Below are 56245 nucleotides of genomic sequence, written 5' to 3'. Positions count from 1 at the left end.
GCGCGCTGTCGAACAATGCCGACGTTCGGCGAACATTCCCGAATCTTCGGAATCCTCGGCGAAGTTCGGTCCCCTTCCACGTCTTTCGGCGGTGCGACGCAGTGTTTCGGGCTCGTTCGGGTCCGGCCCGATTCCTCGGTCGGAGAGGAGGGGCCGGGATGACATGGAGTCATCAGCCGTACGTTCCACCGGTGTTCGGGGCTGCCGGGAAACGCGGAGAGAACGCGGAGAAGAGGAAATGGCCGTGAGCGCGAACAAGAAGAGCGAGCAGTCGCCGCCGGCGTGGCAGCTGACCCTGGGACGTCATGGTCTGCGCGTGGACGCGGGGCGGCACCTTCGGCTGTCGATGTCCCTGACCTTGATGGGCTGGCTCGCCAGTGCCGGTGGTTTCGTCGGGGCGAGCTCGCACTGGAATCTGCTCGGCTGAGATGCACGGGCACAATGGGCACGTGGACGAGTACGAGTTCGAGGACGAAGCCGGTGACGAGGCGATCCCGGTGATCCGGGACGTCGACCACGGCACCGCCAAGCTGATGCCCGACGTCGACCGGGCCAGGGCCTGGCTGCTCACGGTCGACGGCGCCCCGCAGTCGTACGTCGATCTGGACGCGCCCACGCACCTGGAGTTCGAGTACGCGCGGCGCCTGGCCCACGTCCTGGACACCGCGGCCGAGCCGGGGCTGCCGATCGACGTGCTCCACCTCGGCGGCGGCGCCCTCACCCTGCCCCGCTACGTCGCGGCCACCCGGCCCGGATCCCGGCAGGACGTGGTGGAGGCCGACCGCGGGCTGCTCCGGCTGGTCGCCGAGGAACTGCCGCCTGCCGACGACGCGGGGATCACCGTGCACGGCGCCGACGCCAGGGCGTGGCTCGACGAGGCGCCGGACGACAGCGCGGACATCCTGGTGGCCGACGTCTTCGGCGGTTCACGCGTGCCCGCGCACCTGACCACCGTCGCCTACGCGAGGACGGCCGCGCGCGTGCTCAGGCCCGGCGGACGCTACGCCGCGAACCTCGCCGACGGCGCGCCCTTCGCCTTCCTCCGCTCCCAACTGGCCACCTTCGCCGCGGTCTTCGAGGAGCTCGCGCTGATCGCCGAGCCGTCGGTGCTGCGCGGCCGCCGCTTCGGGAACGCGGTGCTCGTCGCCTCGCACGAGCCGCTCGACATCGCGGCCCTGACCCGGCGCGCGGCGTCCGACGTCTTTCCGGCGCGGGTCGAGCACGGGGCGGCGCTGCGGCGCCTCATCGGCGACGCGAGGCCGGTGCGCGACGAGGACGCGGTCCCCTCACCCGAGCCGCCCGACGGGGCCTTCAGCATCGGCTGAGGCGGGAGCGGGAGCAAGGGTAGGTGCAGGTGCCGGAGTAGGGGCAGGGATCGCGGTCGCGGCCAGGGCGGCGGCAGGGGAGCCGAGACCCGGGCCCCCGGCCACCTCCTTCGTGCGCCGCGTCAGGTTGCGTACGTCGGGGACGAAGAGCACCGCGGCCGTCACCACGATCACGAGCACCGCGCAGCCCCACAGCGAGGCGGACCTGCCGAACGCGGACTCCGCGGGACCGGCGAGCGCGGTGGCCAGCGGCACCATCGCGACCGAGCCGAACCAGTCGTACGCCGCGACGCGCGACAGCTTCTCCTCCGGGATCTCCTGGTGCATCGCCGTCATCCAGGAGACGCCGAACACCTCGATCGCCACGCCGCTGACGAACATCACCGCGGCGAGCCCGGCCACCGGCAGCGGCACCGCGAGCGCCGCTGAAGGGGCGGCGAGCGGGAAGACGCACAGGGTGCCCGCGAGGAGCAGTCTGCGCGGCTTCCAGCGCAGCATCAGGACTGCGCCGCCGACGGTGCCCGCCCCGAACGCGCCGAGCGCCAGGCCCCAGGGTCCGGCGCCGCCCAGTTCGTCGCGGGCGACCAGCGGGCCGAAGACCGCCTCGGCGGCGCCCACCACGGCGACCACGACGGAGAACTGCGCCACGATCGACCACAGCCAGGGCCGCCCGGTGAACTCCCGCCAGCCGTCGCGCAGATCGGCGAGGAGTCCGCCGCCGGGCTCGCGCGGCGGAATGTGGCCGACGTCGAGGAACGCGCGCATCGCCCCCGCGACCGCGAAGGCCCCGGCGTCCACGGCGAGCACCCAGCCGGGGCCGATCGCCGCGACGAGGAGACCACCGAGCGCGGCGCCGCCGAGCCCCGCGCCCTGCATCGCCATCCGGTACAGGGCGAACGCCCGGCCGGCCTGCTCGCCGCTGACGGACGACATCAGCATGCCCTCGGAGGCCGGGCCGAAGAACGCCTGCCCGACGCCGCCCAGCCCGGTCAGGAGCATCATCTGCCACAGCTGCGGCTCGCCCGCGACGACGAGGACCGCGAAGGCCGCCTGGGAGAGGCAGTTGAGGGTGTTGGCGGCGACCATCACATGGTGGCGCGGCAGCCGGTCGGCGACCGCGCCGCCGATCAGCAGGAACAGCACGAGCGGCAGCGTCCGCGCCGCCGCCACCAGGCCGACGTCCCCGCCGTCGCCGCCCGTGTCGAGAACGGCGAACGCCGCCGCGATCAGTGCCCCGTGGCTTCCGAGGTTCGTCACGATCGCGGCGGCGGTCAGCAGCGTGTAGTTGCGGCCCGCCCAGGAGGGGCGGCGCAGGGCGGGGGCTGGAGTCGTCACCCCGGGACTATCCCCGGCGGGCGGCCGACTTGCCAAACGGTTTCTCCTGGTGGCCCGGTGTGGCGCGGAGCCGGGCCCGGTACGTCCCGCGGCTCAGGACTCGTCGCTGGCCGTGCTCCACCGGACGGTGTTGAGGATCTTCTTCACCGTGGCGTCCGGGACCTCTTCCTTGACGCCCTTGGCGCCGTAGAGGGTCCAGGCGACGTACTCACCGGACTGGTTCTTGAAGGCGAAGGTGGTGGCCTTGCCCTCGGACTCGCACTTGCCGGATCCGGCGGCGCCGTCCGTGACGGTGGTGACGAGGCTGCCCTTGATGCCGGCCTTGGTGGTGTAGTCCTCGATCTTGCCGATCTTGATCTTCTTCTTGTCTTCCTTCTTCTGGTCGGTGTACCCGCCGAACACCCACCAGGCCGAGTCGTTGCGCGCGACGTCCTTGGTGTTCTTCGCGCCGTTCTGACCCTTGGTGCCGACGACGGCGAGGGACGTGTCGTCCTCCTTGCCGTCCTTGTTGCTGTCCGACGTGCACCACTTTTCCTTGAGGACGGCGGGCGCGGACATGATGATCAGGGCGCTGCCGTCGCCCTTCTTCTCGTCCTCGAAGCCGATGAGGGTGTCGGGCGTCTCCACCTTCCAGTCGGCGGGGACGTCGTAGGCGGTGCCCCACTTGGGATTCACCACGACCTGCCAGCCGTCGACGGTCGACTTGTCGCCCTCGGCGCCGCGCTCGTTCTCGCCCGTCGGCGTCGGGCTCGGCTTCTTGCTGTGGGACTTCGAGGGCTTGGGGCCCGCGCTGTCGACCTTGTCGTCCTTGTCACCACCGAGGACGAGGAAGGCCGTGACACCGGCCGCGGCGAGCACGGCGAGCGAGGCGACGATCGCGGTGATCTTCGTCTTCTTGTCACCGCCGCCGTTGCCGCCACCGCCGGCGCCGCCCTGCTGCACGGTCGGCATCGGGGGCGGCGTCGGAGCCGCCCACTGCGGCTGTTCGGGCTGCGAGTATCCGCCCGAGTGCGGCTGCGCCGGAGGCGGCGGATAGCCGCCCGGCTGCTGAGGCTGCTGATAACCCGGCTGCTGATACGGGTTCGGCTGCTGGTACCCCGGCTGCTGGTACGGGTTCTGACTCTGGTCCTGCGGGTTCTGCTCGCCCCCGGGCGGCTGCTGTTCTGGCCACATGGCCAGTAACCATAGAGGGGGGTGGGGGCCCTGTGCCACGGGCGCCCCCGAAGGGACGGGCCCGGGGTCCCCGAGCGGGCCGGAGCAAGGGGTGGAAAGGGTCAGGATTCGTCCGGGTCGCGGTGGGTGCGCACGGTGCTGAGGATCTTCATGACCGTCGCCTCGGGAATCTCGTCCTTGACCCCGGTGGCACCGTAGAGGCTCCACGCGACGTATTCGCCCGAAGCGTTCTTGAAGCCGAAGGTGATCGCCTTGCCGTCCGTGGCGCACTTGCCCGTCATGGGCGTGTCGGTGGACTTGGCGCGGGCGATGCTGCCCTTGATGCCGGACTTCGTCGTGTACGGCTGGGCCTTCGCGTCCGAGCTGAAGCTCTTCTTGTCGGGCTGGGTGTAGGCGCCGTAGATCCACCACCCGACCTGGTTGACCGCGACCTCTTCGGTGTTCTTCGCGCCCTTGGCGCCCTTGGTGCCCACGGCGGCGAGCTCGTGGTCCTCGGTCCTGCCGTCCTTGTTGTCGTCGGCGACGCACCACGCGGACCGCAGGTACGCCGGTGCCGACATGGTCATCAGCGGCTTGCCGGTCTTGATGTCTTCCAGGGCGATCGCCGAGCCGGGGTTCTGTATCTCCCACTCGGGCGGTACGTCGAAGGCGGTGCCCCACTTGGGGTTCACCACGACCTGCCAGCCCTTGACGGTCGGCTCGGGCCCGTCGTCCGTACCGCGCTCGTCGTCGCCACTCTCCTTGCCGCCGCTGCCGCCGGGCTCGGAGCCGGCCTCGGAGCCGGGCTTCTGGGCCGGGGATCCGGCGGGGGCGCCGGCCTCGGTGTCCTTGCCGCCCTTGCCGACCTCGCCGTCCTTGTCGCCGCCGAGGACCAGGAATCCGGTCACACCCGCGGCCACGACCACGGCGGCCGCCGCGACGACGGCGATGACCTTGGACCTGTTGCTCCGGCCGCCCCCGTCCCCGTCCCCGCCCTCGCCGCCGCTGCCAGGAGCGGGCGGGTACGCGGCAGGCTGCTGCTGGTACGGGTTCGGCGCCTGATATCCCGGCTGCTGATAGGGGTTCGGCTGCTGGTACCCCGGCTGCTGGTACGGGTTCTGGCTCTGGTCCTGCTGGTTCCGCTCGCCCCCGGGCGGCTGCTGTCCTTGCCACATGGCGGGCAACGATACGGGTGCGCCGACAGCAAGATCACAGCCGCCCCGGACGACGGTTTCCCCCGGCCCGCGCGGCACTTGAGGCCCGCTCAGTCCTTGGGGACCTCGTACTCCCGCACCGTCGCGAGGATCTTCCGCACGGTCGCCTCCGGCACCTCGTTCTTGACGCCCTTGGCGCCGTGGAAGGACCAGGAGGCGAACTCGCCGCCCGAGTCCCTGAAGGCGAAGACGGTGGCCTTGCCGTCGGACGCGCACTTGGCCCGCGTGTCCACCCCGGCCGAACTGGCGCTCACCAGGCTGCCCTTGAGGCCCGACTTGGTGGTGTACGACTCGACGGCGCCGGTCGTGACCTTCTTCTTGTCGGGCTGGGTGTACGCGCCGTAGACCCACATGGTGGCGTCGTTCCGCGCGGCCTGCTCGGTGCTCTTGACGCCCCTGTTGCCCCGGGTGCCCGCGGCGGCGAGCGAGGTGTAGTCCGCCCTGCCGTCCTTGTCCTCGTCGCTCGCGCACCACTTCTGCTGGTAGTACGCGGGGGCGGCGAACGCGGCGAGGTACGTCTCCTCCTCGTCGCCCTCCTTCACGACGCCGCCCGCCCAGTCCCGCGACTCCAGGGCCCACCCGGGCGGCACGTCGAAGGCGAGGCCGCGGCGCGGATTGACGACGACCTTCCAGCCGGGCACGGTCGGCCCCGGCTCGCCGTCGTCCCCGGTCCGGGGGTTGGAGTCGTCGGAGGCGTCGGCGGACGGCGAGCCGGACGCGGGGTGCGTCGGGTCCGGCTCCGCGGTGTCGTCCTTGTCGCCGCCGAGCAGCAGGAAGCCCGTGACGCCCGCGGCGACGACCACGGCGCCCGCCGCGACCAGGGCTATGAGCTTGGTCCGCCGTCCGTCACCGCTGCCGCGCGGCGGCTCGGGCGGTGTGCCCTGAGGGCCCCCGGGAGCCGTCGGCGCGTTCCACGGGGGCTGCTGCCCGTAGGGGTTCGGCTGCTGGTACCCCGGCTGCTGGTACGGGTTCTGCCCCTGGTCCTGCTGGTTCTGCTCGCCCCCGGGCGGCTGCTGTCCTTGCCACATGGGGAGCCACCCTAGGGCCTTTCGTTTGGATCAGGCCGGGCTCGCGGGGTCTGGCACGCCCTCCCCCAAGCTCTCGGCTTCGCTCGAGCAGGGAGGTGCCCCCTCCTGCGTTGTCGTCGGTTGCCAACGCTCCGCGTTGCCGCCCTCCTCCGCCTTGCGATCGCACGCACCAGACCCCGCTCCCTGATCCGGCCTGATCCAAACGAAAGACCCTAGGTGACGGTGATCTCGTCGGCCCCGGAGTCCTGGCCAAGCATCGCTACCCGTGGGTAACATCACCGCCATGAGCGCAGACCAGATGTCGATCGGCGAGATGCTCGCCGCCACGGTGCCGATGGCCAGGACGCTGAACCTCGAGTTCCGTGAGACCGCGCCGGACAAGGCCGTGGTCGCCCTGCCCGACCAGAGCGACTACCACAACCACGTCGGCGGGCCGCACGCCGGCGCCATGTTCACGCTGGGCGAGTCCGCGAGCGGGGCCATCGTGCTCGCCGCGTTCGGCGCGCAGCTCTCGCGGGCCGTGCCGCTCGCGGTCAGTGCCGAGATCTCGTACAAGAAGCTGGCCATGGGGCCCGTGACGGCCACCGCGACCCTCGGCCGCCCGGCCGCCGACGTGGTCGCCGAGCTCGACGAGGGCAAGCGCCCCGAGTTCCCCGTGACCATCGCGATCCAGCGCGAGGACGGCGCCGTGACCGGCGAGATGACCGTCGTCTGGACCCTGCGCCCGAACGACCCCAGCTGATCCCTCGCCGTCGGGCCCTGAACCCGCGGCCTTCGACCCCGACGCCCGGAACGCGGTAGTACGCGTCCCGGGCGTCGCGCTGTCCGGGGCTCCTCGCGGGCCCGGGTTCGTTGAAGGTCTTGTTCAACTCGTTGACACGAGTCAGCGCCAGTCATAGTTTTCCCGCCGTCCCTCGTGGTGTCTAACGAAGCGTCAAGTCTGTTTTGTCGCATAGTGCGTTCAAAGGTCGAATGCTCGAAGGCGCAGAAGGAAGTGACGGCTCATGTCCCACTCCATGTCACGGCGGTCCGCTCTCGGGCTGCTCGGGGGTGCCATCACCGTGGCCGCCGCGGTCACCGTCGGCGTGGCGGTCCCGTCGTACGCCGCGGTCCGCGCGAGACGGTCACCCGGCGCGGGCCCCCGCGTCGAGTCCCTCGTCGGCAGGCTCACCCTCGACGAGAAGATCTCCCTGCTGCACGGCGCGGACGACCCGAAGGGGCTCGGCCAGGCGGGCTACGTCGCCGGTGTGCCGCGCCTCGGCATCCCGCCGCTGCGGCTCGCCGACGGCCCCGCCGGTGTCCGCGTCGCCGCCCGTGCCACCGCGCTGCCCGCGCCCGTCATGCTGGCCTCCGCCTTCGACCCCGAACTCGCCCGCCGCTACGGCCGGGTGATCGGCCGCGAGGGGCGCGCCCTGGGGCAGGACGTGCTGCTCTCGCCGATGGTCAACCTCATCCGCACCCCGTACGCGGGCCGCAACTTCGAGACCTTCGGCGAGGACCCGCTGCTCGCCGCCGACCTGGTCGCCGAGGAGATCAAGGGGATCCAGGGCGAGGGCCTCATCGCCACCGTCAAGCACTTCGCCCTGAACAACCAGGAGAAGGACCGCATGTCCGTCGACGTGCGGGCGGACGAGCGGACGCTGCACGAGACGGAGCTGCGCGGCTTCGAGGCCGCCGTCGGCGCGGGCGCCGGGGCGGTCATGGGCGCCTACAACAAGGTCAACGGCACCTTCGCCTGCGAGAGCAAGACGCTGCTCAGCGATGTCCTGCGCGAGCGCTGGGGGTTCGCGGGCTGGGTGATGACCGACTGGTTCGCGCAGCACAGCACCGTCGCCTCGATCGCCGCGGGCCTCGACATGGAGATGCCGGACGACAGCTACTTCGGGGCCGCCCTGAAGCGCGCGGTCCAGAACGGCAGCGTCCCCGAGGCGCAGGTCGACCGCTCGGTGCGCCGGATCCTCGGCGTCATGGAACGGTTCGGGCTGCTCGGAGGGAGCGTCCCGCCGCGGCCGCGGCGCGACCCGAAGGCCGGTGCCGCCGTCGCCCTGGAGGTCGCCAAGGCGGGCGCCACACTGCTGCGCAACACCCCCGGCACGCTGCCGCTGACCGGCCGCGCCGCCCGCGACATCGCCGTCATCGGACCCACCGCCACGTACCCGTTCGTCAGCGGCGGCGGCAGCGCCCATGTCGTGCCCGACCACGCGCGGGCGCCGCTGGACGCGATCACGTCCCGCGCGGGGCGCGGCGCCCGGGTGACGCACGCGCTCGGCGAGGACCTCTACGGCAAGCCGCTGCCCGGCGCCGCGCTCACGCCCGGCTTCGACGCGGAGGGCCAGCAGGTCGCCGCGGGCAAGGAGTGGACGTACGAGGGGACGCTCACCGTCGCGGACAGCGACGAGTGGACCCTCGTCGTGCACTACTCGGGCGAGCGGCCGAAGGTGGAGCTGGCGGGCGAGGAGCTCTACCCGACGCTGCCGGGCGTCGCCGAGTTCTTCACCGGCGGCCTGACCTCGTCGGCGCCCGACGGGCTGAACGTGCGCCGCGCCACGCGGGCCCTCACGCGCGGCGGGCACCGCCTGACGATCCGGGCCGAGGGCGGCGACCAGGGGCAGACGTTCCGGCTGAGGCGCGTCACGGGAGCCACGCGCGCGGCCGACGTCGCCGATGCGGTACGGGCGGCGCGCGGCGCGCACGCCGTCGTCCTGTTCGCGTACGAGGACGCGACGGAGGGCCAGGACCGCACGGCGCTCGCCCTGCCGGGGCACCAGGAGGCCCTGATCAGGGCGGTGACGGCGGCCAACCCGCGGACCGCGGTGGTCCTCAACACCTCGTCGGCCACCGCGATGCCGTGGCTGGAGCGGACCGCCGCCGTGCTCCAGATGTACTACCCCGGGCAGGAGGGCGCGGCCGCCACCGCCGCCGTCCTGTTCGGGGACTGCGACCCCGGCGGGCGACTCACCCAGACGTTCCCCGTGGACGACCGCCACCATCCGACGGCCGGTGACCCGCGCCGGTATCCGGGCGTCGACGGGGTCGAGGAGTACACGGAGGGCATCCACGTCGGGTACCGCTGGTACGACGCCGAAGGGGTGCGGCCGCTCTTCCCCTTCGGGCACGGCCTTTCGTACACCTCCTTCTCCTACACGGATCTGACGCTGCGTCGAGTTGAACGCGGCGCGGTCGAGGCGGAGTTCACCGTGCGCAACACCGGGGACCGCGACGGCGTCACCGTGGCGCAGGTCTACGTCGGCCCGTCGCCCGACTTCAAGCTGACGCAGGCCGAGCGGGCCCTCGGCGGCTACCGGCGGGTCGCGTTGCGCGCGGGGGAGCGGCGCCGCCTGACCGTCCACGTCTCCGGGCGGACCCTCTCGGCGTGGGACGCCGAACGCCACGACTGGGTCCTCGGCACCGGCCGCAGGACCGTGCAAGTAGGCACGAGCGCATGTGAGTTGCCCCTCTCGGGGACCGTCTTCGTCAAGGGAGCCAGCGCATGAGGAGAAACCGGATAAGACGCGCCGCGTCGGCCGTCGCCGTCCTGGCGGTGGCCGTCGTGACCACCGTGGTGCCACAGCAGGCACAAGCACAGCAGACGCAGCAGGCACAGGAACAGCGCGTGCAGGAGCGGCAGGCGCAGTCGCGGGGCGGCGGCACGCTCGTGCGGACCGACGCCGGGTGGGTCCGGGGCAGGTCCACCGTGGAGGGGCGCCAGTTCCTCGGCATTCCCTACGCCGAGCAGCCCGTCGGCGAGCTGCGCTGGAAGGCGCCGCGGCCCGCCGAGCCCTGGAAGGGCGTGCGCCGGGCCACCGAGTTCGGCAACCGCTGTGTACAGACGGCCAGTTGGGATCCCGGATACGAGAACCCCAGCCACACCGAGGACTGCCTCGACCTGAACGTGTACAGCCCCGAGGGGCGCGCGGACCACGGGCGGCAGCGCCCCGTGCTGGTCTGGCTGCACGGCGGCGGGCTCGTCGCGGGCGCGGGCCAGGACATCGTGCCCGACACCTTCGCGCGCGAGACCGGCACCGTGGTCGTCACCGTCAACTACCGCCTCGGCGCCATGGGGTTCCTCGCCGCCCAAGGGCTCGACCGCGAGGTGTCCGACCGCGTGTCGGGCAATTACGGAATGCTCGACCAGCAGGCCGCGCTGCGCTGGGTGCGCGCCAACGTCGGCGGCTTCGGCGGCGATCCGCGCCGCGTCACCATCGCGGGCGAGTCCGCGGGCGGCCGCTCGGTCTGCACCATGCTCGCCTCGCCCACCGCGCGCGGCCTCTACCGCGCGGGCATCGTGGAGAGCGGCGCGTACGGCGACTGCGCGGGCCGCGAGCACCGGCGGGCCGTCGGCGACGGGGCCGCGTTCGCGAAGAAGGCCGGGTGCCCCGACCCCGCGACGGCCCTCGCCTGTCTGCGGGCCAGGCCCGCCGAGGACATCCTCGCCGCGCAGGCCGGCTTCGACTGGGGGCCCGTCGTCGGCGGCGCCTTCCTGCCGGTCCAGCCGAAACGCGCGTACGAGAACGGGAGCGCGGCCCGGGTGCCGGTCCTGAACGGCGCCAACAGCGACGAGGGGCGTCTCTTCGCCTTCTCGCAGTTCGACGGGCAGGGCACCCCGCTCACCGCCGAGCGGTACGGGCCCGCGCTCACCGAGGCGTACGGGCCCGAGCTCGCCGGCCGCGTCCTGAAGGAGTACCCGCTCCGCGCGCACGCCTCACCGACGCTCGCCTACGGCGCGGCGCTCGGCGACCGCATGTTCGCCTGTACCGCCCTGCGGATGAACAAGGCGCTCGCGGGCCGGGGACCCGTCTACGCCTACGAGTTCGCCGACCGCACCTCGCCGCCCTTTGCCTCGCTGCGCGCGCTCGACACGGACTTCGACTTCGGCGCGACCCATGTCAACGAGGTGCAGTACCTCTTCAAGCACTTCGGTCTCGTGACGCCGCTCGACGCCGAACAGCGGGCCCTGTCACGGCAGATGGTGCGCTACTGGGGCTCGTTCGTCCGCGACGGAGTGCCCCGCGCGCAGGGCGCGCCGACCGCGCCCGACCAGCGCGTCCGGCCGGGGCGGGTGTTGTCGCTGCGCACCGCGTCGGCGGGCGGCATCGGGATCAGTGCGGGTGTGCACGGCGAGCACCGGTGCGGCCTCTGGGACACCGTTCCTGCGGAGTGATTGCCTCCGGGGAGGCTGCCCGTCTCATACGCACAGCACTACGGAGGAACCGGCGTTGCACGTCCAGGAGTGGCTGGAGCACGTACCAGCCGTCAGTATCTACGCGCTGGTGGGCCTCGTCATCGGCCTGGAGAGCCTGGGCATTCCGCTGCCCGGCGAGATCGTCCTGATCTCCGCGGCGCTCCTGTCGTCCCAGCACGGCGACATCGATCCCGTCGTGCTCGGGGCGTGCGCGAGCGCGGGTGCCATCATCGGTGACTCGATCGGGTACGCCATCGGGCGCAAGGGCGGACGGCCGCTCCTGGCCTGGCTGGAGGGGAAGTTCCCCAAGCACTTCAGCGCGGCGAACGTCGCGAGCGCCGAGCGGTCCTTCCAGAAGTGGGGCATGTGGGCGGTCTTCTTCGGCCGTTTCGTCGCCCTGCTGCGGATCTTCGCGGGACCGCTCGCGGGCGTCCTGCGCATGCCCTACTGGAAGTTCCTGATCGCCAACGTCCTCGGCGGCATCGTCTGGGCGGGCGGCACCACCGCCGTCATCTACTACATCGGCGTGGTCGCCGAGGACTGGCTCAAGCGCTTCTCGTACCTGGGGCTCGCCGCCGCCGTGCTGATCGGCCTGACCTCGATGCTGATCGTCAGGCGCCGGGCGAAGAAGGCGGCGGCCGAGGCGGAGCTCGCCGGTACCGGTACCGGCGCGGCGGCACCGGCCGCCGAGCGGCAGCCGGTGCAGGCCGCACCGGCCACCGACTGAGTCACTCTCCGGCGTGGGCCTCGCGGTGGGCCTTCGCCAGCTCCACGTACATCGTGCCGTTCAGCGAGATGCCCTCGCGCTCCTCGTCCGTGAGCTGCCTGCGCACCTTCGCGGGCACGCCCGCGACGAGCGAGCCCGGGGGCACCTCCATGCCCTGGGGCACGAGGGCCTGCGCCGCGACCAGCGAACCGGCCCCGATCACCGCGCCGTTGAGGACGGTGGCGCCCATGCCGATCAGACAGTCGTCCTCGACGGTGCAGCCGTGCAGGACGGCGTTGTGACCGACCGAGACGCGGTCGCCGACCGTGATGGGGAAGCCGGGGTCGACGTGCAGGGTGCAGTTGTCCTGGATGTTGCTCTCGGCGCCGATGACGATGGGGCCGCAGTCGGCGCGCAGCACCGCGCCGTACCAGGTGCTCGCCCCCGCGTGCAGCGTCACCTCGCCGATCACGACGGACGTGGGCGCGGTGAAGGCGTCCTGGTCGATCTTCGGATCCTTGCCGCCGATGCCGGTGATGAGTGCTTCGTGGCCCATCGACTCGCTCCCTCTGCCGTGCGTCCGTCTCGCGTCGCGCCTGACGGCACCGTACGGGACGGGCGGCCGGGTGCCGCCGCGTGGGGTGAAGATCACAGGACGGGGGCCTGCGCGGCCCCGGGGCACTGAGTAACGTGAGCGCGTGCCGAAGAACAGGAACACGTTCTCATCCCTTGCCGCCGCGCGGCGCCGCATCGCGCAGCGCGCCGTCCACGCGGGCTGGGCGTGGGTGCAGCGCAGGGGCGCGGTGACGGCGGCGCACCCCGGACGGCTGCGGTTCGGCGCGATCGGCGAGGGCACGAAGCTCGCGTTCCCGCAGGGCACGGTGTTCGGGGAGCCCTGGATCAGGCTCGGCGACCACTGCATCGTCGGCGAACACGTCACGCTCACCGCGGGGATGATGCCGGACCTCGACCTCGGGCCCGAGCCGATCCTGCGCATCGGCAACGGCGTCGTGCTCGGCCGCGGCAGCCATGTCATCGCCGACACCACGGTCTCCGTCGGCGACGACTGCTACTTCGGCCCCTATGTGTACGTGACGTCCACCAACCACTCGTACGACGATCCGCACACGCCCATCGGCAAGCAGTGGCCGCGGATGGAGCCGGTGGAGATCGGGTCCGGCTGCTGGATCGGCACCGGCGCGGTGATCCTGCCGGGGGCGCGGATCGGGCGCAACGTCGTCGTCGCGGCGGGGGCCGTGGTGCGGGGGGAGGTGCCGGACCACGCGGTGGTCGCGGGGGCGCCGGCGCGTGTCGTGCGGACGTGGAGTGCGGAGGCGGGGTGGCAGCCGCCGCTTCGTACGCCTGCGCCTGTTCCCATTCCTGATGGGGTGACCTCGGAGCAGTTGCTGGCGCTAGGGGAGTTGGGGGACGTCTAGGTCTCTCTTCCGCGGGGTGGTGGGGGCTGGGCGCGCCGTTCCCCGCGCCCCTGACGGGGCGCCGCCTCCGTTCAGCTTGCCAGCAAGACCGTGCCCACCAGCGCCAACCCCGCCCCTGCCGCCTGGATTCCGCGGAGGCGTTCGTTCAGGAATGTTCGGGCCGCCAGTGCCGTCACCACCGGGTAGACCGAGGCCAGGACCGCGGCGACGGTGACCGGGCCGTGCTGGGCCGCCACCGAGTACGTGCCGTTCGCCGCGACGTCCGCCAGGCCCACGAACGCGAGGGCCGGGAGCGCGGCGCGGACGGCGCTGATGCCGGTGTCCTCGGGCAGGGCCCTGCCGCCGCGCCTGACCGAGAGGAACAGGGCCGTGCCGCCCGCCAGTACGTTGGTCACGCGCTGGACGAAGAGGGCGAGGAAGAGGCCGGTGAGGCTGGTCGACGCCTCGGCGATCAGGGCCATCACGCCGCCGAAGCCGAACGCCGCGACGAGCGTGAGCAGGACGGCCCTGCGCTGTACGGGGGCGCCGCGCAGTTCGGGGCCGCCCGCCAGGACGATGCCCGCGACGGCCACCGCGATGCCCGCGAACTGGGCGAGCCCCGGGCGTTCCCCGAGGAGCAGGCCGACCCCGACCGGTACCGCGACGCCGAGCGAGCCGAGCGGCGAGACCACGCCCATCGGGCCGAGCGCGAGCGCCTTGTAGAAGGCGAGCATGGCGACGGGTCCCACCAGGCCCGCGCCGACCGCGAACCACAACTGCGGGCCCCACTCCGTCCATGCGCCGGTCGCGACCACGACGGCGCCGAGGACCACGACCGCGATGGCCTGGGAGACGACGACCACGGTGAGGGCGGGGATGCGTCGGGTGAGCAGTCCGCCGCCGAAGTCGGCGAGGCCCCACAGGAGGCTGGTTGCCAGGGCGAACAGTGCGGTCATCGGGGACCCTCGCAGTACAGTGTGTTGAACCATCGGGAACCATCAGGTGCACCACACCGTAGTTCAATGCAGTGAACTCTGTCATCCAAGATATTGGACGGAATGTGTCGGACCTCGACCAGCTGACCCAGTCGCTCGCGCGCAATCTCAAGCGCTGGCGGACCGAGAGGGGCTTCACCCTCGACGCCCTCGCGGCCCGCGCGGGCGTCAGCCGCGGCATGATCATCCAGATCGAGCAGGCCAGGACCAACCCCAGCGTGGGCATCACGGTGAAGCTCGCGGACGCCCTGGGCGTCAGCATCACCACCCTCCTCGACTACGAACAGGGCTCGCACGTCCGCCTGGTCCCGCCCGAGCAGGCCGTGCGCATGTGGTCCACGGACGCGGGCAGCAGCACCACGCTCCTGGTCGGCACCGAGGCCCGGGGCCCCTTCGAGCTCTGGGCCTGGCGCCTCATGCCGGGCGAGGGCAGCGACTCCGACGCCCACCCGCCGGGCACCGTGGAGCTGTTGCACGTCTCGGCGGGCGAACTGACGCTGCTGGTCGACGGCGTGGAGCACACCGTGCCCGCGGGGAGCGCCGCCACGTTCGAGGCCGACGTGCCGCACGGCTACCACAACAAGGGCGCCGAGCCGGTCACCATGACGATGTCGGTCTCGGTGCCGCCCGCTCACGCCGCCTCCTACTGACGGCTGTTAGCGTGCCGCCATGCGTGCTCCCCTCGGTGAATTCGACGTCGTCCACCCCGCCCCCGAAGTCCTCGACCTGCTGGTCGCACCCGTCGCCGCGGCCGTGCGGGACTGGCACGGTCCGGTGCCCGCCGAGGAGCTGGTGCACGTCGACACCGAGCCGGAGTGGGCGGACACGGCCACCTTCCTGGAGCACTACGGCCCCGAACTGCTCGCCCAGTCGGCCAACTGCGTCGTCGTCGCGGGCAAGCGCGGCGGCGAGACGACGCTCGCCGCGTGCCTCGTGCTGTCCGGGACGCGGGTGGACGTGAACGGCGTTGTGCGCCGCCAACTCGGCGCCCGCAAGGCGTCGTTCGCGCCGATGGAGACCGCGACGGGCGAGAGCGGCATGGAGTACGGCGGCATCACGCCGATCGGGCTGCCCGCCGCCTGGCCCCTGCTCGTCGACTCGGCCGTGGCCGATCTGCCGTACGTCCTGGTGGGCAGCGGCAGCCGGCGCGGCAAGCTGATCGTGCCGGGCAAGGTGTTCGCCGGTCTGCCGAACGCGGTCGTCATCGAAGGGCTCGGCGTCGCCTGAGCCCCGTGCGGCCGGACAGCGGACGGCCCACGTCCGGCGGCAGGAACGCCGTCGTCAGACAGAACGGCAGCTCGCGGGCGAGCCGGCGTAGGCGCTGTCGTCGCGTCTGGCCGCCGCCACCCCGTACCGCTCAGGAGTCCAGGCCGCCGCGCGCGACGAGCTGACGGGCGATCACATTGCGCTGGATCTCGTTGGTGCCCTCGCCGACGATCATCAACGGCGCGTCGCGGAAGTAGCGTTCGACGTCGAACTCCGTGGAGTAGCCGTGCCCGCCGTGGATGCGCACCGCGTCCAGGGCGATCCGCATGGCCGTCTCGGACGCGAAGAGCTTGGCCATGCCCGCCTCCATGTCCACGCGCCGCCCCGCGTCGGCCTCGCGGGCCGCGTGCAGGGTGAGCTGGCGGGCCGCGGAGAGCGAAGTGGCCATGTCCGCCAGGTAGTTGCCGATGGACTGGTGCTGCCAGATCGGCACGCCGAACGACTCGCGCTGCTGTGCGTAGCGCAGCGCGTCCTCGAACGCGGCGCGGCCCACGCCGAGCGCGCGGGCGGCGACCTGGAGGCGCCCCGTCTCCAGGCCCTTCATCATCTGGCCGAAGCCACGGCCCTCGACACCGCCGAGGAGCGAGCCGACCGGCACGCGCAGGCCGTCGAAGGACAGCTCACAGCTCTCCACGCCCTTGTAGCCGAGCTTCGGCAGGTCGCGCGAGACGGTGAGGCCCGGACCGTGCTCGGCGAGCAGCACGGAGATACCGCGGTGCCGTGGCTCGGCGTCCGGATCGGTCTTGCAGAGCAGTGCGATGAGCTGTGAGCGGCGGGAGTTGGTGATCCAGGTCTTCGACCCGTCGACGACGTACGCCTCACCGTCGCGGCGCGCCACCGTGCGCAGCGCCTGGAGGTCCGAGCCGCCCTCCGGCTCGGTGAGCGCCATGGTCGCGCGCACGTCGCCGGTGGCCATCCGGGGCAGCCAGTGGCTCCGCTGGGCCTCGGTGCCGTAGTGCACGAGGAGCTTCGCGACGACCGTGTGGCCGCCCATCGCGCCCGCCAGGCTCATCCAGCCGCGCGCCAGTTCCTCCGTGACCAGGACGTAGCAGGCGGTCGATACGGGGGTGCCGCCGAACTCCTCGGGGACGGCGAGCCCGAAGACGCCCAGCTCCTTCATGCCCTCGATGAGCGCCTCGGGATAGGTGTCGGCGTGCTCCAACTCCCTCACCACCGGCTTCACTTGGGCGTCGACGAAGTCCCGTACGGTCGTCACGACCAGCCGCTCCTCGGCGGGCAGGGTGTCCAGGGCACTCACCGGCAGACCCCTTCCGCGAGGAGCCGTGCGATGTCGTCCGGGCCGCGGCCCAGCTCGCGCAGGATCGCCTCGGTGTGCTCGCCCGCGGCGGGCACCGGGTCCATGCGGGGGCTCACCCCGCCGAGCGCGGCGGGCGGCAGCAGTGCCTGCACCGGCGCGTCCGTGCCCGGCACCCGGATGTCCCGCCAGCGCCCGCGCTCGGTCAGGACGGGATGGTCGAGGAACTCGTGGACCGAATTGACGCCCGCGTTGGCGATGTTGGCGCGGTCGAGCAGCTTCATCATCTCGGCGCTGCCGAGTTCGGCGCTGCGCGCGGAGATGATCGCGTCGAGTGCGTCGCGGTGCGCCACCCGGTCCGCGCCGGTGGCGAACCGCGGGTCGTCCGTCAGCTCGGGCCGTCCGATGAACTCGGCGCACAGGGCGGCCCATTCGCGTTCGTTCTGCACGGAGAGCAGGACGTCCTTGCCGTCGGCCGCGGTGAACGGGCCGTACGGCGCGACCGTCGCGTGCCGGGCGCCCACGCGCGGCGGCTGGGTGCCGCCGTACCGCGTGTAGTAGGCGGGCTGGCTCACCCACTCGGCGAGCGCGTCGAAGAGGGAGACCTCAACGGTCGGCGCGCGTCCGGACGTCGCCCGTGTGAAGAGCGCAGACAGGATGCCGGTGTAGGCGTACATCCCGCCCGCGATGTCGGCCACCGAAATCCCCGCGCGCACCGCCTCGTCGGGCGTCCCGGTGAGCTGGAGCAGCCCCGTCTGGCACTGCACCAGCAGGTCGTACGCCTTGCGGTCGGCCCAGGGCCCATCCGTGCCGTAGCCGCTGATGGTGCAGGGGATCAGGGACGGGTGGCGGGCCTGAAGGGCCTCGTGACCCAGGCCGAGCCGGTCGGCGGCGCCGGGCGCGAGGTTCTGCACGAACACGTCGGCGCCCGCGAGGAGTTCGCCGAGGATCTCCCTGCCGCGCTCCGACTTGAGGTCGAGGGTGAGCGACTCCTTGGACCGGTTGAGCCAGACGAAATAGCTGGCGTTGCCGTGCACCGTCGTGTCGTACCGCCGCGCGAAGTCGCCCCCGGGGCGCTCCACCTTGATGACCCGGGCGCCGAGGTCGGCGAGCTGTCGGGTGGCGAAGGGCGCCGCGACGGCCTGCTCCAGGCTGACGACGGTGATGCCGGCGAGGGGGAGGGGATGGGGCACGGGGTGTCTCCCTCGGATGGGGCGGCAGCGGCTGCGGCCGGGGCGGGATCGTCGGCGGTCGAGGGTGGCGCGGGGCCGGGGCCCGGCGCCGAGTTTGTCCGGCCGAATCGGGGAGCGTCAATGGGCCCTGTCCACCATGCCCTCCGGCGGGTGGGGTTGACGGGGTACGCGCCGCGACGGAGGCTTGAGCCGGATTTGTACGGCACAAGAGGTGACCATGGAGCACACACCACCCGGCCGCCCCAAGGGACTCGCGCCGTACCTGGCCGCGTGGGACCCGTCCCCGGTCACCACCACGGATCCGCTGCCCGCCGCGCCCGGCACGGCCCTCGGCGCGGTACTCGACCGGCCGGACACCGCCCCCGCGCACGGCGGGCCGCTGCCGCCCCTGTGGCACTGGCTGTACTTCCTCGACTGGCCCGAGCAGCGCCGGCTCGGCGCGGACGGGCACCCGGCGGACGGCCCCTTCCTGCCGCCCGTTCCCGACCGGCGGCGGATGATCGCGGGCGGCAGGGCCGAGTTCGCCGCGCCGCTCCTGGCCGGCGCCCCGGCCCGCCGCACGAGCGCCGTCGTCGGCACGGAGGTCAAGCACGGCCGCACCGGCGAGATGGTGTTCGTGACCGTCCGGCACGAGATCAGCCAGGAGGGCACGGTCCGCGTCGTCGAGGAGCAGGACGTGGTCTACCGCAGCGGCGAGGACGCCCGCCGCCGCACCCGCTTCGGGCTCGACACGGCGGACGCCCCGCCCGCGAAGGCGCCCTGGGCCGAGGTCCTGCGGCCCACGCCGACGCTGCTCTTCCGGTTCAGTGCCCTGACCGCCAACGCGCACCGCATCCACTACGACACGCCGTACTGCCAGGACGTCGAGGGCTACCCCGGGCTCGTCGTGCACGGCCCGCTGCTCGTCCTGCTGATGCTCGAACTGGTCCGCGAGCACGCTCCGGAGCGGACGGTGCGCTCGCTGTCGTACCGGCTGCGCGAGCCGCTCTTCGTGGGGGAGCAGCTGGTGGCGGCGGGCGAGCCGGTGACCGAATCGGGCGCCGAGGGGGATCCGGCCGGCGCGGAACTGCGGATCGCGAGCCGTCGCGAGGAGCGGCACGCGAGTGCGCGGGTGACGTTCGGCTGAGTCTGAGGGCCGTTGGGGTGCGGTCCGGGGAGTGGAGGGGCCGCGGTTCGGGCAGTGGCAGGCGCCCTGCCAGGGTGTTCGTAGGGGACCCGACGCGCACCGGACGTACGGCCGACGCGCGCAGTTCAGCCGGCGCCGTCACCGTGCAGAGAGTGCTGCGCCGCCGCGGCGCCGGACCTCGCGTCCGCACCCGGAGACTCCCCACGAACCGAGAACGGAACTGTCATGTCCTCGACATCGCTCGTTTCGACGGCCACCAGCTCGTACGTCACCTCCATCGCGGACACCACCGAACAGATCAGGGCGGCCCAGCGGCTGCGTCACCAGGTCTTCGGCGAGGAGATGGGCGCGACCTTCGACACGCCCCTGCCCGGTCACGAGATCGACGCCTGGGACGACCTCGCCGACCACCTGATCGTCACCGACACCTCGACCGGCGAAGTCGTCGGCACCTACCGGCTGTTTCCCCCCGGCCGGTCCGAACGCTCCTACTCCGAGGACGAGTTCGACCTGCGGGCGCTCGGCGCCCTGCGCCCCTCCACCGTCGAGGCGGGCCGGTCCTGCGTCCACCCCGACCACCGCTCGGGCGCCGTCATCAACCTCATGTGGTCGGCGCTCGCCCGCTACGTCCTGCTCTCCGGCTACCGCCACCTGGCCGGCTGCGCCTCCGTGCCGCTCGCGGACGGCGGGCGCTCGGCGTCCGCGGCCTGGCTCATCGGCACCACCAAGCACGCATCGCCGCCGGAGCTCCGGGTCCACCCGCGACGGCCCTGGACCCCGGCCGGCGCCGCGCCCGAGAGCCCCTCCTACGCCGATCTGCCGCCGCTCCTGCGCGGCTATCTGCGCCTCGGCGCCTGGATGTGCGGCGCCCCCGCCCACGACCCGGACTTCGACGTCGCGGACTTCTTCGTCCTGCTCGACATGGAACGGCTCAGCGACCGCCACCGCCGCTTCTTCCTCGGGGAGACGGGCCGGTGAACCCGTGGACGGTGGAGCCCGGCTGCCCGTCGAGCTGCGCCGCACGGCCCGAGCCGCGCGTGCCCGCGCCGGAAGCGCTGCGCAGGTACGCCGCGTTGACGTACGCCCTGACCCGGGCGGCGGCGCGCGGCGAGCGGCTCGCGGAGCCGCGCGTGCTGCGCTCCGAGGCGCGTGCCGTCCTCGACGCGCTCGGGGTGCGGCTCGACGCGGGCCGGGGGCCGCTCGCCGCGCGCGGCGGCAGGGACGGAAGCACGGGCGGCGGCACGGGTCGTGGGCCGGGCACGCTGATCGTGGCGAACCACATCTCCTGGCTCGACGTCGTCGCACTGCTCGCCGTGGAACCGGCGACCGTGCTCGCCAAGCGCGAGGTGGGCCGGTGGCCGCTCATCGGCACCCTGGCCCGGCGCGCGGGGACCCGGTTCATCGACCGGGAGGGCAGCCCGCGCGAACTCCCTTACATCGTCGCTTCGTTGGCGGAGCTGCTGCGTGGCGGCACCTCCGTCCTCGTCTTCCCGCAGGCGACGACGTGGTGTTCCCCTGCGGGCGGCCGGTTCCGCCGCGCGGCGTTCCAGGCGGCGGCCGACGCGGGCGCGCCGGTGCGGCCGGTGACCGTCGAGTACCGCCAGGGCGGCGCCCCCAGCACCGCGGCGGCCTTCCTCGGCGACGAGGACTTCACCGCGTCGCTGCGCCGGGTGGCGGGGGCCCGCGGTCTGACGGTGCGGATCACGGCGCGCGCCCTGCTCCGCGGCACCGACCGGCGGGCCCTCGCCGCCGCGGCCCAGCGGGCCACCCGGTCAGCGGCGGTTCCTTGCGCGCGGCCTGTTGCGGTGCGCCGGGCGGGCGCACGGGACGGGAGCGGACGCACGCGCGGCGCAGACCGAGCTGCCGAGCGGCGCGTCGGCCAACCGCCGCCATACGACGCCCACTCGGCGGGCGATGCGGACGACTGGCTTGTGGGCGAAGACGAGGTACGTCATGGGGTCACCTCCGGGAAGGGCAGTGGGGCGGTGGTCAGTAGGTGACGCCGAACGCGCGGTCCGCGAGCGGCCGTGGCGCGGGGGCCGGACGGGCGTACGCCACGATCTGCCGCGCCGCGGGGCGCGGGATGTCGAGGTGTGCCGCGAGCCAGGCCGCGCGGTGGCCGCGCAGCGCGAGCAGATACGCGAGGTGGATGCGCTCGTCGTAGACGGGACCGGGACCCGAGGTGGGCCGGTCGGGCGTGGCGAGCAGATAGACGGCGGACGTTCCGTGGATGACGAGCCGGATGGTCGGCCCGGCGGACACGAGGGCCATGACGGCCTCCCAGAGCGCGGGGCGGCAGCACCGGTGGAGGCACGGGGGCCAGGAACGTCAGTGCGTACCGCGAGGAGACGGGGGAAGGGCGGATCGCTGACGACCCGCGGGCGAGCGCGTGACGCGGCTCGTACTCGGACTCGGACTGTGGTCCATGACGTTCCCGCCTCCTCTCCTTCTCGGCTTCGTCGGCTCCCCGGCGGCTGTGCGTCGGCCGTGGCGCGATGGCCCCAAAGGTAGGCAGCGGAAAGGCCGGTGGACCAGGGGCGAAGGTCCCGACCTGGGCGCTCGCGCGAGTGAGGGAGTCCTCCTCGCGTGCTCGCGCGAGCGGCGGCGTCCTTACGCGCACGGCGTTCATTCGGCACGGGCGCCGCCCTGCTCGCCGAGCCCGGCGAGGTTCTCCCCGTTGTCCAGGCGCGCTTCGATCCGCAGCCGGGCGTCGCGCGGGGCGCGCACCGCGAGGGTCCTGCCGTCGTGCTTCTCGTCGACCGTGCCGGACAGCGTGAGGCCGGTGACGGCGCGGCTGCCCGCGGCCAGGGCGTACCAGCGCCCCGCCCGCGACTTCCAGTGGGCCGCGGCGACCACGTGCTGTCCGAAGCGGCCGCAGGCGGCCGTGGACCCCTCGTGCGCCACCACTCTGGCGGGCGCCGACTGCGGCCCGCCGGGCGTACGGAGCTGGATCTGGACGGATCCTGGTCCGCGCCACGTGGAGGCCCGCGCGCAGGTCCACACCGCGCGTCCGCCGTTCTCCGGCAGCTCCTGCTGGGCGAAGTCCCACGCGTTGACCGCGCGCACCCCCGTGCCGCGCAGCCCGTCCAGGGCGCACGCCGAGTGGGCCCAGGCGAGCAGGGCGGTGGAGCTGGTGGCCTCGCGGGGCTGGCGCGCGGGTGGCGTGCCGCCGCCGGGCAGCGGGGTGTGCGTGAGGTGGACGGGCGAGAGGTCGCCGAGGTCGGTCAGCAGGAAGCTGTGCTTCTCGACGATCCGCGAGGAGGACCGCAGTTGCAGGACGGGCCTGCTGTCGCAGCTCTTCGCGGCCGCGCCTTCGACGGGCGCCGTGACCCCGTCGGGGCGCACCCGCAGGGGCTTGGCGGGTGTGTCGGGGTGCACCAGGTCGCGGGTCTCGGCCTCGGCGATCCACGGCGCGGTGAGATAGCGGACCTTGCCGCCGCCGCGGGTGACGGCGACGGCGGCGGCCGTCGTCACATTGGCCTCGTCCGTGCGGGCCACGTCCCAGGTCGGCGTGGATCCCGTGGTGTTCCGGGCCGAGGCCTGGACCGTGGAGTCCCCGTCGGATGCGTCGTCCGACGCCGCGGGGGAGGGTTCCGTGTAGCGGGCGATGCGGTCCACGTCGGCGAGGAGGACCACGGTGCGGTCCTCGACGTCCCCCGCGTACAGCAGTTGCGGCGGGCTGGACGGCGGCTGCGTCGGGGTCGTGGAGGTGGCCGCCGTGCGGGTTCCCGGTGCGGCGCCCGCCCAGGTGCCGAGGGCACGGGCCAGGAGGTCGTGGTCGTCGGTACGGTCACCGCGCGCGGGCCAGGCGGTGAAGTCGACGCGGGCGGTGTCGGCCCATTCGTCGCGGGGCGTCCGCACGAGCTTGGCGGGGTCGAGGGCTCCGGTGGCGAGGTTGCTCGACGTGCTGCCGGTCGGCGTCGAGGAAGGGCCTGAGGCCCGGGGGCCGACCACGGCCACGGTGGCGAGCGTGATCGCGGCGGCGCCCGCGGCGGTGCAGGCGAGGATCCTGCGCCGTCTGCGCCGCAGCAGGTCGGTCGGCCGGGTCTGCACCGAGCAGGCGTCGAACTCCCTGGACCGCAGGAGCGCTTCGGCGAGCGCGCCCGCCGACGACTCCAGCTGCCGGGCGCCGCGCAGTGCGACCGCGGGCCGCTCGACGCCCGCGGCGGCGAGGAGTTCCCCGACGCTCTCCTCGGAGAGGTGGTCGACCCGGCAGAGCACGAACGCGGCGCGGGCCGGGGCGGGAGCCCCCGACAGGGCTTGCGCCAGGGCCAGTTCGTCGGCGCCGCCGGACCGGGGGAACAGCTGGAGTCCCCAGACGACGGGCAGCGCGGGGAGCAGCGCGCGCGGCGGCGGCAGGGCGCCCGGCCAGCCTTTCGGACGCCGGTCGAACCGGAGCGCCGACCGCAGCACCTGGGCGCGGGCCCAGTCACGCTCGGCGTGGTCCGTGCGGTCGCCGCGGCGCTGGCCCGGCACGTGCGGGCCCCGGCGCGGGGGCCGTATCCCGGGCAGCGCCCGCTGCACCGCCGCGTGCGCGGCGAGGACCCTGCGGTGCCGCGAGAGCGAGGGCGGCAGGGTGAGATAGGCGAGACGGACCAGATCGGTGTAGTGCTCGAGCAGAGCGGTCTCGGCTCGGTCGAGTCCTATGCGGCCGGTCTCGGCAGCTTCGTTTCCGGAGCGGGTGGGCATGGGGCGATTGCCTTCCGGGTGGGCGACGCCGTGTCACTGTCACTGCACTTGATCGGTCAAACGAGTGAATCGTGGGATGGTCACAGTGATCCCCTTGCCGGGCGCCCGTGCGCCGGTGGACGAGGGGTTCGCGCCGGTCCCGCCGCGCGCCTCGCTGAGCGGAACGGCCGCGAGGGGGAGACGGTGTTCGCAGGGCTGGTTCGCGGGGCCGGTTTCGCGGTACCGGTCGCTGGACGCGGCCCCGCGGGACGGGCCGCGCACGACCACGACGGCTGGAGGCACCACCGATGAGCGACGACGGCGGAACCGACGGCGATGACGTACGCGGCGACAGCGATGACGCGTACGCTCCCGCCGGCGGAGGCGACGCACCGCCCCTGCGCTGCCTGGTGACGGGCGCGACCGGCTACATCGGCGGCCGCCTGGTGCCCGAGCTGCTCGACGCGGGCCACCGGGTCCGCTGCCTGGCGCGCTCGCCCGACAAACTGCGGGACCACCCCTGGTCGGGCCGGGTGGAGACGGTACGGGGCGATGTCACCGACGCGGAGTCCGTCGGCGCGGCCCTGCGGGACATCGACGTCGCGTACTACCTCGTACACGCCCTCGGCACCGGACGCGGCTTCGAGCGGACCGACCGCGAGGCCGCCCGGATCTTCGCCGAGCAGGCCCGTGCCGCCGGTGTGCGGCGCATCGTCTACCTGGGCGGTCTGACGCCGGACGGCGTTCCGGCCCGCGACCTGTCGCCGCATCTGCGCTCGCGCGCCGAGGTCGGCGAGATCTTCCTGGCCTCGGAGGTGCCCGCCACCGTGCTGCGGGCCGCCGTCATCATCGGCTCCGGCTCCGCCTCGTTCGAGATCCTGCGCTACCTCACCGAGCGGCTGCCCGTGATGGTCACCCCGAGCTGGGTGCGGACCAGGATCCAGCCCATCGCCGTACGGGACGTCCTGCGCTATCTGGTGGGCAGCGCGCGGATGCCCGACGACGTGAACCGCGCGTTCGACATCGGCGGCCCCGACGTCCTGACCTACCGCGACATGATGCGCAGGTACGCCGTCGTCGCGGGCCTGCCGCGCCGCCTGATCGTGCCGGTGCCGATCCTGACGCCCGGCCTCTCCAGCCACTGGATCGGCCTGATCACCCCGGTGCCGCGCTCCATCGCCAGGCCGCTCGCGCAGTCGCTGAGCCACGAGGTGGTCTGCGGGGAGCACGACATCGCCCGCCACGTGCCCGATCCCCCCGGCACCCCGTTCGGCTTCGACAAGGCGGTGGCGCTCGCGCTGCGGCGGATCCAGGAGGCCAAGGTCACCACGCGCTGGTCATCGGCTTCGGTGCCGGGCGCGCCCAGCGATCCGCTGCCGACCGACCCGGACTGGGCGGGCGGCAGCCTCTACACGGACTGCCGCGAACAGCGCGTCGACGCCTCGCCCGAGCAGCTGTGGCGGGTGGTCGAGAGCATCGGCGGCGAACACGGCTGGTACTCCTTGCCGTTGGCCTGGGCCGTGCGTGGCTGGCTGGACCGCCTGGTGGGCGGCGTCGGCCTGCGCCGCGGCCGCCGCGACGCCGAACGCCTGCGCGTCGGCGACTCGTTGGACTTCTGGCGGGTGGAGGAGATCGACCCGGGCCGACTGCTGCGCCTGCGTGCGGAGATGCGCCTCCCCGGCCTCGCCTGGCTCGAACTCTTCGTGGAGGAGGACGAGAAGGGCGCCACCCGCTACCGGCAACGGGCCCTGTTCCACCCACGCGGCCTGCTCGGTCAGGCGTACTGGTGGGGCGTATCGCCCTTCCACGCCGTGGTGTTCGGCGGGATGGCCCGCAACATCGGGCGGGCGGCGGAGGCGGGGAGCCGGGAAGGGGACGGGTAGGCGCCAGGACGGCCGGGACCTCGGTCATCCTGGCGCCCGGCCGTCCTGGCGGCCGGAGGCTAGGCCGTCGGACGGAACAATCGCGAGGCGTTGTCCCCGAACGTCCACCCCTTCGAGCCGTCCCAGTTGATCGACCAGGTCATCAGGCCCTTGAGTGCGCCGCCGTAGGTGTTCCACGCCTGGGAGACCAGGTTCGGTGCCATGTAGCCGCCGCCCGCGCCCGGTTGGGCGGGGAGGCCGGGGACCTGTTTGTCGTAGGGGACCTTGATCGTGGTGCCCTGGATGACCAGGCCCTTGTTGAGGCAGTCGGTCTGCTTGGTGAAGCCCTGGACCGTGCCCGCGGAGTAGGAGTCGCCGGAGCAGCCGTACATGCTGCCGTTGTAGTACTGCATGTTGAGCCACCACAGGCGGCCGTTGTCGGCGTACTTCTTGATGACGGGCAGGTACGCGCCCCAGATGGAGCCGTACACGACGCTGCCGCCGGTGACGTACGCCGTCTCCGGGGCCATGGTCAGGCCGAAGTTCGCGGGCATCTTGGCCAGTACGCCGTCGATGATGCGGATGAGGTTGGACTGCGAGGCCGACAGCTGGTTGATGTTGCCGCTGCCCACGAGGCCGGTCTCGATGTCGATGTCGATGCCGTCGAAGTTGTACTTCTTCAGGATCGGCACGATCGTCTCGACGAACCGGTCGGCGACGGCGGGGGAGTTGAGGTCGATGCCGGCCGTCGCGCCGCCGATGGACATCAGGATGGTGGCGCCGTCCGCCTTGGCCTGGCACATCTCGGCCGGCGTCGCGACCTTCACCGTCGCGTCCATGCCGTCCTCCCACAGGACGGTGCCGTCGGAGCGGATGACGGGGAAGGCGGCGTTGATGACGTTGTAGCCGTGCTGCTTGATGCGGCTGTCGGTGATGGGGGTCCAGCCGAACGGCGGGTGCACGCCGTTCGACGCGCCGTCCCAGTTCTCCCAGTACCCCTGGAGCACCTTGCCCGCGGGCTTCGACTTCACCGCGCAGGTGTCGGCGCTCGGGGCGGCGTCGGGCGCCGCCGCGGCGGCCGGGAGGTGTGCGAAACAGACCAGTGCCAGGGCGGACCCCAGCAGGCGTAACGTCCGACCGATCACGCTGTGCTCCTCGGGTGCGGAGAGGGGACCTGGAGACGTGCGTGGTGCGATCCGTCACGGTAGGCAGGTACAGACCAAGCGTCAATAGGTCTGGACCAGAGAAGGAGTGCCGGATTCCGGGGCGTGGATCCCGGCCGCGCCTCAGTCGTCGACCGGCAGCCCGCGGGACTCCTTGATGCGCTTCATGATGATCTGCGAGTTGACCTCCGTGACCCCGGCGAGCGTGGTGAGGCGCTCGATCCAGAGGCGTTCGTACGCCGCGAGGTCGGCGACCGCGATGCGGAGCAGGCAGCCGGGGCTGCCGAACAGGCGGTACGCCTCGATGACGTCGGGCACGTCCTGCAACGCCTCCTCGAACGCCTCGACCGTCTCGCGGTCCCTGCGCACCTCGATGGAGACCAGGACCTCGAAGCCGCGCCCCACCGCGTCCGGGTCGACGACCGCGCGGTACCCCTGGATCACGCCGTCCTGCTCCAGCTGCCGGACCCGTCGCATACAGGGCGAAGCGCTCAGGCCCACCCGCTGGGCGAGCTCCTGGTTGGTCAGCCGTCCGTCGTTCTGAAGCTCACGCAAAATACTGCGATCGATATCGTCCACGGCGCAATTATCCACCTCTGTTGTTGCGCGGGCGACCGATCTTGGCAAACACATTGCGCAGTGTTCGAACTATCCTTGCGCGGGGCCCGACCGTCACCACGGGGGCCGGTGATTCTCGGGATTCATGGACTCATGGGAGGTACGCAGAGGTGGAAGCCGTGGCAGCCGTGGACGCGCAGGCACGCCGGATCGTCGTCATCAGCACCGGCGGGACGATAGCCAGCCGGTGGCAGGGCACCGGCTTCGCCGCCGACGCCCCGGGCAGCGAGGTGCTCGCCACGGCCTCGATACCCGGCGGCATCACCTCCGAGGTCATCGACCTCTTCAACGTGAACAGCCCGCGCCTGACCTCCGCACAGCAGCTCACCCTGCTGCACACGGTGCACGAGGTGCTCGCCGACCCCGGCGTCGACGGCATCGTCGTCACCCACGGCACCGACACCCTGGAAGAGTCCGCCTTCCTGCTCGACCTGCACCACCACGACCCCCGCCCGGTCGTCTTCACCGGGGCGCAGAAGCCCCTCGGCGCCGAGGACGGCGACGGTCCCGGCAATCTGTACGACGCGCTGCTCACCGCCGCCACCGTGCGCGGCCTCGGTGTCCTCGTCGTCTTCGACGGCAAGGTGCACGCCGCGCGCGGCACCGTGAAGACCCAGACCCTGGCCGCCGACGCCTTCGCCGACCCGTCCGGGCCGCGCGTCGGCAACGTCGGCTTCGGCAAGGTCTCCGTACTGCACCGCCCGGAGCGGCCCGAGCCGCTGCCGCTGCCCGCGGTCGTCGCCGGCGGATCCCTGCCGCGCATCGACATGGTGATGCACCACGTGGACGCCGACCCGCTGTTCCTCGAAGCCGCCGTCGAGGCAGGCGCCCAGGGCATCGTCCTGGTCGCCACGGGCGCGGGCAACGCCACCCCCGAGTTCGTCGCGGCGGTCGCCGCCGCCATCGACCGGGGCGTCCTCGTCGCCCTCACCACCCGCGTCGCCGCCGGTCCCGTCACCGAGATCTACACGCACGGCGGGGCGGTCGACCTCTCCGCCGCAGGCGCCGTCCTGACCGGCACCCTGCGCGCGGGCCAGGCCCGCTCGGCACTCCTCGCCGTCCTGCTCGGCGAGAGCGGCCAGGAGGCGCGCACCAAGGAACTGCGGCGCGTGGTCGGTACGTCCACGGGCTCCGTCGCCGCCGAAGGGCGCGCGGCGTAGGCGTCGCCCGCGATCACCGCGCACAAACGTTTCTTCGTACGTAGCACGAGAAGGACCCCAAGACCGCCATGACTGCCGCCGCGCCGACCAGCGCCCACCGCCGCGAACACGACCTCCTCGGGGACCGTGACGTCCCCGCCGACGCCTACTGGGGCATCCACTCCCTGCGCGCCACGGAGAACTTCCCCATCACCGGCATCCCGATCTCGGTGTACCCGCACCTGATCGAGGCGCTCGCCGCCGTCAAGGAGGCCGCGGCCCGCGCCAACGAGGAGCTGGGCCTGCTCCCCAAGGCCAAGGCCGACGCGATCGCCGCGGCCTGCGGGGAGATCAGGCGCGGCCAGCTGCACGACCAGTTCGTCGTCGACGTCATCCAGGGCGGCGCGGGCACCTCCACGAACATGAACGCCAACGAGGTCGTCGCCAACCGCGCCCTCGAACTCCTCGGCCACGCCAAGGGCGACTACCAGCACCTGCATCCCAACGAGGACGTCAACCTCAGCCAGTCCACCAACGACGTCTACCCGACCGCCGTCAAGATCGCGACGGTCGCCGCGGCGCACGGACTGCTCCGCGCCATGGCCGTCGTGCAGGACGCGTTCGCGGCCAAGGCCCTGGAGTTCCGCGAGGTCCTGAAGATGGGCCGTACGCAGCTCCAGGACGCGGTGCCCATGACGCTGGGCCAGGAGTTCTCCGCGTACGCCGTGATGCTGGACGAGGACCGCAGCAGGCTCGCCGAGGCGGTGGAGCTGATCCACGAGATCAACCTCGGCGCCACCGCCATCGGCACCGGCCTCAACGCCCCCGCCGGCTACGCGGAGACCGCCCGCAGGCACCTCGCAGGGATCACCGGGCTGCCGCTGGTGACCGCCGCGAACCTGGTGGAGGCCACCCAGGACTGCGGCGCGTTCGTCCACCTCTCCGGTGTCCTCAAGCGCATCGCGGTCAAGCTCTCCAAGAGCTGCAACGACCTGCGGCTGCTCTCGTCGGGGCCGCGCGCCGGACTCAACGAGATCAACCTGCCGCCGGTGCAGGCGGGATCGAGCATCATGCCCGGCAAGGTCAACCCGGTCATCCCCGAGGTCGTCAACCAGGTCGCCTTCGAGGTGATCGGCAACGACGTGACCATCACGATGGCCGCCGAGGCCGGACAGCTCCAGCTCAACGCCTTCGAGCCGATCATCCTGCACTCGCTCGCCAAGAGCATCACGTCGCTGCGCGCGGCCTGTCTGACCCTGGCCGAGCGGTGCGTCTCGGGGATCACCGCCAACACCGAGGTGCTGCGGGCCTCCGTGGAGACGTCCATCGGGCTCGTCACCGCGCTCAATCCGCACATCGGGTACACGGCGGCGACGGAGATCGCGCGGGAGGCGCTGCGCTCGGGGCGGGGCGTGGCCGAACTCGTCCTGGAGAAGGGGCTGTTGCCGCCCGAGCGGCTTGCCGAGTTGCTCACTCCTGAGCGGATCGCCGGCGCGGCCTGAGCGGATCGCGGGTGCGGCCTGAACCGTGGGGGCCGGGTGGGTGGGGGTGGTTTTCCTCCGCGGGGCGGTGGGGGCTGGGCGCGCAGTTCCCCGCGCCCCTAACGGGGCCCGGCCCCTCTCTTAGTGAAGCCCCAGTGTCTCCAGTGCTGCCTCGGCCGTGAAGTCGGGGTGGCCGCCGCGGAAGAGGAGTGTCGCGTCGGCGAACGCCGGGTCGTCCGCGTGGGCGGTGACGTAGGGGATCGCGACGCACCGCATGCCCGCCGCCCGCGCGGCCGCCGCGCCCGGTGCCGCGTCCTCGAAGACCACGCAGTCGGCCGGGGCCGCGCCGAGCAGCTCGGCCGCGGCGAGGAACACGTCGGGCGCGGGCTTGCCGCGCGGCACCTCCTCGGCGGAGACGAGCGTCGTCAGTTGGGCGTCCAGGCCCGTGCCGGACAAGATGGCCTCGATGGCCGCGCGCGAGGACCCGGACGCCACCGCCATCGGCACGCCCGCGTCGTGCAGCCGCTCCACGAGCTTGCGCATCTCCGGGTAGACGGGGGTGCCGACGCGGGCCAGCGCCAGGTAGCGGCGGTCGAGGTCGGCGAGCAGCTCGGCCACCGGCGCCTCGATGCCGTACTGCTCCTTCCAGAGCGCCAGCGTCTCGTGCGAGCTGATGCCGACGTACTGCTCGTTGTCGGCCCAGGTGTACGTGCGTCCGGTGAACTCGGCGAGCAGGGCCCGTGACGCTTCGTAGTAATTGGGCTCGCTGTCCACGAGGGTGCCGTCGAGATCGAAGATGACCGAGGTGCCGCTGGAGGTGCTCATGGTCTCAAGCATGCCAAACCGGCAGATCAGGGACGGGGTGCGACGGCTTTGCCGATGGATTCGACGAGCGGCAGGAGCCGGTGCGGCACGCGCTCGCGCAGCGCCATCTCGGTCCGGGTGCGCACCACGCCGGGCAGCTGGATCAGCTGCTGGATCACGTCCTCCAGATGGCCGTTGTCCCGGGCGGCGACGCGGGTCAGCAGGTCGCCGTCGCCCGTGATCGAGTACGCCTCGATGATCTCGGGCACGGCGGCGAGCGCGTCGCCCACCTCGTCCAGGTGCCCCTGGGTGACCTCGATGTGCACGAAGGCGATGACCGGGTGCCCGAGCGCGGCGGGGGAGAGGAACGGGCCGGTGCCGGTGATCACGCCGTCCCGCTCCAGGCGGTCGAGCCTGGCCTGGAGGGTGCCGCGGGCGATGCCGAGCAGCCGCGCGTACTCGCGCAGGCTGGTGCGGGGCTGTTCGAGGAGCAGCCGCAGGATGCGGGTGTCCAGTTCGTCGACGGCCATGGTCGGAGGTTCTCCCAGGTGGGCGGGGTTGATCGTGGGTGACTTTAGCCGCTGTCACCAGCACCTCGGTGGGGGTGGGGAACGCACAGCGGGACCGGCCGGGCACTTCGCCCGTCCGGCCCCGCGGTGACCGAGTGAGTCACTGCTCGTGAGTGACTACTTGGGGGTCACCCAGACCTGCCGCTTGTTCGTGTTCGCCGTGTACAGCTGGACCTTCGTGCTGTTGGCGGTGGAACCGCCCGTCACGTCGAGGACCTTGCCGGACGCGACGTGCACGATCTGGCCCTTCGCGTTCACCGACCAGCGCTGCGACGGATCGCCGTTGCAGTCGTAGAGGCTGATCTTGTTGCCGTTGGTGCTCGCGTTGCGGTAGTTGTCCAGGCACTTGCCGAGGGCCCGGAACGTGCCGTCCTTGCCCAGGATCCAGGACTGCCCGGGGCCGCTGTTGCACGTGTAGAGCTGGATCTGCGTGCCGTTGGCCGCCTTGCCGCCCTTGGTGTCGAGGCACTTGGCGCCGATGCCGGTCACCTTGCCCTGCGGGGTCAGCCGCACACCGCCGCCACGGGCCAGGTAGCGCAGGCCCTGTACGTCGTACTGCTGGACGTAGGTGCCCGCACGCTTGTCCTGGTAGGCCATGGTCGGCGTGCACATCACCGGGTTCTGGCCGGAGTCGGTGCCCTTGACGCAGTCCCCGCGCGCCGCGCTGCGGTTGGCGTGCGTGAGGCCCATCGTGTGCCCGAGCTCGTGGCTGATGTGGTTGCGCACGTACGGATCGCCCCAGGCGGGGTTCGCCTTGCCCGCCGAGGCGAGGAACTCGTCGTCGATGTACGCGTGCCCGCTGGTCACCGTGTCGGCGACGGACGAGGAGTAGAAGCCGCAGCTCAGGTTCTTGGTGCCGGAGCCGTCGCGGACGACCTTCCAGCCGGTGGAGCCGCCGTCGGCGGGCGGCACGCACGGGTGGTGCAGCAGGCCGACGACGATCTCGCCCTTGGGCCTCTCGTAGTCCCAGCCGACCGGATTCGTGTCGACGGTGACCGGCAGGCTCGTGACGCGCTGGAGTTCGGCCGCGGACCGCTTCACGTACGGGCCGAGCCAGTCCGCGGCCTTCTTGTCGTAGAACTTGATGGTGTAGCCGGTGGCGAGGTACTTGGACGCGCCTCCCGACTTCCAGCCGTCGCCGTGCGGGGCGGCCGCCGCGGCGGCCGAACGCCGGGCCGGGACGGGCTTCAGGGACATCACCCCGTCCTCGAACGCCGTCCCGTCCGTACCGGAGACGCCGAAGTCGGCCGTCTCCGTCTGGCGTGCCGCGGGCCCGGCCGCCTGGTGTGCGTCCCGCGGCTCCTTGTCGTCGGTGCCGAACGCGCTGGGCGACAGCTGCAGACCCGCCACGACGGCCGCCGCGGCGCCCACGGCGGCCATGGCTATCCGGCGTTTGCGGGTGCCGCGCTTACGTGTGGAACTCAAATCCCCGTTGTCCTCTCGCTGTGAAACACGTGCCGACCCCGGGCCACCACTGGGGGCCCGGGGTCGAACAGATGATAGGCGTGAAGTGCGGGGCGGATGTTGCCAGTTGGAACTGTCGTTGTCGAACGGCCGTCAGTGCGCGTTCTCCGTCGGGCGGAGGTTCTTGGGGATCCTCGCCCAGGTCAGTGCCGCGGCCGCCAGCGGCAGCGCGGCCGCCATCAGGAACGTCGGCGTCATCCCGGAGGTGAACGCGTCGGCGGCCCGGGTCAGCAGCGTGGTGCCCGCGGGCCCGGTGAGCTCGCCGGCCACCCGCGCGGCCTCGCCGACCGAGTCGCTCACGGCCGCCGCGGTGTCGGCCGCGAGACCGAGGTCGGGCAGGTTCACGCGGTACAGCGAGGTCGCGATGGAGCCGAGGACGGCCACGCCCATCGCGGCGCCGAGTTCGTAACAGGTCTCCTCGACGGCCGCGGCACCACTGACGTGCTCCGCCGGGGCGGACGCCATCAGCGTCACCGACGCGGCGGTCGTCGCGATGCCGACACCGAAGCCGAGCACGGCGAGCGCGGCCGCCACCTGGCCGTAGCCGAGCGGCCCCGCGAGCTGGAGCAGCCAGGGCAGCGCGAGCCCCGCCGCCATGAGGACCAGACCGCCGCCCATCACGTGGCGGATCGGCAGGCGGTGCATCAGCGTCGGCGTGAGCAGCGAGGTGATCACCAGGCCGAGGGGCGCGGGCAGCAGCCGGACGCCCGCCTCCAGCGGGGTGTAGCCCTGTCCGTACTGGAACCACTGGGTGATCAGGAACAGCGCCGAACCCAGCGCGATCATGCCGAGGAAGATCGACGCGGCGGCGATGGCGAACGGCCGCGAGGCGAACAGCCTGACCTGGAGCAGCGGGTGCTCCAGGCGCAGCTGACGGCGGACGAAGACGGTGAGCGTCACCGCGGCCACGACGAGCAGCACCCAGGCCATCGGGTCGGCGGGGCCGCCCTTGCCGAGCTGCTTGACGCCGCCCGCGAGGGCGAGCATGCCGACGATGGACTGACCGACGCCCCACCAGTCCCAGCGGCCCGCGCGGGGCTGGTGGGACTCGGGCAGGATCCACAGGCCGAGCGCGATGACCACGGCGGCGATCGGGATGTTGATCAGGAACGCGGAGTGCCAGCCGTCGTACTGGACCAGCAGCCCGCCCACGACCGGGCCGAGCGCCATGCCGCCGCCGATGACGGCGGACCACACGGCGTACGCGAAGGCGCGCTCGCGGGCGTCGGTGAAGACGTTCCGCAGGATCGACAGGGTGGCGGGCATGATCGCCGCGCCACCGGCGCCGAGCAGCGCGCGGGCGGCGATGACCTGCCAGGCGGCCGTCGCGAAGACGGCGAGCAGCGAGGCGAACGCGAAGATCCCGAAGCCGATCAGGAGCAGCCGCTTGCGGCCCCACCGGTCACCGAGGGCGCCCGCGGTGACGAGCAGGCCGGAGAGCACGAGGGCGTAGATGTCGATGATCCACAGCTGCTGCACGGAGCTGGGCCGCAGATCGGCGACCAGGGAGGGGAAGGCGACGTTCAGGATCGTGGTGTCCATGGCGATCAGCAGCAGGCTGCCGGAAAGGATCGCGAGGACGGCCCAGCGCCGTGGATCACGCTGCGGGGTCATGGCTGTACACTCCAAGGTCGAATGAGACATCAATGTCTCACATGAAACTTGAACGTGTCTAGTCGAGGGCGTGCGGGACCCCGCCGGGACCGGAGCGGGCCACGGCCGGCTCGGGCCACGGCAAGGTCGGGCCACGGCTGGCTCGGGCCACGGCAAGGTCGGGTCACGGCAGGTTCGGGTCGCGGCCGGGTCGGGCCGGGTTCACCCCACGCGCCGCAGCGCCTCCGGGGTGAGGTCCGCCAGGGACGGGTAGCCGTCGACGGCCATCAGCAGATCGGCCTCGGCGAGCAGCGCGCGCAGTACGTGCGTCACGCCGTCGGTGCCGCCGATGCCGAGCCCGTACGTGTAGGGACGGCCCACGCCGACGGCGGTGGCGCCCAGTGCGACGGCCTTGACGACGTCCGCGCCGCTGCGCACCCCCGAGTCGAACAGGACGGGCAGCCCGTCGGCCGCGGCCACCACCTCGGGCAGGGCGTCGAGCGCGGGCAGCCCGCCGTTGGCCTGGCGCCCTCCGTGGTTGGAGCAGTAGACGCCGTCCACCCCGCCGTCCCTCGCGCGGCGCACGTCCTCGGGGTGGCACAGGCCCTTCACGATCAGCGGCAGCGAGGTGAGCGACCGCAGCCACGGCAGGTCGTCCCATGTGAGCGGGTTGCCGAAGAGCTGCACCCACTTCAGGATCGCGGACTGCGGGTCCTGCTCGGGCGCCGCGGGCAACTGGGCGCGGAAGACCGGGTCGCTGAAGTAGTTGGCCAGGCAGTGCCCGCGCAGCTGCGGGAAGTTGGCGGTGCTCAGATCGCGCGGGCGCCACCCGGTGATCCAGGTGTCCATGGTGACGACGATCGCCTTGAACCCGGACTTCTCCGCGCGCCGCACCAGGCTCTCGGCGAGCTCCCGGTCGGTCGGCGTGTACAGCTGGAAGAAGCCGGGCGTCCCGCCGAGTTCGGCCGCGACCGCCTCCATGGGGTCGGTGGACAGCGTCGAGGCGATCATCGGCACCCCGGTCCGCGCGGCCGCCCGCGCGGTCGCGAGATCGCCGTGCCCGTCCTGCGCGCAGATGCCTAGGACACCGACGGGCGCCATGAACAGCGGTGACGGCAGCGTCAGGCCGAACAGGTCGACGGACAGGTCGCGTTCGGCCGCCCCCACGAACATCCGCGGCACCAGACCCCAGCGCTCGAACGCCTCGGCGTTGGCGTCCTGCGTCCGCTCGTCCCCAGCCCCGCCCGCCACGTACGACACCACCGAGGGCGGCATCGCGGCGTGCGCGCGGGCCTCCAGTTCGGCGTACGTCATGGGGTATTTCGGCACGACCCCGCGCAGCCCGTCGAGGTAGATCTCGTCCTGGTAGTCCTTGTACGGACGCGGTGTCGGTGTCATGGACACGCATGCTGCCAGGGAAATGTGAGCTCGTACACGTACTCAATCGGTCCGGTTGGCGATCACCCGACGGGGGAATCACCGTGGGACAGGAACGGCCGCGCAAGACACGTCGCGGCCCCGGCGGCGGCCATCGGGCCGCATGTTCGCCGGTTGTCCAGGGAGGGGAAGTGAGCTGCCATGCGTGCGCACCGGCGCGCCCATCGGCTTACCGCATGTGTGGAGTACGCGCTGCCGCAGGAGGCCGCATCGGCGGGGCGGGCGCGTAAGTTGACCACGGCGTTTCTCGCCAGGTCCCATCGTCGCAAGGGCGAGGTGACCGCCGAGCGGATGGACGACGTCACGCTCATCGTGTCCGAACTCGTCGCCAATGCCGTCCAGCACGCCCGCGGCGGCTGCCGCCTGCGCGTCGAGGTGGCCGGAGACCGGGTGACCGTCGAGGTGTACGACGCGAGTCCCGTCCGTCCCAAGGTCCGCAGGCCCAACTTCACCAGGGAGAGCGGCCGCGGCCTCGCGATGGTGCACGAGCTCGCCCAGCGCCTGGAGGTCGTGGGCGCGCCGCGCGGCGGCAAGACGGTGCGGGCGGTCCTCGCCGGGTGACCCCGGCGTGGGGCCCGCCCCGCTGGGGCGCGGGCCCGGGGCGTCAGGCGCTCGCGCCGACGTCCTGCCGACGGTCCCGCACGGCCGCGGAATCCGCGCGCGCGAGCGGCGGCGCGGCACGGAAGGCCCGTACGGCCAGTGCGCCGCGCACCACCGCGAGCGCCGTGGCCAGCACGCCGATCGCGACGAGGAGCCGGCCCGTGTCGGGTACGAACAGCAGGACCTCGGAGAGGTTCACGGTCACCTGCCGGGGCAGTACGTAGACGGCCGAGACGGCGAGGGCCAGCAGGCCCGTGACCGAGACGAGCGCGCCGACGACCGTCCGGCGCCGGCCCGCGCGGGGACCTCCGCGCGAGGGGCGGAAGAGCCGGAACAGCGACCAGAGCAGGGCGAGCGCGAGCACGGCGGTCACGCCGGTGACCGTGGTCAGCAGGGTGTCGAGCATCGGATCGGTGGACGCGGCGGCGGGGCGGCCGCCGAGCAGGATGTGCATCGCGCCGAGGGCGGTGGCGTTGAGCAGCTCGTCGCGCTGCGGGCTGTAGGCGTTGTCCTGGACGACGACCGCGAGCCCGCGCTCCGGTGCGAGGACGACGGTGCCGTGGTAGCCGGGGGTCGCGCCGCCGTGCCACACCACGCGCTCGCCCTCGAAGGAGTCGTCGCGCCAGCCCAGGCCGTAGCGGTGGGAGGTGCCCGCGGGGATGGTGCCCTTGTGCATCTCGCGGAGCCCCGCGGGTGAGACCACGGCGCGCGCGGCCTTGCTCCCGCCGCCCAGATGCGCGACGGCGAACCTGCTCAAGTCGTCGATGTCGGCGCCCACATAGCCGTACGGCACCCCCGAGGCGTCGTACGGCGGGTCGAAGCGCTTCGGGTGGCCGAAGAAGTAGCGGTGCCCCGGGGCGAGTCGGCGCCGCTCGGCGCCGCGCTCGTCGACGATGGCGCCGTCCATGCCGAACGGCCTCAGCACCGAGCTCGTGAGGTATGCGCCGAACGGCCGCCCCGACACCTTCTCCACGACGGCGCCGAGGAGCATGTAGTTGGCGTTGCTGTACTCGTGCCGCTCGCCGGGCCGTGCGCCGGTACGGGCGTCGGCCAGGCCGCGGGCCGTCCGCTCGACGCCGTCCGGTGCGTTGTCGAACCGGTCGGCGTGCTTCAGGCCGTCCCGCTCCGAGAGGCCGCTGGTCTGGTTGAGGAGATCGCGCAGCGTGATGCGGTCGGCCGAAGGGCCGGTCGGCCTGAACCACGGCAGATAGCGGCGGACCGGCGCGTCCAGTTCCAGGGAACCCGCCTCCGCCAGGTGCAGCACCGCGGTCGCCGTGATCGGCTTGGCCAACGAGCCGACCAGGAAAGGGGTCTGACGGGTGATCGGCTCACCGTCGCCGTCCTTGCCCCAGGTCCGCCGGTGTACGACGGCGTCGTCCTTGACGACCGCGAGCGCCATGCCGGGAACGCGCAGGCGCTCGCGCTGTGCCTGGGCGTGGGCGTCAACGCGCTTGAGCTGTGCGGGGGTTGGTCCATCCGCTGCCGAAGCGGCGCCCGATGCCGATGCCGATGTCGCTGTGGGCGGGTGTGCCGATGCCGTCGGAGCCGTCGCTCCCACCGTGGCCGCGATCGCTAACCACGCCGCGCCCAGGCGTCGGACCCAGGTGTGCCGTCTGCTTTCCATGACGCCCCCTCGTAACCGTATGTCCGTACGGTTATGACGTTACCGTATGCCTGTATGGTTAAGCCATGCCTCGCGTCTCCGATCACCAAGAGCGCCGTCAGCAAGTAGCCGCCGCGGTGGAACGGATCATCACCGCCGACGGCCTGAACGCCGTGACGGTCGCCAAGACCGCGGCGGAGGCCGGGATTTCGGTCGGGCTCGTGCAGCACTACTTCCGCAGCAAGGACGAGATGCTGCTGTTTGCGTACGGCCACGCACTGGAGCGTTTCGAGCAGCGGGTGACCGTGCTCGTCGGACGGGCCGAGGCCGTGGGGACGCGGATCGAGCACATCGTGCTCGACGCGCTCGCCGAGAGCATGCCGATGGACGCGGAGCGCCGCAGGGAGTGGCGCATCGCGCTCGCCTTCACGGGCCGGGCGGCCGAGGACCCGCGCCTCGGCGAACTGAAGGTCGCCGCGCTCAACCGCACCCGCGCGCTGATCGCCCAGGCGCTCATCAACGCCAAGGAGTGCGGCGAGGTCGCCCCCGAGGTCGACGAGCACGTGGCGGCGGCCCGCATCGCCGCGTACGCCGAGGGGCTCACGGCCCATGTCTACGCCGACCCGAAGGGCCTGACCCCGGACGCGGCCCTCGCGGCGCTCGGCGATCACCTGGCGGGAGTCTTCACCGGCCAGTGCGAGCTGCGCCATCGCGAGCCGGGCGAACGTCCGGCGGGCGAAGCCGCGGCGGGCTAGCCCTGCCCGGGGTCGCCGGTCCCGGCCGCCGCCGTGCTCGTGCGTACGATCAACTTCGGCTGTACGGAGGCCGGTTCGGGCTCGGCCTCGGGGTTGTCGATGAGGCGCAGCAGATGACCGAAGGCCAGCGCGCCCATCTCGGTGAAGGGCTGGGCCACGGTCGTCAGTGACGGTGAGCAGTACTCGGCGAGTTCGATGTCGTCGACGCCCACCACGGAGATGTCCTGCGGCACACGGCGGCCCAGCTCGTGCAGGGCGCGGATCACGCCGAACGCCATTTCGTCGCTCGCGGCGAACACCGCGGTCACCTCGGGGATGCGGCCGAGCAGCAGGCCGTTGCGGTAGCCGGACGAGGGGGACCAGTCGCCTTCGAGCACGGGCGGCACCATGCGGCCCTCGGCCTCCAGGGTCTGCCGCCAGCCCCGCATCCTGCTCGCCGCGTCGAGCCACTCGCCGGGACCGGAGACGTGCCAGACCGTCTCGTGCCCGAGGTCGAGGAGGTGACGGGTCGCGAGCTCGGCGGCCCGCACCTGGTCCACCGCGACGACCTCGGAGGCCGCCGTGCGCGAGCCGTCGACGGTCACCGTGGGCAGGGAGTCCGTCAACTGCTCGATGCGCGGGCTGACATGGATGAGCGGGATGGCCAGGATGATGCCCTCGACGCGCTGGTCGGCGAGCCGGGACAGGGCCGCCTCGACGGCGGAGGTGTCGAGCGAGGCCGTGGACGCGGTGGAGACCGAGTAGCCCGCCGCGTACGCGGCGCTCTCCACTCCGAAGGTGAAGGTCAGCCGGGAGTAGAAGGTCGTCTGGAGGGTGACCACGCCGATCGTCCTGCTGCGGCCCGACGACAGGATCCGGGCCGCGCTGTTCTTGCGGTAACCGAGCCGTTCGACGGCCGCGAGCACCTTGGCGCGGGTCTCCTCGCGGACGTTGGGGTGGTCGGAGAGGGCGCGCGAGACCGTCTGCGCGGAGACGCCCGCGACCCGCGCCACATCGGCCATGCCGGGCGGCCGTCCGCCGCCCTCGTCACCGTTCGCTGTCTGCATGCGCCCTCTCTCGGTCCCTTCTCTCCGGTCGGCCCTGACGGCCGGCCCCGACCGTCCGTCCCTTCGGCCCGTCCCTTCGGCCCGCCCCGGCGGCCCGCTCCACCAGCTCGTGCGCCGGATGATACCGGCCCCATGCCCGTCCCAGCGGGCCGAGCGAGGCATTTGATGAAGGTATTGGCATCGATAACATTCTCTGCCATAGTTCCGGCCATCGGTGCGGGAAACGGCGCCAAGCGCGGCTCGCGGCGCACCGATCTCACAGCAGGCCCCGCCCTATGTGTCCGGGTCTGATCCCTGCCCACGTACACAAGGAGGGGCCGTGCAGAAGACTCGTCTGCGTACGGCGGGAGTCGTCGGAGCGCTCGCGCTGACGTTGGTGCTCGGCGGATGCTCGTCGTCCGACTCGGACTCGGCGGGCGGTGGCGGCGGATCCGCCACCATGAAGTTCTGGGGCTGGTCACCGGGGTACGCGGACGCGGTCAAGGCGTTCAACAAGTCGCACCCCGACATCAAGGTCGACTACCAGGAAGTGCAGCCCGGCGCCAAGGGCGGCTACCAGAAGATGCTCAACGCGGTGCAGGCCGACAACTCGCCCTGTCTGGCCCAGGTCGGCTACGAGACGCTGCCGAGCTTCGCCGCCCAAGGGGCCCTTGAGGACGTCGCCAAGTACGCCGAAGGGGACAAGGGTGACTTCCAGAAGGCCGCCTGGAACTCGGTCTCCCTGGGCGGCGCCGTCTACGGAGCCCCCGTCGACACGGGCCCGATGGCCCTCTTCTACAACAAGAAGCTCTACGACGAGCTGGGCCTGAAGCCCCCGAAGACCTGGGACGAGTACGCGAAGCAGGCCAAGAAGATCCACGCGTCCGACCCCAAGCGCTTCGTCTCCTCGCCCTATCTGAACTACGACTACGCGGGCCTGTCCTGGCAGGCGGGCGCGAGCTGGTTCGGGATCAAGGGCGACGCCTGGCAGGTCGACCTGGCATCGCCCGCGGGCAAGAAGGTCGCCGACTACTGGCAGGGCCTCGCGGACGACGGCCTGATCAGCAAGGCGCCCATGTACGACCAGGCGTGGTACAGCGGTCTTGGCAGCGGTAACATCGCGTCCGTCGTCGGCGCCGTCTGGCAGGCCGGAGTGATCAAGGGCGGGGCGAAGGACGGCTCGGGCGACTGGGCCGTGGCGCCCATGCCGCAGTGGTCCGCGGGCGACACCGCCGTCGGCAACGCGGGCGGCTCGGCCACCGCCGTGCTCAAGGGCTGTGAGTCCACCGAGGCCGCCTGGACCTTCGCCCACTGGCTCAGCACCGACCGCGAGGCCTACGGCGGCCTGGTCGACAAGGCGTCGCTCTACCCGGCCGCGCCCGCGCTGCTCGACCTGCCCCAACTCAAGGCCGGAGACCCGTACTTCGGCGGCCAGAAGATCTACGACGTCTTCGCGGCCGCGGCGCCGAAGGTCAGCTCCGGCTGGACCTGGGGCCCGGTCATGACCAAGACGTCCGCGGACCTGGACGACGCGCTGAGCAAGGCGTGGGCCGGCAAGGGGACCATCGCCGACGCGCTGCGCGGCACCCAGGACAAGACGGTGAGTGAACTCAAGAACCAGGGCCTGACGGTGGCGGAGTAAGCGCTCCGCTGGATGAGCCGTGTCATGCCGTCGGATGTGTGCGGGTTCGCCGTGGCCGGTCGCGCCCAAGCGGCGGAGCCGCATGTGTCAGGGCCCCGCGCCCCTATGGGGCGCGACCGGACCGGTCCGCGGTAATCCGCACGACCGGCCGTCCGTCCGTCAGGCGTCGAACCGGAAGTGAGCTCGTGACGACAACCCTCGGCGCGGCGGAGCCCGCCGCCCCACCGACCCAGCACCCCACACGGCCGCCGCGCGGGCGGCGGCGGACCGCGCGCAGCAGGCGCACGCTGCTGCTCTTCGGCGGGCCTTTCGTGGTCCTCTTCGTGGCGATGTACATCGCGCCCATCGTGTACGCGACGGTGAGCAGCTTCTACGTGGTCAAGCGCTCCGGGCTCGGACTCACCGCGCCCACCGAGGAGTTCGACCCGCTGCACAACTTCGCGCAGGCCTTCGGGGACCACGACTTCCTCGCCGGGCTCGGCAGGGTCGGGCTCTTCGCCGTCGTCCAGGTGCCGCTGATGCTGGGCGTCGCCCTCGGGCTCGCGCTGCTCATCGACGCCAAGTCCGCACGCGCCAAAGGCCTGTTCCGCCTGGGCGCCTTCCTGCCCTACGCGATCCCCGGCGTCAGCGCGGCGCTCGTGTGGTCGTTCATGTACTCCGCCGACTCCAGCCCCATCAACCACCTGCTCGAACCGCTGGGCATCCAGATCCCGTTCTTCTCCAGCGGCTCGGTCCTGTGGTCCGTGGCGAACATCGTCACGTGGAGCTGGACCGGCTACAACATGATCATTATTTACAGCGCGTTGCAGACGATCCCCGGCGAGGTCCTGGAGGCCGCGCGGATGGACGGCGCGTCCGCCCTGCGGATCGCCTGGCACATCAAGATCCCCGCCGTCCGCAGCTCACTGGTGCTGACCGCGGTGTTCTCCATCATCGGCTCCGCGCAGCTGTTCAACGAGCCGACCGTGCTCCAGCCCATCTCCAGCGGCTCCATCTCCTCGACGTTCACGCCGATCATGTCCGCGCAGGCCGCGGTCGCGGCGGGCAACTACCACTACGCCGCCGCCCAGTCGGTGATCCTCGCCCTCGCCGTCGGCGCGCTGTCCTTCGTCTTCTTCAAGCTGACCAACCGGAGTGAGAACGCATGAGTGCCGTCGTGACGCGAGCGAACGCCACGGCAGGCCCGAAGGCCGGGGCGAGGCGCGACACGACCGCCACGAGCCGCGGCGTCGTCCTGGCCGTGCTGCTGATATCCACCGCCTACTTCCTCTTCCCGCTGTGGTGGCTCCTGGTCTCGGTCACCAAGCCGTTCGGGGAGCAGTTCAGCGGCAGCGGGCTCTGGTTCGACGGGTTCGGGCTCTTCGACAACCTCAGCAGGCTGACCGCGCAGAACGACGGCATCTTCTGGCGCTGGATGCTCAACAGCGTCCTCTACTGCGGTGTCGGCGCGCTGGTGGGCACCCTGCTCTCGGCGATGGCGGGCTATCTGCTCGCCAAGTACGAGTTCCGGGGCAAGGGCCTGCTGTTCGGCACGGTGCTCGCCGCCGTACTCGTACCGAAGATCCTCTTCACGCTGCCGCTGTACCTGATGTTCTCCGGCGTCGGCCTGATCAACAATCCGCTCGCCGTGCTGCTGCCCAGCGTCGTCAGCCCGTTCGGCGTCTATCTCGCGCGGATCTTCGCGGCCCAGTCGGTGCCCGACGAGGTGATCGAGGCGGGCAGGCTCGACGGGGCGGGGGAGTTCAGGATCTTCCGGACGATCGGCGTGCCGATGATGCTGCCCGCGCTGGTCACGATCTTCCTCTTCCAGTTCGTCGACATCTGGAACAACTACCTGCTGCCCGCCATGGTGCTCGGCGACGACGAACTCCAGCCGGTCACCGTAGGGCTGGTCGGCTGGAACGCCAGCCACGGCGTCGGCGTCCCCGCGCCCCTGGTCGTCATCGGCTCGCTGATCTCCGTCATCCCGCTGATCATCGCCTTCGTCGCGCTCCAGCGCTTCTGGCGGGCGGGGATGACCGCCGGCGCGGTCAAGTAGTCATCGCCGAAAGGGCCGTTGGGGCCGACCTTCGAGAAGGTCGGCCCCAACGGCCCTTTCGCTTACGGTCAGTTCCGGTGCAGGACGCCGATCAGTCGCGCCACCTCGGTCTCCACGGCGGCACGGGCCGGGCCCAGGTACTTGCGCGGGTCGGCCACCTCCGGCGCCACGGCCAGCTGTTCGCGCACCGTGCGGGTGAAGAGCTTGTTGAGGTGCGTGGATATGTTCACCTTCGTCATGCCGGCCGCGACCGCCTTCGCCAGGTCGCCGTCGCCGACCCCCGACGAGCCGTGCAGCACCAGCGGGACGCCGACCGCGGCACGCAGCCGCTCGATGAGCACGAAGTCGAGCACGGCGTCCCGGGTGAGCATGGCGTGCGAGCTGCCCACGGCGACGGCCAGCGCGTCCACGCCGGTGGCCCCGGTGAACGCGCGGGCCTCGGCCGGATCGGTGCGGACCCCGGGGGCGTGTGCCCCGTCCTTGCCGCCGACCTCGCCGAGCTCGGCCTCCACCCAGACGTGCGACCGGTGGCAGTACTCCGCGATCGCCCGGGTGGCCGCCACGTTCTCCTCGTACGGCAGCTTCGAGGCGTCGAACATCACCGAGCTGAAGCCGAGTTCGACGGCCTCGCGGACGAGTTCGGCCGACTCGGCGTGATCGAGGTGGACCGCCACGGGCACCCGCGCCGCGCGGGCCAGCGCGAGCGAGGCGAGACCGACGGGCGCGAGACCGCCGTGGTAGCGGGCGGTGTTCTCGCTGATCTGGAGGACGACCGGCAGGCCGGCGCGCTCGGCGCCCGCCACGATCGCCTCGGCGTGTTCGAGCTGTACGACGTTGAAGGCGCCGACGCCGGACCGCCGCGCGTGCGCGGCGCCGGTGATGTCGCCGGTGGGGGACAGGGGCATGGCTGCTCTCCAGGAAGTGATGGATGACCTGCTGGAACCGCGCGACGGGCCGCGGGCGGCGACCGGGGGAGCGTCGGCTCCGGCCCGGCGGCGCGCCCGCGGCCCGCGCGGCGTGACGGGGTGCGGGCGCCCGTCAGCCCTGGCCGTGGTCGAGGATCACGGACCGGGTGAGGTTGCGCGGGCGGTCCGGGTCGTAGCCGCGGCCCTGTGCGATCACCACCGCGAGACGCTGGGCGAGGATCAGGTCGGCCAGCGGATCGAGCGCGTCCGCCGCGTCGCCGGAGGCGGCGACGAAGGTCCCGCCGACCCGGGCGACGTCGTCGTCGAGGCCCTGCGGCGCGGCGCCGAACAGCCAGGCCACCCGGCCGGGTCCGGTGATGCTGATGGGCCCGTGCCGGTACTCCATCGCCGGGTACGACTCGGTCCAGGCGCCCGCGGCCTCGCGCATCTTGAGCCCGGCCTCCAGGGCGAGCCCGTAGGTCCAGCCGGTGCCGAGGAAGGTGAACTGCTCGGCGGCGCACACCTCGGGGGCCAGTTCCGTGGCGACGGCGCGCTCGGCGTCCGCGATCGCCCTGGACATCGGCAGGACACCGGCGGGCAGCGCGCCCTCCGCCTCCAGGTGGGCGCGGAGCAGCGCGAGCACGGTGGTGGCGAAGCGCGTCTGGACCACCGACTCCTCGTCGGCGAAGTCCAGGACGGCGACCGCGTCCGCGAGTTCCATCACCGCGGTCTTCGGGTCCGCGGTGATCGCCGCGGTCGGCACGGTCCCCTTCACCGCGGCGAGCAGGTCGAGCACCTCCGTCGTGGTCCCGGACCTGGTGATGGCGAGCACGCGGTCGTACGTGCGCCCGGTGGGGAACTCGGAGGCGGCGAAGGCGTCCGTCTCGCCGTGCCCGCCGCTCTCGCGCAGCTGGGCGTAGGCGAGCGCCATGAACCAGGAGGTGCCGCAGCCGACGACGGCCACGCGCTCGCCGCGCCGGGGCAGCGCGGCGGCGAACCCGCCGGCCGAATCGGCGGCCCGGCGCCAGGTCTCCGGTTGGGAGTCGATCTCCAGCGTCGTACGGCAGGCGTCAGGGGCGGACATGGCTGAGCTCCTCGATACGGGTCGGATGGGGCCTCTCATGCGCTGAGAACGCTGTCGTACCGACACTCAGGATGTCAAGATGTGCTCGTAACCGAGATCAAAAATGCAGAATCGCGCAAACAGTGTGCACGCAATGCCCGGAATGGGGTCGTGCCGCGTGAAAAGTCCCTGGTGGTGGCCCATTACGATCGGTGGGTGCCCGACGGGGCGCGGCCGGAGGCAAGGAGAGGCCCGACGATGTCCAAACGCGAGCGCTGGAGCGCGCTCCTCGAACTCCTCGCTGCCGAGGGCCGTCTCGACGTTGAGGAGGCCGCGGGCGCGCTCGACGTCTCCAGCGCCACCATCCGCAGGGACCTCGACGAACTCGCCGAACAGCAGATGCTGGTCCGCACCCGCGGCGGCGCCATCGCCCACGGCGTCTCCTACGAACTCCCGCTGCGCTACAAGTCCTCTCGGCGCGCCCCCGAGAAACAGCGCATCGCCGCGGCCGTCGCCGATCTCGTCGGGGACCGCGAGGTGGTGGGCCTCAACGGCGGCACCACGACCACCGAGGTCGCCCGGGTGCTCGCGCTGCGGTTCGGCGGCGGTCCCCGCGAGGAGGGCGAGACGGCGTCGGCGGCGCCCGCGCTCACGATCGTCACCAACGCCCTGAACATCGCGGCCGAACTCGCCGTCCGCCCGCAGATCAAGACCGTGTCCACGGGCGGCGTGGCCCGCCCGACGACGTACGAACTGGTCGGCCCGCTGACCAGCGGCGTACTCAACGAGGTCGTCCTGGACGCGGCCGTGCTCGGGGTGGACGGCGTGGACCCGCAGCTCGGGGTCATGGCCCACCACGAGGACGAGGCCGGTGTCAGCAGGCGCCTCGCCGAGCGGGCGAACCGCGTCATCGTGGCGACGGACTCCAGCAAGCTCGGCAGGCGCGCCTTCGCCAGGATCTGCGGCCTGGAGCGGGTCGACATCCTGGTGACCGACGTCAACGTCTCCCCGGAGACCTCGGCCGCGCTGGCCGACGCGGGGGTCAAGGTGATCGCGGTCTGAGCGGGCCGGATGTTTCTTGCGCGGGGAAAAGTCCGTTGCGGTCCCGGCGGGCGGCGGCGGAGAGTTGGGGGCATGACTCCGTCTCCGGATGCAGGTCCCGAATCGTCAACTGCCCGCGACGGCGGCGAAAGCGGCCGTGTCGGCCCCCCGCAGGGGCGGACCGTGCGCCCGGCCACCCTCGACGACGCGGCGGCGATCTGCGCGCTGCTCAACGAGGTCGACCTCCTTGAGATAGGCCGCGCCGACACCGAAATCGCCGAGGTGCGGGCCGACTTGAAGCATCCCGAGGCGGACCTCGAACGCAACTCGTGGCTGCTCTTCGACGGCGACCGGCTGGTCGGGTACGGCCTGCTGTGGGACGAGTCGGGCGGCGAGCGCATCGACGTCGACCACTACGTCCTGCCCGGCCAACTCCCGGGCGCCCTGCACCTGTTCGAGCTGATGGAGGACCGCGCGGCCCGGCGCGCGGCGGCCAACGGGGCGACGCGCGCCGTGGTGCACCTGCACCTGAACACGACGCCCACCACCGACCTGGACGCACTGCGCGGACGCGGCTGGCGCACGGTGCGCCGCTACAACGTGCTCGCCCGCGACCTCTCCGCCACCGCCGACCCGCCGCCGCAGCCGCCGCCCGGCGTCACCCTGCGCCCCTGCGTCGCCGAACAGGACCGCCGCATCGCCCACGCGCTGCTCCAGGAGGCCATGACCGAGCACTTCGACTTCCAGCCGCGCACCTACGCACAGTGGCTGGACGACATCGACGGCGCCCGCGCCGACTGGTCCGCGATCTGGGTCGCGGAGGTCGAGGGCATCGGCGACAGCGCGGTCCTGCGCACCCACGACGACCGGGCCTCGATGGCCTGGATCAGCAACATCGCCGTACTGGACAAGGCCCGTCGCCAGGGCCTCGGCGGCCATCTGCTGCGGCACGCCTTCGGGCACTACGCGGCGCGCGGCCGCGACCGGATCGGGCTCGGCGTGGACACGGACAACAGCAGCGGCGCGCTCGGACTCTACGAGCGGCACGGGATGAGCCTCGACCACGCGGTCGACACCTGGGAGTTGATCCGTCAGGTGTGACCGTGCCGGGGCCGTCGGACGGTCCCGGCACGGTGCGGTGCGGTGCGGGGATCAGCAGGCCCCGAGGTCCTGCCACACACCCCACTCTCCGGTGGTGCCGGGCTCCTCGCCGGTCGTCCACCACTTGGCCTTCCAGGTGTGGCCCTTGTGGGAGACCTGCTGGCCGCCGGTGTAGATCGCGCCGGTGGACCAGGGCGCGGCCGTGCACTGGTTGCCGCTGCCGCCGGTGACGGTCAGGGAGAACGTCGCCGAGTGCGCGGCCGACGGGCTCGCGCCGCTGACGGTGATCTCGTACGTGCCGTTGACGGCCGCGGCCGTCGTGGCGAGCGTGAGCGTCGAGCTGCCGCCCGCGGTCACCGATGCGGGGCTGAGCGAGGCGGTGACGCCGGACGGCGCGCCGCTCGCGGTCAGCTTCACGGTCTGGGCGGTACCCGAGGTCACCGAGGTCTTCACCGTGCTGGTGGTGGAGGCGCCGGCCTTGACGGTCGCCGACGCCGGGGTCGCCGCGAGCGAGAAGTCGTCGCTCGGCACGCTGCCGCCGCTGGTGAAGGGCGCGAAGACGTGCGTGAAGTCCCAGGTGTTCTGCTCGATGCCGGAGCAGTCGTCCCTGGCGCCGCCGCCGGGGCAGCCTCCGTTGTCACGCTGGAGCGCCCAGAAGGAGATCATGTTGATCCCCTTGGCGACGGCCCAGTCGTAGACCGTCCTGGCGTTGGCGAGGGTGAAGGTCTCGGCCGGGCCGAAGTCGTCGACGCCGGGCATCTCGGTGATGCCGATCATGCCCCAGAGCTGCGCCGGGCTCTTGCCCGGGTAGAGCTTGGCGAGCTGGTCGTACAGGCCCTGGGCGGCGGTCTTGGTGTCCTGCGCCATGTCGTGCGCCGCGTTGTCGTAGTAGTCGAACGTCATGAGGTTGACGACGTCGACCCGCGCGCCGTTGGTGACGGCGTTCTTGAGTACGGCGAGACCGCTGGGCGCCAGGCCCTTGGTCGTCGTCGGCAGGGTGTACGAGATCTCCAGCTTGCGGCCGCTCGCGGCGGCCCAGTCCTGGACCTTCTTGATCGCCTTGTTGCGCCGGTCGACGCCCGCGCTGTTGTCCAGCGCGTCGACCTCGATGTCCATGTCGAGCCGCGGGATGTCGTAGGTCGTGACGACCTTCTCGTAGACGGCGGCGATCTGGTCGACGTCGGTACAGCTGTCGGCGATCTCGGTTCCCGTGGTGTCCGCCGTGTAGCCGCCGAAGGAGGGGATGACGTCGCCGCCGCGCCCCTGGATCGTCTTGATGTCGGCGCCGAAGGACTGCTGGGCGACAGGCAGGGAGGTGTCGCCGTTCCAGTACGCGGTGCAGGAGCCCTTGGTCGCCGTCTGGAGGAACGCCATCGTCAGGTGCTTGGCGCCCGACTGGGCGCTGAGCGCGGCGGGGCTCTCGCCCGTCCAGGACTCGAAGTAGGGGGCGAAGACACGGGCGGGGAGCGGGGTCGCGGCCTGGGCGGGGGCGCCCGAGATCGCGGTCAGGCCCAGAGCGGCCACTGCGGTGGCCGCCGCGGTGAGAGCGGCACGGAGGGAACGCATACGTCTCATGGCCATCCAAGAGGTGAGAGGCGTCAACTGAGGTGTGACGCACTGGCGTTGCCCTACGGAGTAGCCCTGCGGTCATAGGCATGTCAATGGTATGAACCAAATGAGGACTAGACCAATTTGAGGGGTAGGGGCGGGTCCGTACGACGGCACGCGACGCCGTGCGCCGCGCGGCCGCTGGTCAGGGCCGTGGCACGCGGGGACACCCGGACGACTGCCGCCGCCGGCCCGCGCGGAAGGCACGGAACCGCGCGAGGGACCCCGCCACGGCCGGCTCCCGCCAACGCGCCACGGACGGCTGTCCGTCCGACGGAACGAACCGCGGGCCGCCGCTCGAAATGCGGCTGCGCGAACGGCCCTCGGCGCGCTAGAACCGGTGCATGGACGACGACGAGCGGCGGTTGCCCGGTGGCAGGACGGTCGGCGCGGTGCGCAGGGGTGACGCCGTGCACCGCCCCGTACAGCCGTGGACGCCCGCGGTGCACGCGGTGCTGCGGCACCTGGAGGCGGCAGGGTTCGAGGGCGCGCCACGGGTGCTCGGCGTGGACGACCGGGGCCGCGAGGTGCTGACCCACCTCGACGGCGAGACGGCGGGCGAGGAACTCCCCTGGCCCGACTGGGTGTACGCGGAGAGCACGCTCGTCGACGCGGGCCGCTGGGCCCGGCGGCTGCACGACGCGACGCTGGACTTCGTCCCGCCGCGGGACGCGCGCTGGCTCGCCGGGCAGACCTGGCGGCCCGGCCTCGTCATCGGCCACCACGACGCCGCCCCGTGGAACGCGGTCCTGCGCGAGGGGCACCTCGCCGGCTTCTTCGACTGGGACACCGCGGGCCCGTCCTCCCGCGCCCTGGACCTGGCGTTCATGGCGCTGACCTGGGTGCCCCTGCACGCGCGCTCGTTCGCCGAACGGACCGGCTTCACCGCCTTCGAGGACCGCTCGCGGCGACTGCACGTGCTGCTCGACGCGTACGGGTACGACGACGACCGCGCCGCATTCGGAACGGTGGTCGCCGCACGGGCCAGGACCAACGCGGAGGTCATCCGCCGGATGGCCGCCGACGGCGACCCGGTCTACACCGCGCTTGAGCCGGTCGCCGCCGAACTGGAGCGGGCCGCGCACGAGGTCGAGCTGCTGCCCGCCGCGTTCTGGCTGCCGCCCGCCGGGGGGCCGCACGGGCCCGCCGCATAGGCCGGGGCCGTCCCGTCGCCCCGTTCCAGGCGGGCGCGATTCCCCCTGGTCAGAGGCCGTTTCCGTATTCCCGCGTCCCGAATTGCCCCGCTTTCATGGTGGCCGGGACGGAGCGCACCGCAAGGTCGGGTTCTCCACGCGACCCCTGGGAGCCCCCCGTGACCTTGCGGACAGCCATCACCGCCGAGCCGATCCCCTCGCACGTCTCCGCACTCGACTACGTCATCCGTCCCGCCCTCGAACAGGGCCACGACGTCACCCTCCACGCCTCCCTCATGCTCCGCCGCCAGGCCCGGGACAGAGGCGTGCGGTTCCACCGGGCGGGGACGGACTGGACGTGCGAGCCCGCCGTGCGACGCGGTGTCAGCGAGATCTGGACGACGGAGGGCAACGCGCCGTTCAACCGGTACGTCTTCGGCAGGCTCTGGCCCGACCGGGCCGAGGCGAAGGCCCGCGATCTGATCGACGCGTGGACGCGGGCGCGCCCCGACCTGGTGATCGCCGAATGCAGCGACTTCGGCGCGCACCTCGCCGCCAAGGTCCTCGGCCTGCCCGTGCTCGCGGCGGACAACGGCCTCGGCCCGGTGCTCGTCGACCTCTGGGACACCGACATCGCGCCCGCGCTGACCCTCCTCCACAAGAGGTACGGCCAGGACGACGCTCCCGTCCTGCCGCCGCTGCTCACACCCGCGCCGGTCACGTGGTTCTACGGGACGCCCCCGCCCGGTGCGCGGGAGGTCCAGCGCACCGTCGCGGGAGAGCGGGGCGAACTGCCCGCCTGGCGGGACTCGTCGCTCCGCCCGCTCGCCGCCCGCCCCCTCGTCTACGTGAGCCTCGGCACGCTGACCACCGCCATGCCCGAACTGCGCGCCGTCGTGGGCGACTTGTACCGGGAGATCATGGCCGCGCTCGCGGCGGTCGACTGCGACGCGATCGTCTCGGCGGGGGACCTCGCCGAGCACCTGTGCAGCCCGGACCCTCGGATCCTCGTCGTACGCCGGGTTCCGCAGCCCGCGCTGCTGCGCCATGCCGACCTGTTCGTGACGCACGGCGGCCGGGCCTCCCTGCTCGACGCGGTGCAGGGCGGGACGCCCGTCCTCGGCCTCGGACTGCTCGCCGACCAGCCCGCCAACACCGCCGCGTTCGCACGGCTCGGGCTCGGCCGCGCCCTCGATCCCACGGCGACGCGCCACGAGATCGCCGCGGCGGTCAGGGCCCTCCTCGACGACGCCTCCTGCGCCGCCGCGGTGCGCGCCGCGGGCGCCGAACTGGCGCGGCTGGCGCCGCTAGACGTCGCGGAGCTGCGGAACGGGCTGTGACGCCGATTCCTGCGGTCGCCCCTCTTCTTGCGCCTGTTCCGGCCTGGGGCGCGGCTTCCCCGAGTGCAGGACCTGGTTGACGTACGGGACGTCCAGGGCCTTCTCCCAGCGGGCGACGACGAGGGTGGCGACGCTGTTGCCCGCGAGGTTGGTCAGCGCGCGGCACTCCGACATGAACTTGTCGATGCCGAAGATGAGCATGATGCCCGCCGCGGGCACCGTGCCGACGGTGGAGAGGGTCGCCGCAAGCGCGATGAAACCCGCCCCGGTGATCCCGCCCGAACCCTTCGACGTCAGGATCATGACGGCGAGCAGCCCGAGCTGCTGGCCGATGCCGAGCGGCGTGTCCGTGGCCTGCGCGATGTAGACCGCGGCCAGCGAGAGGTAGATGGAACTGCCGTCGAGGTTGAAGGAGTAGCCGGTCGGCACGGTCAGGCCGACGATGTCGCGGCGGATGCCGAGCCCTTCGAGCTTCATCATCAGGCGGGGCAGGGCGCTCTCGGACGAGGAGGTGCCGAGCACCAGCACGAACTCCTCGCGCAGATAGCGCAGCAGCCGGAAGATGTTGATCCGCAGGGCGGCGGTGACCGCGCCGAGCACGACGACGACGAAGAAGGCGGACGTGCCGTAGAAGAGGCCGATGAGGCGGCCGAGGCTGGTGAGGGTGGAGACGCCGTACTTGCCGATGGTGAAGGCCATCGCCCCGAAGGCGCCCACGGGAGCGGCCAGCATGACGTAGTGCAGGATCTTGAAGACGACGGCACTGAGGCGGTGGACGCCGTCGACGATCGGCTCGCCCACGGGTCCTACGGCCTTCAGCGCGACGCCGAAGAGCACCGAGAAGAAGATGACCTGGAGGATGTTGCCCTCGGCGAAGGCGCCGACCGCGCTGTCGGGCACCAGGTCGGTCAGGAAGTGCCACCACCCCTGGTCCTCACCGCTCTTGACGTAGTCGCGCGCGTCGCCCTGGAGCTGGAGGTCGCCGGGGTGGGCGTGGACGCCCGCGCCGGGCTGGAAGACGTTGACGGCGACCAGCCCGACGAGCAGCGCGGCCAGCGTGCCCGCCTGGAAGTAGAGCAGGGACTTGAGCCCCACCCTGCCGACCCGGCCGAGGCTGTCGACACTGCCGATGCCGCCCACGACCGTCAGGAAGACGATCGGGGTGATGAGCATCTTGATCGCGGCGACGAAGGTCGTGCCGACCGGTTCGAGGCCGGTGCCGACCGAGGGCCAGAGCCAGCCGGTCAGGACGCCCGTGACGATGGCGGTGAGGACCCAGAAGTAGAGCTGCCGGTACCAGCGCTGCCCGGTCGGTGGGGGCACCGGTGGAGCGGGGGAGTCGGGTGCTGCCATGGCGTGTCTCCTCGTCGTGGACGGGTGCGGGTGGCCTGGAGCGGATGGCCCGGCGCGATTCGGTGGACGGGTGCGGGTGGCCTAGAGCAGTTCGAGGAGCTTCCCGGTGAACTCCGCGGTCGTCGCGGTGCCCCCGAGATCGCGCGTGCGCACCTCCGTCTTGGCGAGCAGCGCGGCGATCGCGTCGGTGATGTCCTTGGCGGCGTCGGGGTGGCCCAGGTGGTCGAGCATCATGGCCGCCGACCAGATCGCCCCCAGCGGATTGGCGATGCCCTTGCCCGCGATGTCGGGGGCGGAGCCGTGCACCGGCTCGAACATGGAGGGGAACTCGCGCTCCGGATTGAGGTTGGCGGCCGGGGCGATGCCGATGGACCCGGCGACGGCGGCGGCCAGGTCGCTGAGGATGTCGCCGAAGAGGTTGGAGGCGACGACCACGTCGAAGCTCTGCGGGGCGAGGACGAACTTCGCCGCGAGCGCGTCGATGTGCTCCTGTTCCCAGGTGACCTGAGGGAAGCGGGCGGCGCGCTCGGTCACCAGCTGGTCCCAGAAGGGCATCGTGTGCACGATGCCGTTCGACTTCGTCGCAGAGGTGAGCCGGCCGCCGCGGCGCGTGGCGAGCTCGAAGGCGTGGTCGAGGACGCGGGTGACGCCCGCCCGGGTGAACACGGCTTCCTGTACGGCAAGTTCGTCGGCGAAGCCCCTGTTCATCCGGCCGCCGACCTCGCTGTACTCGCCCTCGACGTTCTCCCGGACCACCACGAAGTCGACCTCGCCGGGGCGGGCGCCGCGCACCGGGCTCTCGACGCCGTCGAACACGCGGATGGGGCGGAGGTTGACGTACTGGCGGAAGGCACGCCGGATGGGGATCAGGAGGCCCCACAGCGAGACGTGGTCGGGGACGCCCGGGTAGCCGACGGCGCCGAGCAGGATGGCGTCCTTGTCGCGGAGCTGGTCGATGCCGTCGTCCGGCATCATCGCGCCCTCGCGCAGATGGCGTTCGCACGACCAGTCGTACGACGTGTAGGTGAGGCCGAAGCCATGGCGGCGGCCGAGGACGTCGAGTACCTGCCGGGCGGGCGGCAGCACTTCGGCGCCGATGCCGTCGCCGGGGATCAGGGCGATGCGGTGGTTCGTCATGCGTCGATTGCAGCAACGCGCCTGGTGGGGCGTCCAAGACGGAAACCGGATCTGCCTTATAGGCGGGGGTTATCAGCGGTACGCGCAGGGGGTGGGCGGGTCCGGTCAGGGGTGTGTGAGGGGCGCGGCCCGGTCCGGTGGGTGTGCGGGCCCGGTCAGCTCTCCGCGTCGGCCCGCGTGCCCCCGGCGATCCCGACGAACGCCGCCGCCGCGGGCGAGACGCTGCCGAGCCTGCTCACCAGCGCGATGTCCAGCGTGGTCTCCGGCTCGATGTCCAGGACGTGCGCGCCCGCCTGCCGGGCGATGTCCCGCCACGAATCGGTGACGACGGCGACGCCGACCCCGCCGAGCACCAGCGGCAGCAGGGCGACCCGGTGCTCGGTCTCGGCGGCGACCGTGAAGTCGACGCCCTGCTCGCGCAGGGCGTCCACATAGGCGCGCATGCCGGTGCCGAGCTGGCCGACGATCAGCCGCAGGCCCGTCAGTTCGGCGCAGTTCACGGTCTCGCGGCCCGCCAGCGGGCTGTCCGGCGGGACGACGAGGACGAACCGCTGGCGGCCGAGGCCGTAGCGCGCGACCTCCTTCTCGGAGACCGGCCCCGCCGACGCGAGGAGCCCCAGCTCGACGGCGCCGGTGCGGACCATGTCGATCACCTCGCGCGAGGTGAAGGCCGCCCTGACCGCCACGGACACCCCCGGATACCGCTCGCTGAACGCGCGGATCAGGGTGGTGAGCGGCTCCACCGCCTGGGACGGCATGCAGGCCACGTCGAGGCGTCCCGTGCGCAGCTCGTGCACGGCCTCGACGCTCGACCGTGCGGTCTGCAGGCTCCGCACGGCCTCACGGGCCGGGCCGATCAGGGCGTTCCCGGCCTCCGTGAGGACCGCGCGGCGCCCGATGCGGTGGAAGAGGTCCGTGCCGAGGTCCCTCTCCAGCGCCCGGACGGCCTGTGACAGGGACGGCTGGGAGACGTACAGGGCGGAGGCGGCGCGGTTGAACCCGCCGTGATCCACGATCGCCAGGAAGTACTCCAGGTGCCTGATGTCCATCCGTACGTGCTCCTCACGCCCCGGTGCCGTCCCCGGTCACCTGCCGTCCCCGCTCGTCGGCCGGGTCCGGGAGACGTCAGCCGGTGAGCAGTTCCGTGAACCGCTGTGTGTCGATGTTCCCACCGGAGGCGATCACACCGATCCTGCGGGGCGCGGCCCCGCGCGGCCCCGCCTCGACGCGGCCGGCGATGAGCGCGGCGAGGGCGGTGGCCCCGCTGGGTTCGAGGACGATCTTCAGGCGTTCGAAGGCGAACCGCATGGCGCCCACGATGTCCGCGTCGTCGACGAGCGAGATCCCGTCGACCAGCCGCCGGTTGATCTCGAAGGTGATCTCGCCCGGAGTGGGCAGCGCCTGGCCGTCGGCGATGGTCCTCGGTACGGGGATGGTGACGCGTGTGCCGCTCTCCAGGGAGCGCTTGGTGTCGTCGCCCGCTTCCGGTTCGACGCCGATGATCCTGGTGGCGGGGTGGAGCGCCTTTGCGGCGGTGGCGGACCCGGCGATGAGCCCGCCGCCGCCGACGGGCACCACGAGGGCGTCGAGCGGTCCCGTCTCCTCGATGAGTTCGAGCGCTGCGGTGCCCTGGCCCGCGATGACGTGGGGGTGGTCGTAGGGCGGGACGAGGGCGAGGCCGCGGTCGGCGGCGAGGGCCTCGCCGAGGGCGGTGCGTTCCTCGGTGTAGCGGTCGTAGGTGACGATCTCCGCGCCGTAGCCCGCGGTGGCCTCCCGCTTGGACCGCGGGGCGTCCTCGGGCATGAGGATGACCGCGGTGGTGCCGAGTTCGCGGGCGGCCAGCGCGGTGGCCTGGGCGTGATTGCCCGAGGAATACGCGGCGATGCCCTTGGCGAGCCGTTCGGCGGGCAG

The 56245-nt window shown here is 72.4% G+C and carries 50 protein-coding genes (1 of these 50 running past the window's edge); 24 read left to right on the top strand and 26 right to left on the bottom strand.

Features of this window, described 5'->3' with window-relative positions:
* The first annotated feature begins 244 nt into the window (after nt 1-244).
* Together ACIO9J_RS05300 and ACIO9J_RS05295 are read left to right on the top strand one after the other, a co-directional pair.
* Entirely contained in the window at nt 245-427 is a 183-nt protein-coding gene (locus ACIO9J_RS05300) for a hypothetical protein (RefSeq protein ID WP_401992767.1), read from the top strand.
* Nucleotide 428: 1 nt separating this feature from the next.
* Complete coding sequence (locus tag ACIO9J_RS05295) at nt 429-1325, top strand: spermidine synthase (RefSeq protein WP_401992764.1); 897 nt, start codon at nt 429-431, stop codon at nt 1323-1325.
* Here the strand turns inward: ACIO9J_RS05295 and ACIO9J_RS05290 are convergent.
* From ACIO9J_RS05290 to ACIO9J_RS05275, 4 genes are all read right to left on the bottom strand, one after another.
* Nucleotides 1287-2660, bottom strand: a complete 1374-nt coding sequence (locus ACIO9J_RS05290; RefSeq protein WP_401992761.1) for an MFS transporter — start codon at nt 2658-2660, stop codon at nt 1287-1289. The two genes, ACIO9J_RS05295 and ACIO9J_RS05290, sit on opposite strands and share 39 nt — an antisense overlap.
* Before the next feature lie 93 nt (nt 2661-2753).
* Complete coding sequence (locus ACIO9J_RS05285; RefSeq protein WP_401992758.1) at nt 2754-3833, bottom strand: hypothetical protein; 1080 nt, start codon at nt 3831-3833, stop codon at nt 2754-2756.
* Nucleotides 3834-3934: 101 nt separating this feature from the next.
* Nucleotides 3935-4987, bottom strand: coding sequence for a hypothetical protein (locus ACIO9J_RS05280; protein WP_401992755.1), 1053 nt, complete (start codon nt 4985-4987; stop codon nt 3935-3937).
* An 89-nt stretch (nt 4988-5076) separates the two neighbouring features.
* Nucleotides 5077-6054: a hypothetical protein gene (locus tag ACIO9J_RS05275; RefSeq protein ID WP_401992753.1), complete on the bottom strand. Its 978-nt coding sequence runs from the start codon at nt 6052-6054 to the stop codon at nt 5077-5079.
* Between the two features lie 298 nt (nt 6055-6352).
* Between ACIO9J_RS05275 and ACIO9J_RS05270 the strand changes: the two genes are divergently transcribed.
* From ACIO9J_RS05270 to ACIO9J_RS05255, 4 genes are all read left to right on the top strand, one after another.
* Nucleotides 6353-6796 (top strand): DUF4442 domain-containing protein, encoded by a 444-nt coding sequence (locus ACIO9J_RS05270; RefSeq protein ID WP_401993082.1) that lies wholly within the window; start codon nt 6353-6355, stop codon nt 6794-6796.
* A 262-nt stretch (nt 6797-7058) separates the two neighbouring features.
* Complete coding sequence (locus ACIO9J_RS05265; RefSeq protein WP_401992751.1) at nt 7059-9548, top strand: beta-glucosidase; 2490 nt, start codon at nt 7059-7061, stop codon at nt 9546-9548.
* The gene (locus tag ACIO9J_RS05260; RefSeq protein WP_401992748.1) at nt 9545-11215 is read left to right on the top strand and encodes a carboxylesterase/lipase family protein; all 1671 of its coding nucleotides are present in this window, start codon (nt 9545-9547) and stop codon (nt 11213-11215) included. The genes ACIO9J_RS05265 and ACIO9J_RS05260 overlap by 4 nt, the downstream gene beginning before the upstream one ends.
* A gap of 55 nt (nt 11216-11270) precedes the next feature.
* Complete coding sequence (locus ACIO9J_RS05255) at nt 11271-11963, top strand: DedA family protein (protein ID WP_401992745.1); 693 nt, start codon at nt 11271-11273, stop codon at nt 11961-11963.
* 1 nt (nt 11964) lies between these two features.
* Here the strand turns inward: ACIO9J_RS05255 and ACIO9J_RS05250 are convergent, their stop codons facing one another.
* Nucleotides 11965-12498, bottom strand: a complete 534-nt coding sequence (locus ACIO9J_RS05250) for a gamma carbonic anhydrase family protein (protein ID WP_401992742.1) — start codon at nt 12496-12498, stop codon at nt 11965-11967.
* Nucleotides 12499-12640: 142 nt separating this feature from the next.
* On the opposite strand from ACIO9J_RS05250, the gene ACIO9J_RS05245 reads away from it, so the two are divergent.
* Complete coding sequence (locus ACIO9J_RS05245) at nt 12641-13378, top strand: acyltransferase (RefSeq protein ID WP_401992739.1); 738 nt, start codon at nt 12641-12643, stop codon at nt 13376-13378.
* 71 nt (nt 13379-13449) lie between these two features.
* On the opposite strand, the gene ACIO9J_RS05240 is transcribed toward ACIO9J_RS05245, so the two are convergent.
* Nucleotides 13450-14313 (bottom strand): EamA family transporter, encoded by an 864-nt coding sequence (locus ACIO9J_RS05240; protein WP_401992736.1) that lies wholly within the window; start codon nt 14311-14313, stop codon nt 13450-13452.
* 104 nt (nt 14314-14417) lie between these two features.
* Here ACIO9J_RS05240 and ACIO9J_RS05235 point away from each other — a divergent pair, with 104 nt between their 5' ends.
* On the top strand, nt 14418-15002 hold the full coding sequence (locus ACIO9J_RS05235) for a helix-turn-helix domain-containing protein (RefSeq protein WP_401992733.1): 585 nt from the start codon (nt 14418-14420) through the stop codon (nt 15000-15002).
* Between the two features lie 19 nt (nt 15003-15021).
* The gene (locus tag ACIO9J_RS05230; RefSeq protein WP_401992730.1) at nt 15022-15579 is read left to right on the top strand and encodes a YbaK/EbsC family protein; all 558 of its coding nucleotides are present in this window, start codon (nt 15022-15024) and stop codon (nt 15577-15579) included.
* Nucleotides 15580-15709: 130 nt separating this feature from the next.
* Here the strand turns inward: ACIO9J_RS05230 and ACIO9J_RS05225 are convergent, their stop codons facing one another.
* Together ACIO9J_RS05225 and ACIO9J_RS05220 are read right to left on the bottom strand one after the other, a co-directional pair.
* Nucleotides 15710-16876, bottom strand: coding sequence for an acyl-CoA dehydrogenase family protein (locus ACIO9J_RS05225; RefSeq protein ID WP_401992728.1), 1167 nt, complete (start codon nt 16874-16876; stop codon nt 15710-15712).
* Nucleotides 16873-18066, bottom strand: coding sequence for a CaiB/BaiF CoA transferase family protein (locus tag ACIO9J_RS05220; RefSeq protein WP_401992725.1), 1194 nt, complete (start codon nt 18064-18066; stop codon nt 16873-16875). Before ACIO9J_RS05220 ends, ACIO9J_RS05225 begins: the two co-directional genes overlap by 4 nt.
* Before the next feature lie 217 nt (nt 18067-18283).
* Between ACIO9J_RS05220 and ACIO9J_RS05215 the strand changes: the two genes are divergently transcribed.
* From ACIO9J_RS05215 to ACIO9J_RS05205, 3 genes are all read left to right on the top strand, one after another.
* The gene (locus ACIO9J_RS05215; protein ID WP_401992722.1) at nt 18284-19192 is read left to right on the top strand and encodes a hypothetical protein; all 909 of its coding nucleotides are present in this window, start codon (nt 18284-18286) and stop codon (nt 19190-19192) included.
* A gap of 225 nt (nt 19193-19417) precedes the next feature.
* A complete protein-coding gene (locus tag ACIO9J_RS05210; RefSeq protein WP_401992719.1) occupies nt 19418-20170 on the top strand; it encodes a GNAT family N-acetyltransferase in 753 nt (250 codons plus the stop codon).
* Complete coding sequence (locus ACIO9J_RS05205) at nt 20167-21192, top strand: lysophospholipid acyltransferase family protein (RefSeq protein ID WP_401992716.1); 1026 nt, start codon at nt 20167-20169, stop codon at nt 21190-21192. Before ACIO9J_RS05210 ends, ACIO9J_RS05205 begins: the two co-directional genes overlap by 4 nt.
* Here the strand turns inward: ACIO9J_RS05205 and ACIO9J_RS05200 are convergent.
* Together ACIO9J_RS05200 and ACIO9J_RS05195 are read right to left on the bottom strand one after the other, a co-directional pair.
* Nucleotides 21182-21463 (bottom strand): hypothetical protein, encoded by a 282-nt coding sequence (locus ACIO9J_RS05200; protein ID WP_401992713.1) that lies wholly within the window; start codon nt 21461-21463, stop codon nt 21182-21184. The two genes, ACIO9J_RS05205 and ACIO9J_RS05200, sit on opposite strands and share 11 nt — an antisense overlap.
* 354 nt (nt 21464-21817) lie before the next feature.
* Entirely contained in the window at nt 21818-23881 is a 2064-nt protein-coding gene (locus tag ACIO9J_RS05195) for a hypothetical protein (RefSeq protein ID WP_401992710.1), read from the bottom strand.
* A 287-nt stretch (nt 23882-24168) separates the two neighbouring features.
* Between ACIO9J_RS05195 and ACIO9J_RS05190 the strand changes: the two genes are divergently transcribed.
* Nucleotides 24169-25743, top strand: a complete 1575-nt coding sequence (locus tag ACIO9J_RS05190; protein ID WP_401992707.1) for an SDR family oxidoreductase — start codon at nt 24169-24171, stop codon at nt 25741-25743.
* Nucleotides 25744-25802: 59 nt separating this feature from the next.
* Here the strand turns inward: ACIO9J_RS05190 and ACIO9J_RS05185 are convergent, their stop codons facing one another.
* Together ACIO9J_RS05185 and ACIO9J_RS05180 are read right to left on the bottom strand one after the other, a co-directional pair.
* On the bottom strand, nt 25803-26864 hold the full coding sequence (locus ACIO9J_RS05185) for a chitinase (protein WP_401993079.1): 1062 nt from the start codon (nt 26862-26864) through the stop codon (nt 25803-25805).
* 144 nt (nt 26865-27008) lie between these two features.
* Nucleotides 27009-27464, bottom strand: a complete 456-nt coding sequence (locus ACIO9J_RS05180; protein ID WP_401992705.1) for an Lrp/AsnC family transcriptional regulator — start codon at nt 27462-27464, stop codon at nt 27009-27011.
* Nucleotides 27465-27622: 158 nt separating this feature from the next.
* Between ACIO9J_RS05180 and ACIO9J_RS05175 the strand changes: the two genes are divergently transcribed.
* Together ACIO9J_RS05175 and aspA are read left to right on the top strand one after the other, a co-directional pair.
* Nucleotides 27623-28663 (top strand): asparaginase, encoded by a 1041-nt coding sequence (locus ACIO9J_RS05175; protein WP_401992702.1) that lies wholly within the window; start codon nt 27623-27625, stop codon nt 28661-28663.
* A 68-nt stretch (nt 28664-28731) separates the two neighbouring features.
* The gene (gene aspA, locus ACIO9J_RS05170; RefSeq protein ID WP_401992699.1) at nt 28732-30144 is read left to right on the top strand and encodes an aspartate ammonia-lyase; all 1413 of its coding nucleotides are present in this window, start codon (nt 28732-28734) and stop codon (nt 30142-30144) included.
* A 120-nt stretch (nt 30145-30264) separates the two neighbouring features.
* On the opposite strand, the gene ACIO9J_RS05165 is transcribed toward aspA, so the two are convergent.
* The 5 genes from ACIO9J_RS05165 to ACIO9J_RS05145 form a co-directional block, all read right to left on the bottom strand.
* On the bottom strand, nt 30265-30948 hold the full coding sequence (locus ACIO9J_RS05165) for an HAD family hydrolase (protein ID WP_401992696.1): 684 nt from the start codon (nt 30946-30948) through the stop codon (nt 30265-30267).
* Nucleotides 30949-30974: 26 nt separating this feature from the next.
* Nucleotides 30975-31457, bottom strand: coding sequence for an Lrp/AsnC family transcriptional regulator (locus ACIO9J_RS05160; protein WP_401992693.1), 483 nt, complete (start codon nt 31455-31457; stop codon nt 30975-30977).
* Between the two features lie 156 nt (nt 31458-31613).
* Nucleotides 31614-32921 carry a ricin-type beta-trefoil lectin domain protein gene (locus ACIO9J_RS05155; protein WP_401992690.1) on the bottom strand — a complete coding sequence of 436 codons (1308 nt, stop codon included), beginning with the start codon at nt 32919-32921 and terminating at the stop codon, nt 31614-31616.
* 132 nt (nt 32922-33053) lie between these two features.
* Nucleotides 33054-34574 carry an MFS transporter gene (locus ACIO9J_RS05150; protein WP_401992687.1) on the bottom strand — a complete coding sequence of 507 codons (1521 nt, stop codon included), beginning with the start codon at nt 34572-34574 and terminating at the stop codon, nt 33054-33056.
* A 201-nt stretch (nt 34575-34775) separates the two neighbouring features.
* Complete coding sequence (locus ACIO9J_RS05145) at nt 34776-35951, bottom strand: alpha-hydroxy-acid oxidizing protein (RefSeq protein WP_401992684.1); 1176 nt, start codon at nt 35949-35951, stop codon at nt 34776-34778.
* 180 nt (nt 35952-36131) lie between these two features.
* Between ACIO9J_RS05145 and ACIO9J_RS05140 the strand changes: the two genes are divergently transcribed.
* On the top strand, nt 36132-36551 hold the full coding sequence (locus ACIO9J_RS05140; RefSeq protein WP_401992681.1) for an ATP-binding protein: 420 nt from the start codon (nt 36132-36134) through the stop codon (nt 36549-36551).
* 43 nt (nt 36552-36594) lie between these two features.
* Here the strand turns inward: ACIO9J_RS05140 and ACIO9J_RS05135 are convergent, their stop codons facing one another.
* Complete coding sequence (locus ACIO9J_RS05135) at nt 36595-38214, bottom strand: serine hydrolase domain-containing protein (RefSeq protein WP_401992678.1); 1620 nt, start codon at nt 38212-38214, stop codon at nt 36595-36597.
* A 65-nt stretch (nt 38215-38279) separates the two neighbouring features.
* Here ACIO9J_RS05135 and ACIO9J_RS05130 point away from each other — a divergent pair, with 65 nt between their 5' ends.
* Complete coding sequence (locus tag ACIO9J_RS05130) at nt 38280-38948, top strand: TetR/AcrR family transcriptional regulator (protein ID WP_401992675.1); 669 nt, start codon at nt 38280-38282, stop codon at nt 38946-38948.
* Here the strand turns inward: ACIO9J_RS05130 and ACIO9J_RS05125 are convergent.
* Nucleotides 38945-39994: a LacI family DNA-binding transcriptional regulator gene (locus ACIO9J_RS05125; RefSeq protein WP_401992672.1), complete on the bottom strand. Its 1050-nt coding sequence runs from the start codon at nt 39992-39994 to the stop codon at nt 38945-38947. The two genes, ACIO9J_RS05130 and ACIO9J_RS05125, sit on opposite strands and share 4 nt — an antisense overlap.
* 319 nt (nt 39995-40313) lie before the next feature.
* On the opposite strand from ACIO9J_RS05125, the gene ACIO9J_RS05120 reads away from it, so the two are divergent.
* The 3 genes from ACIO9J_RS05120 (at nt 40314) to ACIO9J_RS05110 (ending at nt 43653) form a co-directional block, all read left to right on the top strand.
* A complete protein-coding gene (locus ACIO9J_RS05120) occupies nt 40314-41615 on the top strand; it encodes an ABC transporter substrate-binding protein (RefSeq protein WP_401992669.1) in 1302 nt (433 codons plus the stop codon).
* A 185-nt stretch (nt 41616-41800) separates the two neighbouring features.
* Entirely contained in the window at nt 41801-42763 is a 963-nt protein-coding gene (locus tag ACIO9J_RS05115) for a carbohydrate ABC transporter permease (RefSeq protein WP_401992666.1), read from the top strand.
* Nucleotides 42760-43653: a carbohydrate ABC transporter permease gene (locus ACIO9J_RS05110; RefSeq protein WP_401992663.1), complete on the top strand. Its 894-nt coding sequence runs from the start codon at nt 42760-42762 to the stop codon at nt 43651-43653. Before ACIO9J_RS05115 ends, ACIO9J_RS05110 begins: the two co-directional genes overlap by 4 nt.
* 68 nt (nt 43654-43721) lie before the next feature.
* Here the strand turns inward: ACIO9J_RS05110 and ACIO9J_RS05105 are convergent, their stop codons facing one another.
* Nucleotides 43722-44558, bottom strand: coding sequence for a ketose-bisphosphate aldolase (locus ACIO9J_RS05105; protein ID WP_401992660.1), 837 nt, complete (start codon nt 44556-44558; stop codon nt 43722-43724).
* 133 nt (nt 44559-44691) lie between these two features.
* A complete protein-coding gene (locus tag ACIO9J_RS05100) occupies nt 44692-45642 on the bottom strand; it encodes an SIS domain-containing protein (RefSeq protein WP_401992657.1) in 951 nt (316 codons plus the stop codon).
* A 237-nt stretch (nt 45643-45879) separates the two neighbouring features.
* Between ACIO9J_RS05100 and ACIO9J_RS05095 the strand changes: the two genes are divergently transcribed.
* Complete coding sequence (locus ACIO9J_RS05095; protein WP_401992654.1) at nt 45880-46683, top strand: DeoR/GlpR family DNA-binding transcription regulator; 804 nt, start codon at nt 45880-45882, stop codon at nt 46681-46683.
* 162 nt (nt 46684-46845) lie between these two features.
* Nucleotides 46846-47763: a GNAT family N-acetyltransferase gene (locus ACIO9J_RS05090; protein WP_401992651.1), complete on the top strand. Its 918-nt coding sequence runs from the start codon at nt 46846-46848 to the stop codon at nt 47761-47763.
* A 51-nt stretch (nt 47764-47814) separates the two neighbouring features.
* Here ACIO9J_RS05090 and ACIO9J_RS05085 read toward each other — a convergent pair whose 3' ends face one another.
* Complete coding sequence (locus ACIO9J_RS05085; RefSeq protein WP_401992648.1) at nt 47815-49338, bottom strand: chitinase; 1524 nt, start codon at nt 49336-49338, stop codon at nt 47815-47817.
* Nucleotides 49339-49715: 377 nt separating this feature from the next.
* Between ACIO9J_RS05085 and ACIO9J_RS05080 the strand changes: the two genes are divergently transcribed.
* Together ACIO9J_RS05080 and ACIO9J_RS05075 are read left to right on the top strand one after the other, a co-directional pair.
* Nucleotides 49716-50525: a phosphotransferase gene (locus ACIO9J_RS05080; protein WP_401992646.1), complete on the top strand. Its 810-nt coding sequence runs from the start codon at nt 49716-49718 to the stop codon at nt 50523-50525.
* Nucleotides 50526-50683: 158 nt separating this feature from the next.
* On the top strand, nt 50684-51844 hold the full coding sequence (locus ACIO9J_RS05075; RefSeq protein WP_401992643.1) for a glycosyltransferase: 1161 nt from the start codon (nt 50684-50686) through the stop codon (nt 51842-51844).
* Here ACIO9J_RS05075 and dctA read toward each other — a convergent pair.
* The 4 genes from dctA to ACIO9J_RS05055 form a co-directional block, all read right to left on the bottom strand.
* On the bottom strand, nt 51812-53197 hold the full coding sequence (gene dctA / locus ACIO9J_RS05070; RefSeq protein ID WP_401992640.1) for a C4-dicarboxylate transporter DctA: 1386 nt from the start codon (nt 53195-53197) through the stop codon (nt 51812-51814). The genes ACIO9J_RS05075 and dctA overlap by 33 nt on opposite strands.
* Before the next feature lie 81 nt (nt 53198-53278).
* Nucleotides 53279-54334 (bottom strand): tartrate dehydrogenase, encoded by a 1056-nt coding sequence (locus ACIO9J_RS05065; RefSeq protein ID WP_401992637.1) that lies wholly within the window; start codon nt 54332-54334, stop codon nt 53279-53281.
* Between the two features lie 155 nt (nt 54335-54489).
* Nucleotides 54490-55383 carry a LysR family transcriptional regulator gene (locus tag ACIO9J_RS05060; RefSeq protein ID WP_401992634.1) on the bottom strand — a complete coding sequence of 298 codons (894 nt, stop codon included), beginning with the start codon at nt 55381-55383 and terminating at the stop codon, nt 54490-54492.
* A 76-nt stretch (nt 55384-55459) separates the two neighbouring features.
* Nucleotides 55460-56245: the 3' portion of a threo-3-hydroxy-L-aspartate ammonia-lyase gene (locus ACIO9J_RS05055; protein ID WP_401992631.1), read on the bottom strand. The gene runs 198 nt beyond the window's last position; 786 of the gene's 984 nt are visible here — the last part of the coding sequence; its start codon lies beyond the right edge, outside the window; it ends in the stop codon at nt 55460-55462.

The sequence above is a fragment of the Streptomyces sp. NPDC087300 genome (assembly GCF_044744425.1).
GTDB lineage: Bacteria > Actinomycetota > Actinomycetes > Streptomycetales > Streptomycetaceae > Streptomyces.
The sequence above is the reverse complement of the archived record's forward strand: the minus strand, read 5'-3'. Positions and strand labels throughout refer to the sequence as shown.

Bases quoted from the DNA above. Each gene is read 5' to 3' on its own strand.
- ACIO9J_RS05065 (WP_401992637.1), bottom strand. From the start codon at position 54,334: ATGACGAACCACCGCATCGCCCTGATCCCCGGCGACGGCATCGGCGCC.
- ACIO9J_RS05100 (WP_401992657.1), bottom strand. From the start codon at position 45,642: ATGTCCGCCCCTGACGCCTGCCGTACGACGCTGGAGATCGACTCCCAA.
- ACIO9J_RS05160 (WP_401992693.1), bottom strand. From the start codon at position 31,457: ATGGCCGTCGACGAACTGGACACCCGCATCCTGCGGCTGCTCCTCGAA.
- ACIO9J_RS05190 (WP_401992707.1), top strand. From the start codon at position 24,169: ATGAGCGACGACGGCGGAACCGACGGCGATGACGTACGCGGCGACAGC.
- ACIO9J_RS05110 (WP_401992663.1), top strand. From the start codon at position 42,760: ATGAGTGCCGTCGTGACGCGAGCGAACGCCACGGCAGGCCCGAAGGCC.
- ACIO9J_RS05125 (WP_401992672.1), bottom strand. From the start codon at position 39,994: ATGCAGACAGCGAACGGTGACGAGGGCGGCGGACGGCCGCCCGGCATG.
- ACIO9J_RS05295 (WP_401992764.1), top strand. From the start codon at position 429: ATGCACGGGCACAATGGGCACGTGGACGAGTACGAGTTCGAGGACGAA.
- ACIO9J_RS05060 (WP_401992634.1), bottom strand. From the start codon at position 55,383: ATGGACATCAGGCACCTGGAGTACTTCCTGGCGATCGTGGATCACGGC.
- aspA (WP_401992699.1), top strand. From the start codon at position 28,732: ATGACTGCCGCCGCGCCGACCAGCGCCCACCGCCGCGAACACGACCTC.
- ACIO9J_RS05130 (WP_401992675.1), top strand. From the start codon at position 38,280: ATGCCTCGCGTCTCCGATCACCAAGAGCGCCGTCAGCAAGTAGCCGCC.
- ACIO9J_RS05080 (WP_401992646.1), top strand. From the start codon at position 49,716: ATGGACGACGACGAGCGGCGGTTGCCCGGTGGCAGGACGGTCGGCGCG.
- ACIO9J_RS05135 (WP_401992678.1), bottom strand. From the start codon at position 38,214: ATGGAAAGCAGACGGCACACCTGGGTCCGACGCCTGGGCGCGGCGTGG.
- ACIO9J_RS05085 (WP_401992648.1), bottom strand. From the start codon at position 49,338: ATGAGACGTATGCGTTCCCTCCGTGCCGCTCTCACCGCGGCGGCCACC.
- ACIO9J_RS05140 (WP_401992681.1), top strand. From the start codon at position 36,132: ATGCGTGCGCACCGGCGCGCCCATCGGCTTACCGCATGTGTGGAGTAC.
- ACIO9J_RS05150 (WP_401992687.1), bottom strand. From the start codon at position 34,574: ATGACCCCGCAGCGTGATCCACGGCGCTGGGCCGTCCTCGCGATCCTT.
- dctA (WP_401992640.1), bottom strand. From the start codon at position 53,197: ATGGCAGCACCCGACTCCCCCGCTCCACCGGTGCCCCCACCGACCGGG.
- ACIO9J_RS05210 (WP_401992719.1), top strand. From the start codon at position 19,418: ATGTCCTCGACATCGCTCGTTTCGACGGCCACCAGCTCGTACGTCACC.
- ACIO9J_RS05095 (WP_401992654.1), top strand. From the start codon at position 45,880: ATGTCCAAACGCGAGCGCTGGAGCGCGCTCCTCGAACTCCTCGCTGCC.
- ACIO9J_RS05195 (WP_401992710.1), bottom strand. From the start codon at position 23,881: ATGCCCACCCGCTCCGGAAACGAAGCTGCCGAGACCGGCCGCATAGGA.
- ACIO9J_RS05260 (WP_401992748.1), top strand. From the start codon at position 9,545: ATGAGGAGAAACCGGATAAGACGCGCCGCGTCGGCCGTCGCCGTCCTG.
- ACIO9J_RS05215 (WP_401992722.1), top strand. From the start codon at position 18,284: ATGGAGCACACACCACCCGGCCGCCCCAAGGGACTCGCGCCGTACCTG.
- ACIO9J_RS05200 (WP_401992713.1), bottom strand. From the start codon at position 21,463: ATGGCCCTCGTGTCCGCCGGGCCGACCATCCGGCTCGTCATCCACGGA.
- ACIO9J_RS05280 (WP_401992755.1), bottom strand. From the start codon at position 4,987: ATGTGGCAAGGACAGCAGCCGCCCGGGGGCGAGCGGAACCAGCAGGAC.
- ACIO9J_RS05105 (WP_401992660.1), bottom strand. From the start codon at position 44,558: ATGCCCCTGTCCCCCACCGGCGACATCACCGGCGCCGCGCACGCGCGG.
- ACIO9J_RS05275 (WP_401992753.1), bottom strand. From the start codon at position 6,054: ATGTGGCAAGGACAGCAGCCGCCCGGGGGCGAGCAGAACCAGCAGGAC.
- ACIO9J_RS05250 (WP_401992742.1), bottom strand. From the start codon at position 12,498: ATGGGCCACGAAGCACTCATCACCGGCATCGGCGGCAAGGATCCGAAG.
- ACIO9J_RS05240 (WP_401992736.1), bottom strand. From the start codon at position 14,313: ATGACCGCACTGTTCGCCCTGGCAACCAGCCTCCTGTGGGGCCTCGCC.
- ACIO9J_RS05145 (WP_401992684.1), bottom strand. From the start codon at position 35,951: ATGACACCGACACCGCGTCCGTACAAGGACTACCAGGACGAGATCTAC.
- ACIO9J_RS05285 (WP_401992758.1), bottom strand. From the start codon at position 3,833: ATGTGGCCAGAACAGCAGCCGCCCGGGGGCGAGCAGAACCCGCAGGAC.
- ACIO9J_RS05265 (WP_401992751.1), top strand. From the start codon at position 7,059: ATGTCCCACTCCATGTCACGGCGGTCCGCTCTCGGGCTGCTCGGGGGT.
- ACIO9J_RS05230 (WP_401992730.1), top strand. From the start codon at position 15,022: ATGCGTGCTCCCCTCGGTGAATTCGACGTCGTCCACCCCGCCCCCGAA.
- ACIO9J_RS05270 (WP_401993082.1), top strand. From the start codon at position 6,353: ATGTCGATCGGCGAGATGCTCGCCGCCACGGTGCCGATGGCCAGGACG.
- ACIO9J_RS05165 (WP_401992696.1), bottom strand. From the start codon at position 30,948: ATGAGCACCTCCAGCGGCACCTCGGTCATCTTCGATCTCGACGGCACC.